The following is a 57,671-nucleotide window of genomic DNA, read 5'->3' on the forward strand; positions in this document are numbered from 1 at the left end:
CGCACCTTGACCCAGTCACGGCGAAGACCGGCCGACAAGCGCCATTGATTCAGTTCGATTTGATCCTGCACATAAACGCCGCTGCGATGCTCCAGCCCGTTTTCGTCCGCCAGCGGCGTCGTGGGCCGGTCGACGGGTTGGTGATAGTCCGGCGCGTCGCGGTCGATCGACGGCGCATCGCCCATGGCATACAGCAGCGATGTATCGATCCAGGCGTAGTCCATCCCGGTGACCAAGGTGTGTTGCAGGTCCCCGGTGGCAAAGCGGCTCACCAGGCGCGTATCGGTGGACAGTGACGACGTGTCCTCGTAAACCCCGATCGCCGAGCGGTTGAGGGTATGTCCATCGCCAGCGTCGCTGGGTTGAAGGTATTGGTTGGTGGTGTCCACCTGACCGTAGCGCAGGTTTTGTTGAACGCTGAAGGTATCGTTGAAAGCGTGTTCAAACTCATAGCCGAGCGTCCACTGCCGTTGCTCGAGCTTGTCGAAGTACTCATCACCCTGCCAGAAGTCGGTGAGGTGTTCGCCTTCCTGATACAGCATCGGCGACGCCCCTGTCTCGCGCTCCTGATACTGGGCCAGCAGCGTCAGGTGGGTGTCGGGGTCGATCTGCCAGCTCAGTGAAGGCGCCAGCAAGCGGGTATCGTTGTTCAACTGTTCGATATAGTTTTCGGCATCGCGGTACACACCCACCGTGCGAAACAACACATCTCCCGCCTCATCCAGACGCCCACCGACGTCGAACTGCGCCTGTTGGTGGTTGTAGTTGCCCGCCTGCACCTGTACTTCGTTTTTCGCCAGCAGACTCGGGCGCTTGCTCACCCGGTTGACCATGCCGCCCGGGCTGACCTGGCCGTACAGCACCGATGCCGGTCCCTTGAGCACCTCAATGCGCTCCAGGTTGTAGGCCTCGGTGGAGTACAACGACAACCATCCACTGCCCGGTTGGCGCAAGCCATCGAGAAAGTCGGCGCCGATGGTGGTCTCGAAACCACGGACACTGATCATGTCGAAACGCGGGTCCAGCCCCGAACTGCCGACCCGCACCCCCGAGCTGTAGGCCACCGCGTCTTCGACCCGGTCGACCTTTCGGTCGGCAATCTGCTCAGCCGTCACCACGCTGACGCTCTGGGCGGTTTCCAGGATTGGCTTATCGGTTTTGCTGGCCGTGCTGGCATTACTGGCGAAATAACCCTCCACCGGCGCAAAAGCACTTTGAACGGCGGACGCATTGATATTGGTGGGCTCAAGTTCATAGCGGGTGCCGGTCTTGCCTGGCAGCACCACGTAGCCGGACGAGGTCTTTTGCGCGACCAGGCCGCTGCCGGCCAGCAGCGTCGCCAGGCCTTGTTCCAGTGAGCCGCCGCCGGTCAGACCTGGACTGCTCAGGCCACGCACCGCTTCCGGGGAGTACGACAAGGTGATGCCGGCGCGCTCAGCGAAGATGCTGAGCGCTTGCTGCAACTGCCCGGCGGGTACACTCGGGGCCACCTGCTCAGCGATTGATGAAGCGGCCAGGACCGGCAGGCTTTGCGTGCCGACGAGCAAGGTCAACGCCAGGCAGACGGCGCCTGGCAAGGTTCGGGTCGGAAACGGCGCGATGGCACGCAGAGACAGTCTGGCAAGGAACATGACGGTATCCATTGAGGAAGTGATCATTCCTAACCGGACGAAGCGCAAAAGTCCGACAAACTATTTACACCAGCGGCCTGATGCGCACCCACCAGCGGGTGCGCTCGACGATCTGTACGGGCAACAAGTGGCTGATGTTGCGCAGCATGAGCGCAGGTTCATCGAGATGGAAAACCCCGGACAGGCGCAGGTCGGCCACCGCGCTGTCGCAGCCCAACCAACCCTGGCGGTAACGTCCGGCCTCGGCCAGAAAATCGACCAGCCGAATGTCGTTGACGATCAGCAGGCCACGGGCCCAGGCGAAAGGATCGAGCGGCCCGCGGCCCAACGCCGTCATCCGCGTCGCGGCAATGGCCATTGCATCACCGGCCCGCAAGTGGCGCTGCCCGAACGGTGTGGAAATCAATACCTCACCGCGCGCGACGTGAATCTCGCTATAGCCGTCTCGCTCCCGCAGCACCGCCCTCGCCTGCCGCCCCTCACACTCAGCAAAACGGCAACGCACACGCCAGTCGGCGCCATCGACCAATACCTCACCCGCACGCAACACCCATTCGTGGCCCTGCACGTCCACGGCACTCCCGGTATTGAGCGTCAGCTCGGCACCCGCGCCCAGGTCGAGCCGGCGACGCTCGCCAGTCGCCGTGGCGAAATCACTTCGCCAGGTGGCTGGCGCCGTCGTGGTCAGCAGCGTCGCACCGCCCGCAGCCAACCCCAGGCCGAGCAACTTCAGGGTGCGACGGCGACTCAGATCGGCCTCGGCCTGGCGCAGCAGAGGAATCGTGCGGGCAGCATCGGGCAACGGGCTGGCCTTGAACAATCCGCCGACCTGTTGCAAACGTTGCCAGGCCAGTTCATGACGGGGGTCATGGCGCCGCCAGTCGTTCAATTGCCTGTGCAGTTCGGCGTTGTTGGCATTGGCGCGCAATCGCATCTGCCATTCGATGGCCGTGCGTATGACGCCCTCCGGCAAGGCCTCGACGGCGCTCACTGTGGTGCCTCGAAGCACGCCTTGTAGCAATGCAACAGCGCGCTCGCTACGTGCCGCTCCACGGTACGGCTGGACACACCAAGCTGCCGGGCCACTTGTTCATGGCTCAGGTCACCGAGCTGATACAGCAAAAAGGCTTCACGCACTGCCGGCTTGAGACCGTCCAGCAACTGCGCAATACGCTCCAGGCATTGCAACGCCTCATGCCGAACCTCAGGGGATGGGTGACTCGCCTCGGGCATCTGCATCAGTGCGTCAAGGTACGCGCGCTCCAGCGCATCGCGCCGCCAGTGGTCGACTACCAGGCCACGGGCGATACGCACCAGCAATGCACGCGGAGCGCGAGCGCTGATCGGCTGGCCACGCACCAACAAACGCAAAAACGTGTCCTGCACCAGATCCGCCGCCTGCTGCGAACACCCCAACGAGCGCCGCAACCAACCCAGCAGCCAACCCCGATGGGTGCCGTACAAGTTATCGAGGGAAACGATCGAATCCGTTTCATGGAGCGACATGGAACGCCTCAGGCAGACAAACACGAAAAACGCCATGATTGAACATGACGGACGCGCGCACCTTAAACGCGAATTGTTCCCATTACAATCTTTTCGAGTGGACCGCTCAATGCTCTCGATCCTTGGTCAGGCAGCTATCCCCCATAGGAAATACCAACTTGAGCCATCCAAAACGCCAACCAATTGGCGCCGATAAAATAGAATCTGAACAAAGCTGAAAAAACGACATTTTTCCGACGATCGGCCCGGGCAAACCATTGCTGGGGATCTGAAAGCAGGCTCATCATCCGTCTGTCATAGCCAGCATTTTCAGGCCTGACGCAGAGGTATTAATCGCATCGCTCTACAGGAGCATTCAGGATGATGACTGTTTATTTTGTGGTTATGGCTATCTGCAGTGGCGTTGAAGGTTGTGTCGAAGAGCGAAAGCCGGGGCCGACTTATGCTTCCAGGGCTGTGTGCGTGGACTCCGCCAGGACGATGGCACCGCGCAAGGGCGTGAAATTCAAATGCCGCAGTGAACGCCTATGGGTGCCGGTCGAGGCGCGGGGCGTAGATCGGAACGAAAGCGTTGTCTCAACCGGCGCGCAAACCCAGCCTTAGCAGCATGAGCGGTGCATACTCAGCCACTCAACACGGCTTTAAGCAGCGGGTCATTCAGGTACGCGACATTCAATCTCGTCCATGGATTTATGCGCGACTGCTCCGGTGAAAAAATGTGGCCGGGCGCAATCATGAATCCCTTCGGCAGAAGTTGTCGGGTCAGCTCCCTGGCGTCGTCAATGTGGGCAAACCTGGCCCATAAATACAGACTTTGCTCCGGACGAAAGAATACCTCGGCGCCTATTTCATCGAGCATCTGCAAACCTGCCGCAGTGGCACTCTTGAGCCGCTCCTGAAGGCGGATTTGATGTCGCAGAAAATGCCCCTCCATCAGGATGACATCAATGGTTCGCTCACACAGCTCCGAGGTGCTGGTGTGCAAGAGCATTTTCAGATCACCCAGTTCATCGATGACGTCCTTGCTCCCCGCGATAAACCCCACCCTCAGCGCCGCAGAAACAGATTTGGAAAAACTGCCCACGTACAGTGAGCGGCTCAACTGATCCAGCGCAGACACCTTGATGGCCGACGCGGGTTTGAAATCTGCCAAAGCGTCGTCGTCCACCAGGATAAAGTTGTGCTCATGGGCTAACTGAACCAGTCGATGAGCCTTGCCGGGGGAAATATCGGAGCCCGTCGGATTGTGCCCAACCGATTGAAGGAAGAACAATTTCGGCTTGTGCAACAGAAGGTGCCGCTCCAGCACTTCCAGGTCCGGCCCGTCCGGCAATCGGGGCACGGATAACATCCGCGCCCCTTGCAGTTGCAGCTTGCCAAACAGCGGGTAATAACCTGGGTCCTCGACAAACACATGGTCTCCCGGGGCAATGAAGCGGCGGATGATCAGGTCCAGTGCGTGATTGGCCCCGTGGGTCGTTACGATTTGCCGAACACTGGCGGTAATCGAGTAGCTCGCCAGTTTTTGCACCAGGTGTTGACGGAGCGCAGCATTGCCCAGCCGGTTGCCGTAGCGAAAAAGCGTCGTGACCCCCATGCGCATGATCTGACGGGTGAACTTGTCCAATCGCAAATCCATCAGCCACTCTACGGGCGGAAAACCTTCCCCAAGCGGCGAGTGCCCCGGCTCACGGACAAATTGCTGGCGCATCAGCCAGATGGTGTCCATCGCCCGGGTAAAGGGCAGTGGTTCTTCCGGTTCGCTGCTGCTCGGGGCGCCTCGTGTCACGAAAAAACCCTGCCCGTGACGCGCCTCGACCAATCCTTGGGAGGCCAGCGACTCATAAGCGTTGATCACCGTATTTTTCGAATGACCAAACAAGCGCATGCACTCGCGCAGGGACGGCAAACGGTCACCCACTCGGTAGGTACCGTTGCCGATCTGCGTCACCAATGAGGCCGTCAGCTCTTGGGCAAGCGTCAGTCGCGCCATTGTACGAAGTCCTGGATGAATTATTCGCAGAGGGTACAGCTTAGGTACTGTCTGTCCAAACTGTACCTATTTTGCCAGGACACATGCGCATAGGGTGGCAGGCAGTCAAAAACAATAACTGCAACTGGATTCCTTCCATGAGTATCGATTCCCGCCTCCCGATGTTCCGCAGCCTGTCGCCCGCCGAACGCCTGAGCCACTTGCAACAGCTGCTTGCGCTTGCAGAAGAGGATGTTGCCCTGCTTCGCGATGCAGGCGCCCTGCCCCTGGAAATAGCCGATGGCATGATCGAGAACGTCATCGGAAAATTTGAGTTGCCTTACGCTGTGGCGAGCAACTTCCAGATCAACGGACGCGACGTGATCGTGCCGTTGGTCGTCGAGGAGCCTTCGGTGGTCGCCGCCGCCTCGTTCATGGCCAAACTGGCGCGCCAGGCCGGTGGTTTTCAGACCTCCAGCTCGCTGCCGCTGATGCGCGCACAAGTGCAGATCGTGGAAATCGACGATCCCTTCAATGCCCGCCTGAGTCTGTTGCGCCGCAAGGACGAAATCATCGAACTGGCCAACCGCAAGGACCAACTGCTGAACCAGTTAGGTGGGGGTTGCCGCGACATCGAAGTGCATACCTTCGCCCAGAGCCCACGCGGCCCCATGCTGGTCGCCCACCTTATCGTCGATGTACGCGACGCGATGGGGGCCAATACCGTGAACACGATGGCGGAAGCGGTGGCCCCGCTGATGGAGCAGATTACCGGCGGCAAGGTACGGTTGCGCATTCTGTCGAACCTCGCCGATCTGCGGCTTGCCCGAGCCCAGATCCGCATTGCTCCAGAACATCTCGCCACCAAGGCCTACAAGGGCGAGGACGTCATTGAAGGCATTCTCGATGCTTACAACTTTGCGGTCGTCGATCCCTATCGTGCAGCCACTCACAACAAGGGCATCATGAACGGCATCGACCCTCTGATCGTCGCCACCGGCAACGACTGGCGCGCGGTGGAAGCCGGGGCACACGCTTATGCCTGTCGCAATGGGCATTACGGTTCACTGACGACCTGGGAAAAAGATGGCAAAGGCCATCTGGTAGGAACATTGGAAATGCCGATGCCCGTCGGTCTGGTCGGCGGAGCGACCAAGACTCACCCGCTGGCTCAACTGTCGTTACGCATCCTGGGCGTGAAGAGCGCTCAGGAACTTGCCGAGATCGCCGTGGCGGTCGGCCTCGCGCAAAACCTGGGCGCGTTGCGCGCGCTGTCGACCGAAGGAATACAACGCGGGCACATGGCTTTGCATGCCCGCAATATTGCGCTTTCGGCGGGGGCCAGAGGCGATGAGGTCAATTGGCTGGTCGCGCAAATGGTCGAAGCCCGGGACGTGCGCTCGGACAAGGCGGCTGAACTGCTTGAGCAAAAACGCGCGCAGGAGTCGGGCTCGTAATAACGAACTCAACCACATCTCTTCACGTTCATAACAATAAAACCCCTCAGGGGCAGTGGGAGAATCCTTATGAAACCCGAATTATTTGAAGTATGGGGCGACACCGTTGACGGTCGTCACCTGATCTACTCCATAGGCATCGGTGCAGCCGTCAGCCTCGGCGCTTTTTTTATCGCCCAGCACCTGTTTGTCGGCTGGGTGGACTCCGCACAGATGGCCCGTGCCTACGCGATGCTGGTAGGCATTGTGGGCTGCCTGGCAGGTGGCACCATCAGTGCGCTGCTTTTCAAACCCAAGCGCAATGTCATAGAGCACCTGGCTGATCCGGCCTGGCGCGCAAAAATCCTGATCGAGTTGCAGAACGAGTACGGCCCACTGGGCAGCCTGGCTGACCTGCCGCCGGCGACAATCGCGGAACTGCGGGAAATGGATCTTTATGATCTGTTCGCCGACTACGAGAAAGGCCTGGTCGCTCCCGCAGAAAGCCCCGCTGCAACACCGTCCGTTGGCGTCGGTGCAGCCAGTGGTGCAGTCGGTGGCCATGGAGGTCAATCATGATGGTTCCACTGATGGATCAGATCCTCATGGCACTGGGCATGGGGATCCTGGGAGCGGTGATTTTTGCCGGGATCGGGCTCATCTCAGGAAGCGATGAAACCACTACCCTCGCCCCCTTGACCTTGCTGGTCGTCTTGTTGGGCGTGCCTGCCCCCGGCGTGCTGACATTCTTTCTGGCCGGCGCCGTAGCCAAACATATGACCCACGCCGTACCAACGGCGCTACTGGGTATTCCTGGCGACACCATGGCGACACCACTGATGCGCGAGGCCAACTTTCTGCGCAATTTGGGCGTGCCCCACATTGCCCTGCGCAAAATGATTTCCGGGGCGGTCATTGCCGCGCTGATCGCGGTGCCAATGGCCGTATTGTTCGCGCTGATGCTCGCGCCGTTCGGTGACATGATCAAGCAGGCTGCGCCTTGGGTGTTCCTGCTCGCGGCGGTGGCGATCGCGTGGTTCTCCAAAGGCCGTCTGGCGGCCGTGCTGACGCTGATCCCGTTCGTCATGATCATTGTTGGCCTGCAAACCATGACCGCGCAGTTCGGCGTCAAGCTCAGTGTCAGTTACTTTCTGGGCATCGCGATTGGCCCGTTGATCGCCGCACTGTTCTCAATGCTCGCGCCCGCTGAACGGGAAACCATGCGTCGCCAGCAAGTACGTACATTCTCCCTCTCGCCCGACGTAAAAAGCTGGGGCGGCTACTTTCCTAATCCGCTCAAGGTACTGGACAGCAAGCAGAGCATGTGGACGGCCATTACCGCCGTGATTTCCAGCGCGACCTTTGTGTTCAGCCCGGTGGCCATGACCGTGATCATGGGCGAGCTCGTCGGTTCGAGGGTCAAGCATGTCTACCATCGCCTGACCACGGTCATCACCGCTCGAAACGGGGTTACGGAGTCAACCTACCTGGCCGAAGCATTGATCCCGCTGATCGCCTTCGGCCTGCCCCTGAGCCCTGTCGCAGCGGGCCCGGCAGCGCCACTGTTCAACGCCCCGCCACGTTTTACCGTCGACGCGGCGACAGGCCAGGTGAATAACCTGCATTCACTGCTCAGCACCTGGGAGTTTTTTGGCTACGGCGTGTTGGCGGTGGTCGTCGCCATCCTGATCGCTTACCCCTTCACCATGAATTACGCCCACAGAGCGGCATCCTACGTGTCGCGCAAGATCAGTCACGAAGCGGTGATTTCAACCTTTGTTGGTCTGATCCTGGTGATCGGCATCTGGGAAGGTGGCCTGCTGGGGTTGCTGGTAATCGTCACCATCGGCCTGCTGGGCGGTTTCCTCTCACGCTTTTTGGGTTTCAACATCGGTGTGCAGTTCATGGGCTATTACACAGCCGTGCTGTCTGTTCCGGCCCTGGTTGCCCTGATGAATGCGTGATGTTTTTAACCTCAACAACAGTGTTCAGATAACGAACAACGGAGATGCGAATGAACCTGAAAATATCGGTACTGACGGCGGGTGCGATCATAGCCTTTTCGGTGTGCACGGCAGCGTTTTCCGCCACGAAAAGCCCACTGGTCGGGACATGGAAAATGATCAGCGCAACCCTTGAACGCCAGGGCACCCAATCGGATGCGTACGGCCCCAATCCACATGGATGGCTGGTGTTCACTGAAGAGTTGACGTTCGTCGAGGTGCTCACCGATCCACGAGTGCCCGCGTTTCGATCCAGCGTTCGGGGCGAAGGAACCGATGAGGAAAACCGGGCAGCGATGGCGGGGAGCATCGGTTTTTTCGGACGATATACCATCGACCAGAACGGCGAGTTCACCGGCAATACCGTCGAAGGATCGACGTTCCCCAATTGGGTAGGCGCGACACGGACTAAAGATGACCTGCAACTGAAAGTCGAGGGCAACCGGATGGTGGAAAACTTCCAGCGTCCCGATGGCACGAAGGTTCATATCATCTTTGAGCGGGTAAAGTAGCGGTACGTCGTGAGCAGCCCTGACCGGGGCGGTCAATTCAAGGTGAGCTGAGCAAAGCTCAGCTCACCCCATGGCTTACCAGATCGGCACCGTGTAGAGCACCAGGAAGCGGGTCTGGTTTTCATCACGAAATGCCGCGCCGGCCGGGAAGTCATTGCGATAGATCGACTTGCGCACCATCAGCCCGACATTCTTCAGCGGACCGCCCTGGATCACATACCCCAGTTCCATCTGGAATTCCCGCTCCTTGCGGTCATCGGCATTGAGCGCCGCCAGCGCGATGTTGTCACCGCGCACGTAACGCAGCCGGCTCTTCAGGCCGGGCACCCCGGCGGCGGCGAAGTCATAGTCGTAGATGGCCTGCCAGGTCCGTTCCTTGGCATTGAGAAAGTCCGAGCTCATGGTCAATTCGCTCATGCCCATCAACTCAGTGCCTGACACATAAGGCGTCGCCGTGTCGCCGCTGGCGTGCATGTAACCCAGGCTCAGGCGATGACCGCCAAAGCGATAGCCGAACAGCGCCGACAGGTTGCGATTGTCCACCTTGCCGGCCTTGGCGCTGCCATCTTCGTCGCTGAAAAAACTGCGCAGATCAGTGGTCAACGTGCCCTCGCCCACTTGCATGTTATGCAGCAAGGCCAGGGTGCTCTGCTGGTACAGGTCGGCCACTTCGGCGTGGTAGGCGCGCAGGCTAAGGTCTTTGTTTACCTGATAATCGCCACCGACATAGGCCATGTGCGATGAGGTGGCCGCACCGTTGAAACGCCCGTTCGGCGAAGCGATGCTCATCGGCTGGTAGTTGGTGGAGTCACGCCTGTTGATGCGATCGATGTAGCCGGTATTGAGCGTCAGCCCGTCGATGTCCTTGGAACTGAGCGTGGTGCCGCGAAAAGTCTGCGGCAGCAACCGCGACGGGCTGGCAAAGGCGAACGGCAGGAAGATCGACACATCGCCGGTCTTCACCGTGGTTTGGGCAAAACGCATCTTGGCAGTCATGGCCAGGCGCGAATATTCATCCGCCGCGCGCTGGTCGCTGCTGGACACCGGCAGCAATTCGGTGCCGCTGCGGTCCGGTGACGAGTCCAGCTTGACCCCAATCAATGCGCGAGCGTCCAGGCCGAAGCCGACAGTGCCCGGCGTAAAACCCGACTCCACATTCATGATCAAACCCTGAGCCCACTCCCGGGCCGCGGTTTTCGCCCCGTCGTCCTTGTAATCCCGATCCAGGTAGAAATTGCGCAAGGTCAACGTGCCGCGGCTATCGTCGATGAAGCCTTCCGACAGCACTGGAGTGGCAATCGCACATAAGCCCAACAGGAGCAAGCCGCGTGCGCAAAAAGGTAAGGTTGAGGTCGTCGCAAGGACGCCCCGGGGTGAATTCGCCATGTCCGATGTCCACTTATTGTTGTTGTTTTTTGAACGTGATCGCCAGGTATAGCGTCGCGATCTCAGGCCAGAGAGTGGGAAAAGCCGGAGGCGCCGTCAATCCATAACGACCGATAATCGAACATTAATATTCGTATCTATTTTCAATTAATCTCAAAAAACACATGACATCACATTGATTTAAATAGCTTTATAGCGATTAATTCAGACATTTTCCGTGAGCGTTCATTTTTTAGTTATATTTGTTAATCTTAATTGTGGCTTGGTATTGCTGGATGCGAGCAAGCCTGCATGCGCCCGTCAGCACACTCACAAAAACAATAAAGAGGTTTGCCATGGACACTCCATCACGTCGCACGACGCTGACCATTGCCCTGTGTTTTATCGTCGCCCTGATTGAAGGCTTTGACCTGCAAGCTGCCGGCACTGCCGCCGCAGGGCTGCGTCAGACCTTCGCCCTGGACCCGAAAATGATGGGTTGGGTGTTCAGTGCCGGCATCATCGGATTGCTGCCGGGCGCCTTCTTCGGCGGCTGGATTGCCGATCGTATCGGTCGCAAGAAAATCCTCATCGCAGCGGTGTTGCTGTTTGGTGTATTTTCGCTCAGCACCGCCTATGTCGGCACTTTTTCCAGTCTGCTGCTGGTGCGCTTCATGACGGGCCTGGGCCTGGGCGCCGCCCTGCCCAACCTGATCGCCCTGTGCGCCGAAGCCGTTGGGGAGCAACGTCGCGGTACGGCCATCAGCATCATGTATGCCGGCGTGCCATTGGGTGGGGCACTGGCAGCGGTGGTCGCCATGCTGTTTCCCGAACATTGGCAGACGACCTTCATCATCGGCGGCCTCGCGCCGTTGCTGGTGGTACCGCTGATGATGGTGCTGCTGCCCGAATCCAACGCCTTTCGCCAACAACAAGACAGCGTCAACCCGACGCGCACTTCAACCGGCCAGGCCTTATTCGGCGAAGGCCGGGCCAGCGTTACCCTGGCGTTATGGCTGAGCTACTTCTTCACCCTGACCGTGATGTACATGTTGCTCAACTGGCTGCCCTCGCTGCTGCTGGAACAGGGTTTCAGCAAACCCCAGGCAGGCCTGGTACAGATGCTCTTCAATATCGGCGGCGCCCTCGGCTCCCTGCTCGGCGGGCTGCTGCTGGATCGCTGCAACGGCATCAAGGTGGTGCTGTTTGTGTATACCGGATTGCTGGCAGCGCTGGGTGGTGTTGGCCTGTCCGTGGGTATCATCCCCATGGCCATTGCCGGTTTTGCAGCGGGGTTGTTTGTGATGGCTGCGCAATTGGTGCTTTATGCCCTGGCCCCTCCTTCCTACCCAACTTCAGTGCGCGCCACCGGCGTCGGCGCAGCGGTAGCGATCGGTCGTTTGGGCTCGGTGGCCGGGCCCTTGGCGGCCGGGCAGATTCTGGCGGCCGGAGCCGGCACCACCGGCGTCCTGCTGGCCACTTCACCCGGTTTGGTGATTGCGGCATTGACGATCATCAGCGTCATTGCCCGCTCGGCTCCGTTGAACGTGTCGATGAACAAGGCCAAGGCCTGAGGCCATCCGAGCGGCGCAGGTAAACAGGTGCTGTTGCGGGGCTCAAGGTGAAGCTGTTTGAAAGGCGTTAATTTCCTGATTTTATCGTCTGCAAAAATCTCGAACTCTACCCATACCCATGCATCCAATGTGTAGATCAACAGAGGTAACGCGATTATGAACAGCGATAACGGGATCGAATCAGAAGCCACCTCGAGCACCCCTCCGGCCGATACGTCAGGCAAACAGGTCGAGAAGAATCTTGAGGACAGCGCTACGCCCTCCCCAACTCAAACCAAGGAGCAGGAGGCAGAGGAAATCAGTCGAAAAATAGCGGAGATAGAGCGCAAGGTGGCTGACGGTCACTAACCGATCACTCCCGCATACACCGACCGGTCGACATTACCACCCGACAGAATCACCCCCACTGTTCCCCCCGCCCGGGCTTCACGCTCCTGAATAAGCGCGGCCAAGGCGGCGGCCCCGGCCCCTTCGGCGAGGTTATGGGTGTCGGTGTAATAGACGCGCATGGCCTCGGCAATTTCCTGCTCGCTGACCGCTACGATCCGCGCGGCCCCGGCTGCGTAGATGGCGAAGGCCGCGGGAATCGGTTTGCGCACGGCCAGGCCATCGGCAAAGGTATTTGCCGAGGCAGTTTCGTGTATTTCGCCCGCCTCAAAAGATAACTTTGCGGCCGCGGCTTCACTGGACACCACGCCCACCACCTGGGTTTTCAGGCCCAGCGCGTCGCGGGCGGCGATCACGCCACAAATGCCCGACCCGCAGCCAATCGGCACATAGACGGTATCGAGTTGCGGCGCGGCCGTGAACAGTTCCAGGGCGTAAGTGGCCACGCCTTTGACCAGTTCCGTGTGAAACGGTGGCACCAGGAACAGGTCATGCACTTGCGCCAAACGGGCGGCCTCCTCACGGGCCTCATCAAAATCTCGTCCACACTCAATGACTTCGCCGCCAAAGCCGCGCATGGCATTGTTCTTTTCCACCGAGTTGCCCTGCGGCACGACAATCAACGCCTTCAAACCCAGCGCGCTCGCCGCCAGCGCCAGGCTCTGGCCATGATTGCCGCGGGTGGCGGTGACGATGCCCTTTGCATTTGGATGTTCACGCTTGAGCCAATGCATGAAGGTGATACCGCCGCGTATCTTGAAAGCGCCGGTGGGGGTGTGGTTCTCGTGCTTGACCCACACCGTGCAACCCAGCCGCTGAGCCAGCAAGGGCCAGGCATACTGAGCGGTGGCAGGCATCACCTGGTAAACATGGCGAGCCGCCTGTTCTATGTCGTCACGAGTCAGTCGGTGCATGAAGTTATCTCCCTGAGTGGTTACCCAGTCTAGACATCGCCGCCGTGGGTCGGCTTTCAAAAAACCGACCTGACTTTTGCGCCGTTTCTTCACTACTATGACGCTCATGAACCATCGAAACCGTCTACAGCCATCGCTCTTGTCTGAACCGGTCCGCCGTGTCGAGACCGGGACCTGGGCGATCGAATTATTACCCAGCGCCGCTTACTCGACCCGCTATGTGGCGACCCAGGCCTCGATCGGTTTTGCCTTCGACAGCCAGCGCGGCGTGCACGCCTTGGGCAGCGACCGGGTGCATCCTTTCGAGGCCATGCCCAACGGCCTGGCATTCGTTCCCGCAGGCTGCGACGTGTTTTCTGAATCCTTGATGGGCGGTGAATACCTATGCATAACCCGTACTGACGGTATCCTCCTGACGGGGGATCGCCCATTCAACAATCGCATTGATCAGCAGGCCATTGACCTCGCGCGGCGAATGCGTGGCGCACTGTTACGTGCCTGCGTGGAAGATGACTGGGAAACCTGGGCCTTGGCGCTGGCGCAACGGGCGACGGGTGACCCGGCGTTGTCGACACCGAGCCAAGGCGCTATCACCCCCCGGCGCATGCGCTTGCTTGATGAGTTTATCGAGGCGAGTCTTGACGAGCCGCTGGGGGTGGCGGCGATGGCTGGCTTGCTTGGACTGTCGGAAGGATATTTCATGCGGGCCTTCAAGCTCGCCACAGGGAAAAGCCCACACAGCTACCTGATCGACCGGCGTTTGGCCAAGGCCCGAGCACTGATGTGTGATTCCACCGCCAGGCTGTCGGAAATCGCCCTCGCCTGCGGGTTCAATTCCCAGGCGCACATGGCAAGCACGTTCAAGCAACGGCTCGGGGTGAGCCCGATGCAGTTGCGCTGAGCTCAACGCAGCTAACAGCGATAATAAGGGCCAACCGAGAGGCACCGGCCACGGGTCGGTGCATCAGCTTCAGAAATTGTCGCCAGTGCTGACAAAGCATGATCGCGGCTAAGCTATCCAAAACGACCGGTGATGTAGTCCTCGGTCTGTTTCCTTTGTGGCGTGGTGAAGATCGCATCGGTGACATCATGCTCAATCAGTTCGCCCATGAACATAAAAGCCGTGTAGTCCGACACGCGTGCCGCTTGCTGCATGTTGTGGGTCACGATGATAACGGTGTAGTGCTCCTTCAGTTCGGTGATCAACTGCTCAATGCGTCCAGTGGAAATCGGATCAAGCGCGGAGGTGGGTTCATCCAGAAGTAATACTTGTGGTCGCAAGGCGATAGTGCGCGCTATGCACAGGCGCTGCTGCTGACCACCCGACAGGCTCTGTGCGCTCTGCTTGAGCTTATCCTTCACCTCGTCCCACAACGCGGCCCCATTCAAGGCTTGTTCCACACGCTCATCCATCTCTCGGCGGGAGAGTTGTTCGTGGTGGCGCACGGCGTAGGCGACGTTGTCGTAAATTGACATCGGAAAAGGCACCGGTTTCTGAAAAACCATTCCGACATGACTGCGTAGGCGATTCATGGAGTAACCGGGAGCCAGAATATTCTCGCCGTTGAGCATCACCTCGCCGCGCGCTTCCTGCTTGGGGTACATGGCGTAAATCCGGTTAAACACCCGTAACAGCGTCGACTTCCCGCAGCCCGAGGGCCCAATGATTGCGGTGATGCGTTTTTCTGGAATATCCATGTCGATGGACTTGAGCGAGCACTGGTTATTGTAGAAAAACTCCAGGTCACGCACGCGAATTTTAGTGTTCTGGTTGGCAACGTCACGGCTATTCATCAGGTCAACCTATTGCGCAAAAGGATCAAACGGGACAGCAGGCTGAGTACCAGCACAAAGAGTGTCAGCACCAATGCTCCGGCCCATGCCAGAGCGTGCCAGTCATCGAACGGGCTCATCGCGTACTGGAAAATCACCACAGGAACGCTGGCAATCGGCTTAAGAACATTGCTGCTCCAGAACTGGTTGCCGAAGGCCGTAAACAGTAGCGGCGCTGTTTCACCGGTAATTCTGGCCAGGGCAAGCAGGATCCCGGTCACCACACCGGCCTTGGCTGATCGCAGCACAATCTGCAGGGTCAACTTCCATTGCGGAACGCCCAGCGCCAGCGCCGCTTCGCGCATCGTTGAGGGTTGCAGTTGAAGCATTTCATCAGTTGTCCGCACGACGACTGGAATCACCAACAGCGCCAATGCCAGAGCACCGGCGATTGCGGAAAAACCGACCTGATGGTTAGTCAGCACGTTTAACGGCAGGACTACGCCGGTGTAAATGAACAGTCCCAGAACAATGGAGGGGGCTGAAAGTAGGATGTCGTTAATGAAACGGACCGTGGTTCCCAGGCGCGAGTGTCGGGCGAATTCCGCGAGCCAGATGCCTGCCATCAACCCAATGGGTGTCCCGATCAAAAGGGCAATCGCGGACATCAGCGCGCTGCCATAGAACGCATTCGCCAGACCGCCTTGCGTACCGGGTGGCGGCGTCATCTGAGTAAACAGATGAAGATTCAGTGCCTCAAATCCGTTGATCACCGTGGTCATCAGGATCCAGATCAGCCAGATGAGACCGAAGGCTGTGGCGCCACAACTGAGCAGCATTGCAAACCGATTCTTGAAGGCGCGCATCCGGTAAAGCCGTTCATTACCCGTCATAGACCCTCCTTGCGTGAAAGCCGCATAAGCAGGAGTCGCGCTAACGCCAATACGATAAAAGTAACGATAAACAACAAGAAACCCAGCGCGATGAGCGCGGAGCGATGCAGGTCGGTATAGGCTTCGCTGAACTCGTTGGCGATGACCGAAGCGATGGAACTGCTGGGCATCAGCAATGAAGCGGAGAACTGTTGAGCGTTGCCCAATACGAACGTTACCGCCATGGTCTCGCCCAATGCGCGCCCGAGCCCCAAAAAAATCCCGCCAACCACCGCAGACCGTGTGTAGGGCAGCACGATGTCCCAGACCACTTCCCACGTGGTACTGCCCAGCGCGTAAGCAGACTCTTTGAGGGTTGTGGGAACGCTACGGAACACCTCGTGCATGACGGAGGTGATGAACGGCATGATCATGATTGCCAGCACGATGCCGGCGGTCAGCATACCGATACCTAATGGAGGGCCCTGAAACAACGAACCGACCAAAGGAAGTTCGCCCAGATAATCATTGATCCAGGGCGATAGATATTCGGCCATGAACGGGCCAAAAATGAACAAGCCCCACATGCCATAGATAATCGATGGGATTCCCGCGAGCAATTCAACTGCCGAAGCGACCGGCATGCGCAGCCAAGGCGGCGCTAACTCGGTAAGGAATATCGCGATGCCAAAGCTGATGGGTACCGCAATCAGCAATGCCAAAAAAGACGTCACGAGTGTGCCGTAAATCGGCACCAAAGCACCAAAGCGGTTATTAACCGCATCCCAATCGGTGCTTGTCAGAAAGTCGAGGCCAAACGTCTTGAGCGCAAGACTGCCGCCCCAAAGTGTCGATGCTGCAATACTCACCAGAAGCACCAACACCAGCATCGCGGCGGCCAGCATCGAACGCTTGAACCAGAGATCATGCCGCTGGTCGAGATGCGCCCGCCTGTCACTCGCAACATCGCTGGTGTGCAGGGTCATGGCCAGTGGTTGGACGGTGTCATTCATCATACGTCTGCTCACAAACAAACCCCTTCGCAGGCAAAAACCTGCCAGACGAAGGGGTGGTTGAGATGGTGCTGAATCAATGGGCGAAATCAGACTTCCAGTAACCTTCAATCCGCTTGACCAAGGAATCAGGTAAGGCGACATAGTCCAGCGCCGAAGCTTGTTGCTGGCCGTTCTCTAGTGACCATTTAAAGAAGTTGAAGGCGGCTTGGCTTTGCTCCGCATTTTTTGGCTGTTTGTACATAATGATCCAGGTCGTCGCCGTGATCGGCCATGCGTTATCGCCAGGTGCATTGGTCATGATCAGGTTGAAGTCCTTGGCGTTAGCCCAGTCCGCCGTGTCGGCTGCCGCTTGGAACGCTTTGGCGTTGGGCTGAATGAATTTCCCGGAAGCGTTTTTCAACTGCGCGTGAGTCATCTTGTTTTGCAGGGCGTAGGCGTACTCAACATAACCGATTGAGTTTTTGATTTGCTTGACGTAAGCGCTGACGCCTTCGTTACCTTTGCCCCCTACCCCGACCGGCCAAGGCACAGTGGTGCCGAAACCGACTTTTGATTTCCAGCCATTACTCACTTTAGCGAGGTAGTTGGTGAAGTTATAGGAGGTGCCAGAGCCGTCGGAGCGGTGAACGACGGTGATTTTACTGCCGGGCAATTTCATGCCGGGGTTCAGGGCTGCGACAGCCGGATCGTTCCAGACGGTGATTTCACCCAGGTAAATCTTCGCCAGGGTTTCACCATCGAGCTTCAGTTGGCCCGGCGAAATACCCTCGATGTTCATCACCGGCACGATCCCGCCAATCACACTTGGAAACTGGCCCAGCCCACTGGCTTTAAGATCCTCAGCAGACAAGGGCGCGTCGGACGCACCAAAATCTACCGTTGCAGCCTTGATCTGAGCGATACCGCCGCCCGAGCCAATAGATTGATAGTTGATTCGGTTTTTGGAGTTTTTGCTGTAGTCCTGTGACCACTTGGACAAGACCGGATATACGAAACTGGAACCTGCACCTGTTACGTCGGTTGCATGGGCAAGACCGCTCATGCACAGAGTAGCGAGCAGGACAGAAAGACTCTTTTTTGTCAGCAACGTCACGAAAGCACCTCAATTGAAGGGGGTGAGTGGAAGTACCCACCTATCTGAGAAGTGACGATTTAATTCTTTAAATATTTCTGTCCCATGACAGTTCTGGCGTTATGGCGGCATTCTGAATTAAGTTAATTTCATGTAAATGTGCTCGCATTGGGGCCGAAAAAGTGCAACGGCAGTTGCGCTACGCGTTGCGCACAAGCAACGCATTCGACTGCCGAAGAACTGGCGCATATCACCCCCGTCAGGCGGGCGACGAACGATCACCAAAGGGCGATATCGTAGGTCAGGTAGAGCCGGTTACTGTCCCGTCCTCTCGAAAATTCAGAGCGGTAGACGTAATTGCGCAGCTTCACGCCCAACCCTTTGAAGGAGCCCTGCTGCACCACATAAGCCAGCTCGGCATCGCGCTCCCATTCTTTGATGGTGGTGTTGGACTCCCCATCGTCGCCGCTAAGGTAACGAGTGGAGAACGTCAGGCCGGGGACACCCAGGGCGGCGAAGTTGTAACCGTAGTTGAGCATCCATGTCTTCTCATCTTCCTCTATGAACTTGCCTATGCCCGCGTTGCTGAAAGAATAAACGGAGGCGCCGCTGATGTAGGGCAGCCCGGCGTCGCCCTTCAGTGTTTGATAGCCGCCGCCTACGGTATGACCTGCGACAGCGTAAGACAGTTGACCGCTGAGCATATGGTTGTCGATTTTACCGCCATAGGCAGAACCGCTATCAACACTGCGGAAGTAACGCAGATCACTGGTCAGCACGCCTGGGCCGAGCGGTAGATCATGCTGGACACCCGCGAAGTTCTGACGATAGAAGTTTTCCAGTTCGCCATAGAAGTAGCTGAGGCGAATCGTCTTGCCCAACTTGTAATCGGCACCGAGGTAACTGAAGTCCCCTGATTTATCGCCACTGTAGCCGTCTGGCACGATGGGCATACTGTCGCTCGAATCTCGCAACTTGAAACGATCAAGATAGCCGCCCGTCAGGCTCAGGTTGTCAATGTCGGTGCTAGTGAACTGGCCGCCCTCGTAGGTCTGAGGCAGCAGTCGGGAATCGTTGTAAATGAGTACCGGCGTTTTAGGGAGCAACGTACCGTATTTGACGGTGGTCTTGGCAAATCGGGCCTTGGCGGTCATCCCGAAGCTCGCAAACTCATCGGCGGCACGGCCGTCATCATGCAACGGCAGCAGGCCGGTGCCGCTACGACCGCGGCCAGAGTCGAGCTTGATCCCCAGCAGGCCCATAGCATCAATACCCAGGCCGAGGCTGCCAGGCGTGAATCCCGACTGATAATCAAGCAAAAAGCCGTGGCCCCATTCGGTTCGCTCGCTCTTGGCGGTATTTGCCGCGCGCGTACTCATGCCATGTTCATCGCGGAAATTTTCATTGATGTAAACATTGCGCAATTGCAGCTTAAGTTTGCTGTCGTCGATAAAACCTTGCGCACTGGCATTGGCCAGCGGCAACAAAGCCAGGAGCGTCAATAAAGCTCCACGGTTATAAACAGAGATCATATCAAACTACTCATTGTTGTTATTTGGAATGCAGCTGGCCGTCCGCCCCACTGGCGTGGGGCGTCAGGCAGTTAAAGAGGCGTAGGTGATCAGGAGAACAGACTTATCGCACCAGTCAGCAATGCCAACGCCGTCACGACCAGGGAGGTAAGCACCGCCCACTTCACGGTGGCTTTCTGGAAGTCGCCCAGATCACGGTCCACCATGCCGACCAGCAGCAGGGTCGAGGCTACCAGCGGACTCATCAGGTGCACCGGTTGGCCGAGAATGGAGGCCCGTGCAATCTCGACCGGATCAATGCCATAGGCCGCGGCAGCGTTGGCCAGGATCGGCACGACACCGAAGTAGTAGGCATCGTTGGACAGTACGAAGGTCAGCGGCATGCTGGTAATCGCAACCACCAGCGGGAACAGATGGCCCCAGGATGGCGGAATCCAGTCGACCAGGGTTTGCGCCAGCGCATCGACCATTTTCGTCCCGGAGAAGATCCCGGCGAAGATACCCGCGGCAAACACCAGCAGAACCACGGTCATGGCGTTGCCCGAATGAGCGAGGATCCGTTCTTTCTGAATATCCAGTTGCGGATAGTTGATCATCAACGCCAGGACAAAACCGATCAGGAACAGGATCGCCGAGTGCATAAGGCCCATCACGAGCGCAACCATCACCACGATCACCAGTAGCAGGTTGACGTAGGCCAGTTTCGGGCGCTTGTGCGGCGTGTCTTCAATAATCGCCTTGATGTAGCAGTTACCCCCACCGCTTTGCAGATGGGTGTTGCCGATGCGCTTGCGTTCGGCACGCCCCAGCAGGAATGCCGTGAATACCACCCACGCCGCACCGCCGATCATGGTCGGCAGCAAAGGTACGAAATACTCACCGGCATCCAGGCCCAGCGCGGCGATCGCACGGGTCGCCGGGCCGCCCCAGGGTGTCATGCCGCTCATGATGCTCAACGAGAGCATGGAAATGGTCGCCAGAATCATCGGGTTCATGCCGATGCGCTTGTACAGCGGCAACATCGCTGCACAGGTGATCATGTACGTGGTCGTGCCGTCACCGTCCAGTGCCACCAACAGCGACAGCAGCGCCGTGCCCACTGCGATCTTCATCGGATCACCGTTGACCCGCTTGAGGATCTTGCGGATCAGCGGGTCGAACAGACCGGCGTCGATCATCAGGCCGAAAAACAGGATCGCGAACAACAGCAGTGCCGCCGACGGCGCGACCATCTTCAGGCCGTCCAGCATCATCTTGCCGGTGGTACCGCCAAAACCGCCGATCACTGCAAAGATTATTGGCACAACCGTCAAAGCGACGATCGGTGACAAACGTTTGGTCATTATCAGGAAGGTGAAGACCACCACCATGGCCAAGCCAAGTAAAGCGAGCATATGTCAGATCTCTTGTTGTTATTGAGTCGCTGATGCAATGACGAGGTCTGCCTGGGCTATCCGGCCAGGCGCTGGGAAACCGTGGCGTAGACGTAACCTGAGAAAAGCCGGCGGGCGGTGCGCACCACCGAGGCACGAATGGTCTCACCCTTTTCGCCGGTATAGGACAGCACGACATCGATACCCCCGCTGGGGTGTTCGATGCGAACCTGCTGCAAACGTGGCTCGCTGACGCCACCGATCAGGTTGGCCGCGACACTGCCGTTGGTCACGCAAGCCGTCGCCAAACCGATGGAACCGGTGATCGCCAAGGCGCGATGACAGCTGTGCGGCATGAAGTAGCGCACCTGAAGGGTCCCGCCGCACTTGGCCGGCGACACCAGCACCGGCTTGGGGATGACCTTGTCACTGACATCACCCAAGCCCATGGCCAGGCCGGCTTTGAGTCGCAGGGACTCCAGGCGTTGCAGGAACGCCTTGTCGGCGTCCAGTTCGGCGGGACTTTCATCGCCGCGCTTGCCCAGCTGGCTGGCCTCGACGATCAGCATCGGCATCGCCATGTCGATACAGGTCACCGGGATGCCATCGATCAGGTCCAGAGATTGCCCCGTCGGGAAGAGCTTGCCGGTCTTGCTGCCAGCCGCATCCAGAAAGGTCAGTTGCACCGGAGCTGCCGTGCCAGGCACACCGTCGATGGCAGTGTCCCCTTCATAGCTGACCTTGCCCCCTGGGGTTTGCACCTCTGAATTTACGAAGGTCCCGGTATTGAGGTTGCGGATACGCACTCGGGTCAGATCACCGGAAGCCTTGACCAGCCCTTGCTCAATGGCAAACGGACCGACGGCGCACAGCATATTGCCGCAGTTGGGTGCGGTATCGACCCGGCGCTGGGAAACCATGACCTGGACGAACAGATAGTCGACATCGGCGTCAAGGTGCAGCGATGGGCTGACGATTGCCACTTTGCTGGTTTGAGGGCTGCCGCCACCGATGCCGTCGATTTCCAGCTCATGGCCGGACCCCATCAGGTTGAGCAGCAGCTCATCACGTTCGGCGATGGCACTGGGCAGATCCCAGGCAAGAAATACGGGCCCTTTGGAAGTACCACCGCGCATCAGCACACAAGGAATTCGCTGCATGAACACTAACTCTTGTTGATCAATCTGGATAATTGATGTTCTGGACACAAGAGTGTCAGGGTTTTAAAAGTGTTTCCAATGCAAATATCAGAGCAATTATTGCGTTTCACGAATGAATTAATTTACGATGATTTCCCGGCGCATTGCTCTTGCCCCAGTGAGAAAGAACATGGAATACGAGCTTCAGGACATACGATCTTTCGTGAAAATCGCTGAATTAGGCAGCTTCCACGAAGCAGCCGATGCACTGCATCTTTCTCAACCGGCCCTGAGCCGGCGCATGAAAAAACTGGAGGAAGGCCTGGGGACGGCCTTGCTCGATCGCACCACCCGAAAGGTCAGCCTGACGAGCGTCGGGCGCGATTTCCTGCCCAAGGCGCGACGCTTGCTGGATGATTTCGACGATTCGATTCTCAACATTCGCGAACTGGCGGAGCGCCAGATCGGCCGGGTGACCTTGGCTTGCATCCCCACCGCAGCCTTCTATTTCCTGCCTTCAGTGATCCGCCTCTATAACGAGCGCTACCCAAAGATCCGCATCCGCCTGCTCGACCTCAGCGCAAACGAAGGGCTCGAGGCGGTACTGCGTGGCGAAGCCGATTTCGGTATCAATATGATGAGTGGCCAGCACCCGGATATAGAGTTCGTGCCGTTGGTCAACGAACCTTTCGTTTTAGCTTGTCGACGCGACCATGAACTGGCCGGACGCAGCTCGGTAAGCTGGTCTGAGCTCAGCGATTACCGACTCATCGGTGTCGGCCGTCTTAGCGGCAACCGAATGCTGCTGGACCATGCTTTATCAGGTTTGAGCTGGCGGCCGCAGTGGTTCTACGAAGTGCAGCACTTGTCTACGTCGTTGGGGTTGGTCGAGGCAGGCCTCGGGGTGTCGGCCATGCCCAGCCTGGCAATGCCGGCCGAGGATCATCCGACATTGGTCAGCGTGCCGTTGATTGAACCGGTGGTAAACCGATCGCTGGGCCTGGTCTATCGAAGGGGCGCATCGCTCTCCCCGGCAGCGGAAAAGTTTGTCTCGATATTGCTTGAACAATGGGAACACTGATTTTTCAGTGTCCATGATCAGGACTGGGGTCGAGCTTTAGGCCCAACCCACCCATGGCAGCAACACCGAGACGCGGAAGCGGTGCGGACTACTTTTGCGCCAGTAACGCTTTGCGTTCGGCCTTTTCGTGTTTCATTGCGGCTATCTCACGCTCGCAGGCTTCGACGTCAAAGGAGTTGTCCCATTTGGCAATCGCGATAGTGCCGATCCCGTTACCAATCAGGTTGGTCACTGCCCGTGCCTCGTTGAGGAATCGGTCGATGCCCAGCAGCAAGACCAGACCTGTCAACGGTATGGAGTGGATGGTGGTGAGCGTTGCAGCAAGCGTCACGAACCCCGCGCCCGCTACGCCAGCCGAGCCCTTGGACGTCAGCAGGAATACACCGAGCAAAATCATCTGGTCCATGAAAGTCAGCGGCGTATTGGTCGCCTGGGCGATGAAGATGGCGGCCATGGTGAGATAGATGCAGGTGCCATCGGCATTGAATGTGTATCCCGTTGGCAACACCATGCCCACGACTGATTTTTTGCAGCCCAGTTTTTCAAGCTTCACCATCATTCGAGGAAGCACGGCTTCGGTCGAGCAGGTGCCAAGCGTGATGAGAATTTCATCTTTGAAGTAGCGCAGAAACTGCATCAACGGCATCCCCGACCATCGGGCAACCGCACCCAGCACGACCACGATGAAAATCAAGGTCGTGATGTAGAGCGCGACCAGCAACTGGCCGAGCGACAGCAAGGTGCCAATCCCGTACTTGCCAATGGTGAACGCCATACCGGCGCCAGCACCAATCGGCGCCAAGCGCATGACCATGGCCACGATCTTGAACAGGCCCTGCAGGAACAGATCAATGGTGTTGATCAGCGGCTTGCTGGTTTCACCCATTTGAACCAGGGCAATCCCCATCAAGACCGAAAGCAGGATGACCTGAAGCATGACGCCATTGGAGAATGCACCCATGAAGGTGTGCGGGATGATGTTGAGAAAGAAATCAACGGTGCCGCCTTGCTGACTGGCTGCGTGGCTGTACTTGCTGATAGCACTTGCATCGAGCGCGCTGGCATTGATGTTCATGCCCACGCCTGGCTTCACGACGTTGACCACAATCAGGCCGACGACCAAGGCGATGGTTGAAAGAATTTCAAAGTAGATCAGCGCTTTTACGCCAATGCGCCCGACCTCTTTGATACTGCCCATCTTGGCGATACCCACGACGACGGTACCGAAAATAATGGGCGCCAACAGCATCTTGATCAGCTTGATGAAGCCATCGGCGAAGGGTTGGAGCTTGGCTCCAATATCAGGCACGAAGTAACCGATCGCAGCACCGATCACGATGCCGAGCAGCACTTGCACATACAGTTGGCTATACCAGCGGGATTTGGAGATTTCCACGAAAGCACCTCATTTTATTGTTGTGATGGGCATGTGGCTTGGCGTCAGTGGATGACGCCTGACACTGCGGCCTCTTCACAGAGACCGCAGATCGAGGGGGAATCAGCCTTCGCCCAACTCACGCATGACTGCGTACAAAGCGGACTTGGCTTCGAAGCCGACACCTGGAATATCCGGCAGACCTACGTAGCCATTTTCCACGCGAATTCCGTCTGCGAAGCCGCCGAAAGGCTGGAACACATCAGGGTACGATTCGTTACCGCCCAGGTGCAGGCCTGCTGCGATGTTCAGGGACATCTGGTGACCACCATGGGGAACTACGCGGCGGGAAGACCAACCCATGTCTTCCATCACCTTCAGGGTGCGCATGTACTCCACGAGCCCGTAGGACAGCGCACAGTCAAACTGCAGGTAGTCGCGATCAGGGCGCATGCCACCGTGGCGCAGCAGGTTACGGGCATCCTGGTGGGAGAACAGGTTTTCACCGGTAGCCATCGGCAGTTCATAGTGATTTGCAAGCTCGGCCTGGAGCGCATAGTCCAGCGGATCGCCAACCTCTTCGTACCAGAACAGGTTGTACTTCTTGATGGCCTCTGCGTAAGCAATGCCGGTCTGCAGATCGAAGCGACCATTGGCATCGACCGCCAGTCGACGACCGTCCCCAACCACTTCAAGTACCGCTTCGATACGACGGATATCTTCGTCCAGGGGCACCGCACCAATCTTCATCTTGACCACGTCGTAGCCACGATCCAGATAGCTCTGCATTTCCGCCTTGAGCTTGGTCTGGTCTTTGCCGGGGTAGTAGTAGCCGCCCGCGGCGTAGACCCAGACTTTGTCATCTGCCACACCGTCACGGTAACGGTCAGCCAGCAGGCGATACAGGGGTTTGCCTTCAATCTTGGCAACGGCATCCCATACGGCCATGTCAATGGTGCCCACTGCGACTGAGCGTTCGCCATGGCCACCTGGCTTTTCGTTGGTCATCAGGGTTTTCCAGATGGCGAACGGATCCAGGTTGTTGTGCTCATGATCGATGAGAGACTCTGGATCTGCTTCGGTGATACGCGCCAGGAAGCGATCACGCATCAGTGCGCCTTGGCCATAGCGACCATTGGAGTTGAAACCGTAGCCGATGACAGGTTTACCATCGCGAATCACATCCGTGACGACAGCGACAACCGAGCAGGTCATCTTCGAAAAATCGATGTAGGCGTTGGCGATTGGGGAGGCAATGGAAACAGTTTTTTCGCGGATGTCTACGATGCGCATGACGGGGTCCTCTTGTTGTTTGTAGCCTCACGTTATGCTTTGCGATGGCACCCGCCCAATGCTATTAATGCCGCGCCCTATGCACAGGAGGCATTGCCCTTGGAACTCGTCTGGCTCGAAGATTTTTCAGCGCTCGCGGAATACGGCAGTTTTGTTCGTGCCGCCGAAGCACGGCACGTTACTCAGCCGGCCTTCAGTCGCAGAGTCCGCTCACTGGAGAACTGGATGGGGGTGGAGTTGTTCGTGCGCACGCCACAGGGAGCGACCCTGACCGAGGCCGGAAGACAGGTCTTGCCAAGCGCTCAGGAGGCGGCCAGACGCTTGTACAGGATGCGCAACGAAGCTCAGGAAGTGGCCGGAATGGCCGCTAAATCGCTGCAGTTCGCTGCAACCCATTCCTTGTCGTTTACCTTTTTTCCAAGGTGGCTTAGAAGCACGGAAAACGGTGCCCCAATCGAGGCGGTGCAATTGCATTCAGATAGCATGGCTGTCTGTGAGCAAATGCTGATCCATGGCCAGGTTCAGTTTCTGCTGTGCCACCGTCATCCCGATGTGCCACCGTTACTCGCCCCTGATCAGTTCATCGGCAAGAAGGTTGGCGAGGATGTACTCATGCCCTTGGCAAGCGCCTCTGCCAATTTCGGCAACTCGCCTGAAACACTGCCCTACCTGGCATACACCCAAGAATCGGGTCTTGGCCGCATCGTCGCTCACCGACTCCATGGCAAGCAGGATTACCTTCACCTCAAACCTCTTTTCAGCAGTCACCTTGCAGCAGTGCTGATGTCCATGGCCCTGGAAAGCAAAGGAGTTGCGTGGCTGCCCAAAAGCCTGACAGAACAGGAGACGGCTGATGGGCGGCTGGTCAGGGCGCTCGACGAAAGCTGGGATATTCCATTGGAGATCCATCTCACACGTCCCACTGCCCCAATCAGCCCCTCTGCCGAGGAGTTCTGGGCCAAGCTGGGCCACTAGCCACCGACCAGCGAAGTTGCCAGTAATGCCTCCAGCCCCATCGGCTTGGCAAAATAATAACCTTGGGCCTGCCCTGCCCCCATCTCTCGCAGCAAGAGCAACGTCGCTTCATCTTCGACCCCTTCGGCCACCACGCTGAGGTCCAGTGATTCGGCCATACGCACGATCGCCCGGACGATCGCGCGACTGCGGGAACTGGTGGTCAGTTCGAAAATGAACGACTTGTCGATTTTCAAACCGCTGAAACGGTATTGATGCACATAGCTCAGGGATGAAAACCCTGCGCCAAAGTCATCGAGCACCACCGACATGCCGTTGTCGGCCAGTTGCTGCATGGTCCGTCGGGCGATGGCGGGCTCCGCCACCAGCGCACCTTCGGTCAACTCCAGGCAGATCCGCGACGGTGCAACGTTGTAGCGGGCCAACAGTGCCAGCACCTCATCGGCAAAATCCGGGCGCGTCATGCTGTAGCTGGAGCAATTGACATGCACCGGTGGCCAATTGGCGTGTGGGGGTTGTGCGAGGATCACCGCGATGCTGGTAAGCATGTACAGGTCCAGTCGACCGATCAGACGCAACCCCTCGACATCGGGCAGAAACTCCCCCGGCGAGATGATCCGGCCGCCCGGTTGATGCCAGCGGACCAGCGCTTCAAGGGCCACCAGCTCGCCGCTTTCGACGCTGACAATAGGTTGGAAATACGGCAGCAGTTCGTCGGTACGCTTGAGCGCATTGCGCAAAGCCCCTTCACGCTCGACCTGGTCCGAAACTTCACGACGCACTTCCTGGTTGAACACCGCGTAACTGTCGCGCCCGGCACTCTTGACGCGGTACATCGCCACATCGGCATCGCGCAGCAAGTCAGCGGGTTCGTAATGGAACTGGCTGTCGGCGCTGACAATGCCGATGCTGCAAGACGAAAAAACTTCGTGGCCATTGATGAAAAACGGCAGGTCGAACACCGCCAGAATCCGCTCGGCGATTTCGATCACCACCTCCAGTGTCGCCTCAGGCGCCAGCACTGAAAACTCATCGCCTCCCAGGCGGGCGAGCATGTCGGTGTCTCGCAGGCAACTGCGCAAGCGGTGGGCGGCTTGCATCAACAGCAGGTCGCCAAAATGGTGGCCGAAGCTGTCGTTGACCCTCTTGAAACGGTCGAGGTCGATGAACATCACCGACAGTTGCCCGCCTTCGTTCTCGAACCGCGACCAGGCCAGATTGAGGCGCTGCTGCAGGTAGGTACGATTCGGCAGCCCGGTGAGCGCATCGTGAGCGTTTTCGTGTTGCAGCTTGGCGTTGGCATGATCCAGTTCACGGGTGCGGTCCTGCACCCTGGCTTCGAGCTTGAGGTTGGCGGCATGGATCGCTTCTGCGGCCGTGCGGCGCGACAATGCCGTATCAATGTGCCGTGACACGAATGTCAGCAGTTCCTGGTCGCGCAGGGTGTAGCGCACCTGGGAGGTATAGCTTTGCACCGCCAGCACACCTCGTACCACATCGCCATCGAACAACGGAATGCCCAGCCAGGAATGGAATCGGACCGACTCGTAGGCCACTTCGAGTTCACCCTGCGCGGACAACCGATCCGCGTCGAAAGGGTCAATCAAGCAAGGACAACGCTGACGGATCACGTACTCGGTCAGGCCCCGGCACCCACGTCGTGCCGCCGGCAGGGTGGTTTTGCGCTCATCGACATAATACGGAAAGGTCACCTCACCGATTGCGTCGTCGAACAGCGCAATGTAGAAGTTCTCCGCGAACAGCAAATCACCGACAATGCCATGCAAGGTTTGGAACAGCTCCGCCATGTCGCCAGGCTGGCTCGACAGTTCTGCAATCTGAAATAGCGCGCTCTGCAGGTGTTCGGCGCGCTCTCGGTCTGCCACTTCCTGTCTCAACGCGTCGTTGACTGCCGACAGCTCCAGCGTGCGACGCATCACCGTCTCTTCCATGCCCTCACGGTGCAGAATCCGGTCCAGCGCCATGGCTACATGCCGGGCCACCACCAGAAACAGCGCGCGGTCTTCGGCGCTGTAGATGCGCGCAACGTCGTAGACCTGCATGGCAAGCATGCCGAACACTTCATCGGCGGCATTTTTCAACGGAGCGCCCATCCAGAACTCGGGACGATCACCCACGCAGTAGAAACGCCCCTCAGACTGAGCGGCGCAAATGCCCGCGGCGTCGATCAGCAACGGCTGACCGGTGGTCAACACTTGGCCGGTCAACGACAGATGTGAAGGGTCAAGGTATTCGTAGTGTTGGGACTCCACGGCATCGACGTCGATGATGTCGACGTAGTACGGGTAGTCGATTTTTCCGCTGTGCGGGTCATACAGCGCAAGATAAAAGTTCTCGGCATCGATCAGGCTGGCGAGCAGCCGGTGGACCCCCACCAGGAACACGGAGCGGTCGCGGGTAGAACTGGCCAGGTAGGTAATTTCATACAGCACACGCTGAGTAATCTGGGCCCGTGCCAGGGTATTGGTCTGTACCTGGATGCCCAGGCATCGGGCAAACTCAGCGAGGGCTGGCTCCTCCGTCTCGGTGGCTGGCGCCAGCAGCCAACCCAGCACACTTTCGCCCCGACCGGTCGGCCAGCGACACAACCGTCTGGTCCGGCAGAAGGTCTCGAACTCTGCGTTCGCAACGCTTGCCGGCCACTGCACCCGTGGGTCGCCCTGCCCCACCAGATGCAGTTGTTCACCGGCGCGATAAACCACCCACTGAGTGGTGTGGGCCCAGTTGCGCGCTGATTCCAGTAATTGTTCGATTGCGTCTTCGTTGCCAACGTATGCCATGCCGGCCGCATCCGGGCTTTCCAGTAGGTGAGTTGCTACACCGTAACTGTTCGATTGCTGCGGGGGATCGCTCAATGGGCGAAAACTCATCAGCGCTCCCTGCGCCACAACGGCGAGATTAAATGACTGATTGCCGGGCAATATGCCAGTGAGCCTTCGGTGTATAGCGTCTAGCGGGTTTTTTCAATCGTTTTATTCACTTGAGTGTTATCACGACGCAATGTGTGTTCGTCGGTCGTTGAGTGTTGCCTGCGGCGGCGCTCGTCATCCCGGTTTCCCAGTCATCTGCCGCCGGGAGTCCCTGCGAGCGCGGCCCGTTCATGAGGTGGTTTCTGTATAGCGCAATCGTGCCTACCACACAGCAATATGGGAGTCCGCCCTGGGCTCGGTGCCGCCACACAGGACACCGCTGACCGGGTCGCGGAGGATGATTTGGCCTCGTCCGTAATCAGTCAGGTCACTGGCGATCTGCACTTCATGACCGCGCCGCGCCAGGGCATTGGCCAAGTCGCCGGAGGCGCCCTGTTCGATGCCAACCTTCATCTCACCAAGCCACTGCCAGCGCGGAGCGTCCAGCGCCGCTTGCGGGTTCAGGCCGAAGTCCACCAGGTTCATCACCATCTGCACATGGCCTTGGGGCTGCATGTAGCCACCCATCACGCCGAAAGGGCCAAGAGCCTGGCCATTCCGGGTGAGGAAACCAGGGATGATGGTGTGAAAAGTCTTCTTGCCCGGGGCCAGGCAATTGGCGTGGCTTGGATCCAGGCTGAATTCCTGTCCGCGATTCTGCAAGGCAATCCCGCTGTCAGGCAGCACCACGCCGGAGCCAAATCCGTGGTAGTTGCTCTGGATGAACGAGACCATGTTGCCTTCCCCGTCAGCGGTCGCCAGGTACACCGTGCCGCTGGCGTGGGGATCGCCGGGTTTGGGCGCCTGGGCCTGTTCGCTGATCTGGGCACGACGGGAGGCGCTGTACTCGTCGCTCAACAGGTCAGCCACTGCCACGCGCATGTGCAGAGGGTCGGTGATGTGGTGCAAACCGTCGCTGTAGGCAAGCTTCATGGCCTCCAGTTGGCGATGCCAGGTCTGCTGGCTGTCGCGGTGATCGAAGCTGAAGCCTTCCAGTATTTTCAGCGCCATCAAGGCCACCAGGCCCTGCCCGCTCGGCGGGATTTCCCAGACATCGACGCCTCGATAGTTGACGTGGATCGGTGCCACCCATTGGGCGCGATAATCCTGCAGGTCCGTGGCACGAAGGTAGCCGCCGCTGGCCCGGGAGTGGGCATCCAGGCGTTCGGCCAAGGCGCCGCGATAGAGGCTTTCGCAACGGGTGGCGGCCAGCTCTTCGAGGGTGCGAGCCTGGGCCGGATTGCGAAAAATTTCCCCGGCCCGTGGAGCACGCCCATCGGTCAGAAAAGTCTCGAACCAGGCATCCAGGACCTGATCACGCTGGGGCGTGAACTCGTTCAGAGCGATCTGCCATTGACGGGCAACCACCGGCGACAGCGCAAAACCGTCCCGCGCCAGGCTGATCGCCGGCTGCAGCAACACGGCAAAAGGCAGCTTGCCAAAACGCTGCGACAACTCGGCCCAGGCCGACGGGCAACCCGGGACGGTTACCGGCGTCCAGCCATAGAGCGGCATCTGTTCATGGCCGGCCGCCTTGACCGCGTCGATACTCAAGGCAGCCGGTGCGTGACCGTTGCCGTTGAGGCCGTGCAATTGGCCTTTGCACCAGACCAAGGCAAAAGCATCGCCGCCGATGCCGCAACCCGTGGGCTCGACCACCGTCAGCGCCGCCGCCGTGGCGATGGCGGCATCAATGGCGTTACCGCCCTTTTGCATGATCTCGATGCCCGCCTGGGCAGCCAGGGGCTGGGAAGCCGCGACCATGCCCCGGCGGGCAAAAACGCTCTGGCGTTGCGATGGATAAGGGTACTCGTGAGCAGAAAATTTCAGCATGGCAAAGGCTCTTCAGCACAAGGATTGATGAGTAGGACTTAGGGCAAACACCGTGGAACGGTCATAACACGCGACTGAGGAAGGCCCGGGTTCGAGGGTGCGTGGGGTGACTGAATATCTGCTCCGGCGGGCCTTGTTCGATGAGCTCACCTTGGTCCAGCACCACCACACGGTCTGCCACCTCGCGGGCAAAGCCCATTTCATGGGTGACCACGACCATGGTCATGCCCTCCTCTGCCAACGCTTTCATCACTTGCAGCACCTCGCCAACGGTTTCCGGGTCGAGGGCGCTGGTGGGTTCGTCGAACAACATGGCCTGGGGTTTCATCGCCAGGGCCCGAGCAATAGCCACCCGTTGCTGTTGCCCGCCGGAAAGCATCGACGGGTAGTGGTTGGCCTTGTCCGCCAGGCCGACCCGCTCCAGCAGGTTGCGGGCCTGTTCCAGCGCTGCGCCGCGCGGTATCCCGAGCACCTGGATCGGCGCCTCGATGATGTTCTCCAGGGCCGTCATGTGGGGGAACAGGTTGAAGCGCTGAAACACCATGCCAATGTCACGGCGCTGGCGGGCGATGTTGCGCTCCGAATCGCGCACCAGGCTGCCGTCAGCCCGTTCGCGATAGCCCATGGCCCGGCCATTGACGCGGATGCGCCCGCCCTGGATGTCCTCCAGCAGATTGATGCAGCGGATAAAGGTGGTCTTGCCCGAGCCGGAGGCACCGATCAGCACCACCACTTCGCCGCGCCGTACTTGCAGGGAAATACCTTTGAGGATCTGCAGGTTGCCAAAGGACTTGTGCACATCCAGTGCCTCGATGATCAGCTCTTCACTTTTGTGCGCCATGGCTAACGTGCCCTCAGCAGGTTCAGGGTGCTGCGTCCGAACATTCGCGTCGACGCCGGCGGTGGTGACGAGGGCCGGTCCGATTGGCCGAAACGGGCCTCCAGCCAGCGCTGGAAAAAGCCCCAGAGCGTGGTCAGCAAGAGGAAATAGATCGCCACCACCAGGTACAACTCGAACACCCGGAACGTCGCCGACGTGACCATTTGGGTACTGAGCAACAGTTCCTGCACGCCGATCACACTGACCAACGTGGTGTTCTTGAGCATCACGTTGAACTCGTTGCCCAGCGGCGGGACGATGACCCGGAACGCCTGGGGCAAGACAATGCGGCGCATCAGTTTGGCGAATGTCATGCCCAGGGAACGCCCGGCTTCGTATTGGCCCTTGTCTACCGCGCCGATGCCGGCCCGGATGATCTCGGCCATATAGGCACCTTCGTTGAGCCCCAGAGCAATGATCGCCGCCTGGATATTGCCGGGAATCACCAGGCCGAACAGATCGATGTCTTCGAAGCGGAAAATCCCGCCTGCCGCCAGTGCTGTATAGAGAAAGACAATCTGCACCAGCAACGGCGTGCCGCGCATCAGCCACACATAAAAACGCACCGGTAAATGCAGCAACGGATTGTTCGACAACCGTAGCAACGCCGCAGCCAGTCCCAGGAAGCAACCCAGCAGCATCGCCAACACACTGATCACGCAGGTCAGCCAGAGCCCGGTGAGGTAAACATCACTGGGCTGCAACAGGTACTGCCAAAACACATCCCAATTGAAGTTCATCAACGCTCACCTCAATCGAGAGTGTCACTGGCGACATGCCATTTGCTCAGTAACTGGCTGTAGCTGCCATCACTGCGCATGTCGCTGATCACCTGCTGCACTGCGGCGGTCAGTTGCGCATCGTCCTTGCGAATACCCAGGCCGGTAAGAATCCGGCTGAAGGCGGGCACCCCTTCCTCGAACAAATCGGGAGCCATGGTGGCGTAATAACCGGCGGTTTCCACCGTGGTGCCGTAAGCATCGACCTGGCTGATGCGCAAGGCCTGGAATGCATCGGTGTCGGTGTTGTAGACCACCAGTTTCATCCCAGGCTTGCCGGCCTTGGCCAGCGCTTCATTCTCGGCGTCGAGCAGGGTCTTGATGGTGGAGCCATTGAGCACCGCAACTTTATGCCCGGACAGGTCCGACAGCGTCTTGAGACCCTTCGGATTGCCCTTGGGCACGACCACTGCCTGGCTGGAGTACATGTAGTTGACGATATCGATCACCTCACGGCGCTCGGGCTTGTCAAACAATTGGTCGACGATCATGTCGCACTGTTTGGCGAGCAAAGCCGGGAGCAGTCCGGAAAAGGGAATCACCCGCCACTCGACTTTCTTGTCGCCCAGGCGCTTGGCGATTTCCAGGCCCAGGTCAACGGTCAAGCCCCTGGGTTTCTGCGCTTCATCGAAGGACACCAGGGGCGGCGAATCCATGCCTGAGCAATAGACGAGTTTTTCGACCTTGAGCAAGCGTTCCGGAACAACGGGCGCGGCAACCGCCCACTGAGTACAGAATCCCAAGGATAGGGCGGCAACCAACAGGCGAGGCTTATGCATGACCAGACACTCCAGTTCAGTTAGTAACGGGCAGTACTCAAAGTCAAAACACCGGCAGGCTCGGGGCCCGCTCTGGTTATTTTTTCGATTGCAGAAATTGGATCAACTCAGGAACGGTGCCTTCTATGTGCGCGCGCACCACTGCCTCGGCCTTATCGGCGTCGCCAGTACGAATCGCCTCGAGGATCACCGCGTGTTCCTGGCGCGCACTCAGGGGCTTTTCCACGTGCTCAAGCCATAGGCGCATGGGCGCTTCGATCAGGGAATAGAGGGCACTGATCTGCTTCAGCAACCGGGGACGACCGCTGAGGCTGCACAGGTATTCATGAAAGGCGCGATGCCGGCTGACCCACTCGGCACTTTCCTCCCGGTAATCGTCCATCTCATCCAGCAGACGCTCCAAGGCTGCCAATTGGCGCTCGCCTATCCTGGCTACCGCGACACGGATCGCCAGCCCTTCGAGGACGCTGCGCATCTCGAAGACTTCGTGCAGCTCATCGATATCCAGACCACTGACAACGGCCCCGCGATTGGGCCGAAGGGTCACCAGGCCCTGGGCGTCCAATCGACGAAACGCCTCGCGCACCGGCATCCGGCTCATACCGATCTCGCTGGCGATGTCTTCGGCGATCAGCCGCTCACCCTTGCGCAATCGTCCGCCGCAAATGGCGTCCAGCAGGAAGTTGTAAGCCTCCTCCTCGGCCGTCATCGGCGGGCGTTCAACGTAACTCGGCGCGAATTGCATGGCAGCAACCTCTGTTTTTTTGTATCCAATTATCCATAAATTCAAAATAGCAGAATGCGTGCCAACTGAATGGATTGATGTGCAAGTGATTGATTTGAAGGAAAGGGTCTTGCTACGGGGCGTGCAGGAGCCCGGCGTTAATTGGGTGGACGTGCTACCAAATGGCTCAAGCGACGTCCATTACTGTGCACTGCGGTAGCCAGGTAACACTCAATCATCCAGCCCTGGGAGTCTCTGAGGGAGACTCACCAAACAGCGCTCGGTAATGAGCCGCGAAGTGGCTCAGATGGAAGAACCCCATGGCTACAGCGATCTCGCCGACATTCAGCGTGGTTGCATGGGTCGTGATCAAGCGCCGCCGCACGGCATTAAGCCTCAAGTTACGCAGGTATTCGACCGGACGCATCCCGGTTACCGCCTGGAAACTGTTTTGCAGGGTCCTGCGGCTCACCCGTAATTGCTCGCACAAATCAAGAATGCTCAGCGGTGTTTCACCGCTGTCTATGACCAGCTCCTGGCAACGTTTGACCAGATAGGCGCTGACCGCGACGTTGCCGCGACGGCCACGAACCTCGTCCGAGGCATGACTGAACAGATCGAGGAATGCGTTAAGCAGCACCTCCTCCAACATTTTTTCTGAGGCTGGAGTGATGGCATCCGCTTGTTCCAGAAGGTGACGGAACAACGGATGGATCCTTTGCTGCACGCTCAGCAATACCGCTTCATCCACGCTGATCTGCGATTCGCTTTTCAAACGCTTGAGCTGTTCGCCCGACAATTCGTAAGCCGCCAGTTTGGCGAAACGAACAGTGTCAACGTTGACCGCAAAGAAGTGCGTACCTTGCGGGGCATGCAAGACAAAGTCCTCCCCATCTCGCAGCAACACCACGCTGTGGGCGCCCACCTGATGGCCTTGGACCACCGGCGCGCTGCCCAGCGACATGGCAATGCACAAGCGCCCTTTTGGTGCGCAACCTCGCTGCACCACACGCTTATCCAGCACCTCCTGGAAAATCTGAAAACGATCGGCGCAAATCTGTCGCAGCTCACTGGAAAGACATCCACGGCCGAGTTGGTCATAGACTTGTTGCCAGCCCAGGATGGAACCGGCGTGTTGCTGGGGATCATTGAAGGTACGGACTTCGGCGAGCATGGTCATCGTTCCTAGGTGGCGCTGTACTTAACCCTTGTGCTGCATAGGAGCTGTGCAGGAGCTGTGTAGGAGCTGTGTAGGAGCTGTCGAGTGCAACGAGGCTGCGATCCTTCCCCAGACACTTGAATCTCAAGCGAAAGATCAAAAGATCAAAAGATCGCAGCCTTCGGCAGCTCCTACGGTGAACAGCGCTTATTGCTGGAAAGCCAAAGCCAGTTCCGTGCCAAGCATGTGCAACCGGTACTCGGCCGCCTGGATAGCCATGGGTGGCAGCAACGCCCCGGAAAGCACGACCTGGCCCGCTTCAACGCATTGGCCGTCGGCCAGCAAGCGCCGGACCAGCCAGCACAGGTTTGTCTGGGGGGTGTCCTCGCGCGCCTGGGCATCGCCTTCGCCGCAAAGCGCCCCGTCGCATTCCAGGCGATAGGTCACTTGGGCCAATTGCTCAGGATGAAACCTGATCCGCGAGCCAAGGCAATAAAGCCCCGCGGCGGCGTTGTCGGCAAGAAATGCCCCGACACCGAAACGCCAGCCCTGCCAGCGACAATCGGCAATTTCGAACGCCGGCGCGACTTGTGACACGGCGGCCAGAATGTCCTCGTCGCTGTAAAAACCGGGCTCCAGGGTACGCCCCAGGACAAATGCCAACTCGATTTCCAGTTTGGGCTGGATCAGCCGTGCAAGCGGCACCGCACTGCCGGGCTCCACCGCCATGGCATCGGTCAGCCCGCCCAATACCGGCTCATCAGTACCGAAGCGGTCCTGGGCGGCGCGGCCAGCGAAGGCCACCTTCCATCCGGTCAACTGTTCACCAGCGACCTGACGTCGGCGCAATGCCTCGCGTTGCAAAGTGTAGCCCACCGGCAGGTCGAAGGCCTGAGGCTCCAACGAAGGCAAGGCGTGTACGGCCTGCGCGGCATCATGAAGCCGGACCAGGAGATCGTCTTCGCGCCTCATGAGAGTTGCTCCGCCAGTTTGCGCAATACGCCTTCGAGCCGCTCGGGGGTCGTGATAGCTGCCACAAAACGGTCTGGTCGCACGACAACAATGCAATCGCGCACCCTGGAAAACCACTCTCCCAGCCGGTTATCCACGTCCTCGACACAAAGGGCGCCGGTGACAGTCAACGGTTGATCGCGTCCTTTGCCGCTGCGCGAGCGGTTGATCTGAATGAAGCGTGTATCCCAGCGTGCCCAATAGGCTGCGGTTCGCTCACTGAGCTGCTCGCTCGGATTGACCCGATAACCCAGCACCGCATAAGAGTGGCCCAACACTTCGTCAAGGCGCCGCCTCTGCCCTTGGGCATCTTCGATGGACGGCTGAATGAACAACTGTCCGACCAGATCATCCTCGTGCAGCTCGGCACGCTCGTGGTAAACCAGGCCCTTGGTGATGGTCGCCTTGGGCTTGAACTTGAACTCAAGCAAGTGCGAGCGAAGGTTGTCGACGCTGTTGACGGCCTGGAACAACCAGTCCCGTACACCTGCCATCAACGGATTGGTCAGCCCCAGTACGGCGCCCATATTGTCGGCCAGGGCAATGAGGTCGGTCGCATGCCCGCGACGCTCCTGATCGTAGCTGGCGAGAATCGATGCCGATGCGCGCCCCTGGATGATCGCGGCGATTTTCCAGGCGACGTTGGCAACATCACGCAGGCCCGAGTTGAGCCCCTGCCCGGCCCAGGGCGGGGAAATATGTGCCGCATCCCCTACTAACGCCACACGCCCCTCGACAAAACGAGCCGCCACCCGGGAGTTATGGGTGTAAGCGCGGATACGGATGATTTCCAGTTGGTCGACCGCGTCCCCGATGTGTCCGCGAATCAGGTTCCGAATAGTGACCTCCTCGCACATCCTGGTCTCGTCTTCTCCCTCCAGGAGCATGAACTCCCAACGACGCTGCTGGTAGGGCAGGTAGATGCAGACGAAGGGGCGCTCAGGGTCGGCATGCAAAGCCGTATAAGGCGCATCCAGCGTGTCGTTGGCGGTATCGACCACCACCCACTTACGCGGATGAGTCAGCCCCAGCAGCTCGATGCCAAGCTTCTTGCGCACACTGGAACGCCCGCCGTCCGCACCGATCACATAGTGCGCCTGTAGCCGATACAGCTCGCCCCCGGCATCGCGCACCTGCAATGTCACGCCCTGCGCATCCTGCTCCAGATCAAGCATTTCATGACCTTGGCGTAATTCGACACTCGCGTGCTTGCCCAGCTGTTCACGCAACGTCGCCTCAAGCAGTTGCTGCATGAAGATGTTGCGCATCGGCCAGCCATAATGGGCGGTGCTCGGCTTGACCTCGGCAAAACATACGCCCCGCGCGTTGTAATAACGCAGCGGGACATCGCAGATCATGTCGCGCGCGACCCGTTCAGCGATGCCGATGCCCTGCAATACCCGCAGCGCCTCATCATCCATGCCCACCGCACGCGGATACGGCAGTATGCCGTCAGCCAGCTCAAGGACGACGCAGTCGATACCGTACAGCCCCATGTAATGGGCGGCCGTGATCCCGTTCGGGCCGCCACCCACGATGACAACCTGGGTTTTCTCCTGCTTCATCGCTATTCACCGCTTTGTTGTTGTGGTTGTAGGCGTTGGTCGTACAAATAGTCCATGACGACAAGGTTGAACATTTCGCTCTGGTCATCATGGACGTAATGACTGGCGTCGGCGATTTCCTCTGCCCGCACCCATGGACTGGCCTGCTTGATCGCCTCAAGAGTCGCCAAGGGCAGGAAATCGGAACGCGCGCCGCGAATGAACAACGTCGGGCAATCCAGTGCCCGTACCGCAGGCCAAAGGTCAGTCGGGGTAATACTCAGGCGCGCCTGGGCAATACCTTGCTGGTCGTGACGCCATTCGATTCCGGCCAGCGTTTCCTTCATGGAGTGCATCAACCTGGAAGCCAGCCCCTCCAGCGACAGGCCAGGTCGGGCCTGGCGCCAGAATTGAGCGGCACTCTCCCAGTCAGGAAACACCAGCGGCGTCTGGCTCATTTCACGCCGAATACGCTCGGCGCCATCACCACTGACCGAAGAGCCAGGACCGATGTCCTCGATCACCATGGCTTGCAGTCGTCCCGGATTGAGCCGCGCATACTCCAGTGCATTGGTACCACCGAGAGAATGACCTACCAGGACGAAACGCTGCAGTTCCAAATGCGCTACCAAATCCTCCAGGTCGTTGACATAGGCCTCGGTCCGGTAACTGGAAGCCTGCGCCCAGTCACTGTAGCCACGACCACGCTGGTCAAGGGCATAGCAGCAGTACCGCTCGCCCAGCGCATTGGCCAGGCCATCCCAGGTCTGGGCATAGGAGCGCAGCCCGTGCAGCAACACCACCGCAATGCCCGACGGGTTGCCCCACGACAAATAATGCAGGCGCATCTGCGAGCGATTGGTAAAAAAATGGCTTTCTGCAGACATTCGTTTGGTCTCCACGATCAACCCACCTCAATGCAGGCCATCAGTGCCCTTGATGTCGGCAGCCTGAAGGCCACCCAGGCGCGCATGCAAACGCCCGCGCGTGGCGAAAGCCCAAATGATGATCAGCTCGTCCGCCGAGGGGCCATCACCAAACGAAAGCGAAATGCTGTCGTAATGCGAGCGGACGTACAGCGCGTCCTTGTGGGCCAGCGGTACATCGATGGTCGCGCCAGGCCCGCCCCGCTTACCCGTGGAGGGGACCCAGGATTTGCCACCGCCCAATGCCACCCGAATCGGATCCGCTGCTGGATTGGTGAGCAGTGCATTGCCATGTTCGTACTCGCCCTGGCTGCCCACCAGACATGCCTTGCCATAACTGACAATCTCACGCTGGCCAGCCAGTGCCTGGATGCGACGACCAAACTCCTGACCCAACAAAGGTGATGGCTCGACCAACTCGGACAGGCTTTCGCTGTAGCGTCCGGCGTAGGGATTGGCGATCACGGCGCCAATGGCGTATTTGAACAACGGTTCACCATCGGCCAACTGACCACTCTCGTTGGCCAGGGTTTCCTCGACGAAGCTATACCATTTTCGGATGTGGTAACTGGCGAAATTTGCGGTTTTCATCAGACAGGTCTCTTTCAAAGTGGGTCGAGATCAAAATTTCGGCTGGGCGCTCCGGCGGCCTTGAAACGGGCCTTGCCTCGCGCGTCGTCATGTTCGGTCTCGAGGAAAAATTCCATGCGATTGCCATCGGGGTCGTTGAAGTACACGCCGTTACCGATTTCGTGATCGGTGATCTTCACCACCTCAATTCCTTTGGCAAGCAACATGCCGTAGAGCTGGCGTAGGGTGGTCATGTCGCCGGCGATTTCCAGCCCGTAGTGCTGCAAGCCCAGGCCACCCTGATGGGCCCCCGGCTCTGCGCGGATCAAAGCGATATCGTGATGCTTGGCACCAAACGCCATCATGACCCAGCTATCACCCCGGGCGCTTTCGTGCATGCCCAGAACATCGGCGTACCAACGTGCCGACGTTTCAGGGTCGCTCACGAACAGCGACAGGTGAGTTCGAACGACCTCGACTTTCATCGCGCGATACCTCAGTTCTTTTTGACGATGGATTGATGCCCGGACTTGATCTGAGCCACGGCGGGCGTCCAGAGCACATCAGCGATTTCACTGAACTCACGCCACTGCTTCTGCCAGCCGTCACCACCGTTCTCGGAGGTGAACAGATGTCCGTACTTGGTCCCGGCAACGATCTGGCGAGGGTCGCCAGGGTTGAAGGCAATTGCCCAGACACACGAGTTGGGTTGTTGTGGCAGCGGCAGCACCTCCCAACTGAGGGCCGCATCCCGAGAGATGAGCACCTTGCTGGTCGTGCCAGGCGTACCGTCGGAAATACTCAGGTAGAGGGTGTTTTCACTGCCCAGCGGTGCGTTCATGGCGCGCACGTAGTACAGGCCGAACGTTTCCCGGGCAATGATGCCAGTCCAGGTTTGCCCTTCATCGAGGCTGCGGTAAACGGCGTTGACGCACACCACCACGATGACCTTCTGGCCATGGTTGGGCAGGACCAGGATGTTGTGGACGTCCGAGTTGAAGTCCCACAGCAGCCGATCATCGACACGGGTCCAGGAATCACCGCCATCACGGCTGTGGAACAACCCGCCCTCTTCCAGGCCGAACCAGAGCTGGTCGCGATCAGTCGGGTCATAAGCGAAAGCCAGCAAGCGCGGCCGGCTGACACCTTCGCAGAACTCCGGAATATCCACCGGCGCGCGCTCCCAGCTCAGGCCGGCGTCGAGGGTGCGCCACAGCACGGCGCGTGAAGGTGCGCCTGTACCCACGAAGATACGCTGCGCATCCTGCGGATCCACGGCCACCTTCCAGACGGTCTGGCCGTTGAATGGAGAATCCACTCGCTGCCAATGGCCGCCGGTGTCATGACTGACGCACAGGCCGACGTCGGTTCCGGCATAGATCACTTCAGGCGCACCGGGATGAACGCTCAAGGATCGAGTGATTGCATCAAACTCCAGATCCTGTCCCAGCCCCAGGCGATGCCAGGTATGACCATCGTCGGCGCTGCGGATCACCGCTTGTCCCACGGTGGCGACCAAAAGGGTTCCGTTACTCATCACAGTTGCTCCTCAAATGAAGATGCCACGGGTCAGACCGCCATCGATGCCAATGGACTCTCCCGTCACGGCGCCCGCCTTGGGCGACGCCAGGAAGCCGATCAGCCAGCCCATCTCGATGGGTGCCAGGGTGCGTCGGATCGGCGTCGCGTCGATGTAGCCCTGCTCCACCTGCTCCGGCGTCTTGCCCTGCTTGATGCCTTCGCGCTCGTACAGCTCCTGAATGTGCGGGGTGTCCACCACACCGGGGTGAATCAGGTTGACGGTGATGCCCGATGGGCCCAGTTGATCGGAGAGCGTTTTGGTCATGTGGGCGATGGCCAGGTTGCGCATGCCCGAGAGGACTTTGCTGCCGCGCCCGGTCAAGCCACCGATGTTGATGATGCGACCGAAGCCGCCGGTCTTCATGTGCGGGGTCACGGCCTTGGCGCAACGGAAATAGCCGATCACCTTGGTGTTCAGGTCCGAGAGCAATTCGTCGTCGCCGGCGTGCTCGATGTCGTTGCGCACCACGCCGGACGGGGCCGCAGCGCCGTTGACCAGGATGTCGATGCGGCCAAAGTGCTTGTGGGCAGCCTCGACCATGTCAGACACCGCCGACATCTGGTTGGTGTCACAGAACAGCGGCAACACTTCGTTGCCGGTCTCTGCCATGATTTCTTCGGCGGCCTGCTGGAGATACTCCATGCGCCGCGCACAGATCACGACCTTGCACCCTTCTTGGGACAGAAAACGCGCGACTTCCTTGCCGATGCCCATGCCACCGCCGGTGACGATCGCCACGCGGCCTTGTAATTCCAGATCCATAGCAGTTCCTCTTGTGATTGTTCGGCTCAGGCGAGATCGACGAAGACACTTTTGGTTTCGGTGTAGGCATCGATCACGTTCTTACCCATTTCCCGGCCCCATCCGGATTGTTTGTAACCACCAAACGGCGAGGCCGGGTCTACGACGTTCCAGCAATTGATCCACACCGACCCGGCCTTCAGTTGTGCCGCCACGCGATGGGCCGAACGCAAGTCGCGGGTCCACAGACCGGCCGCCAGACCGTAGGGCGAGTCGTTGGCGCGCAGCACCAGTTCATCGATTTCGGTCCAGCTCATGACGGTCAGCACAGGGCCGAAGATTTCTTCCCGGGCGATGCAGGCGCGCTCGGCACGATCAAGGAATACGCTGGGCTGGATGAAGTGCCCGCGCTCCAGGTGTGCCGGGCGACCGCCGCCGCAGACCAGCTCGGCGCCCTCCTCCTGGCCGCGTTGCAGGTAGCCGCTGACCGACGCCAATTGACGTGCCGAAACGAGCGGTCCCATGCTGCTGGCCGGATCCAGCCCCGGCCCCAGCACATGGGCGGCGGCGTGGCGTTGGAGCTCTTCAAGTATCTGGTCAAGAACACTGGCGTGCACGTACAGGCGCGATCCGGCGGTGCATACCTGTCCCTGGTTGTAGAAAATGCCATCGGCGGCGCCTTTGGCCGCACGGACGATATCGGCGTCCGGCAAGATGATGTTGGGCGACTTGCCCCCCAGCTCCAGCGATACTTTTTTCATGTTGCCGGTGGCCGCCTGGGCTATCAGCCGCCCCACCTGGGTCGAGCCGGTAAAAGCGATCTTGTCCACGTCCGGGTGCTGGGCCAGCGGTGCGCCGGTATGTACGCCCAGGCCAGTGACCAGGTTGACCACCCCGGCCGGAAAACCGGCGGCCTCGATCAGTTGCACCAGGCGAATCGCAACCAGAGGCGTCTGCTCAGCAGGCTTGAGCACCGCGACACAGCCGGTCGCCAATACCGGGCCGAGCTTCCACACGCACATGGTCAACGGGAAGTTCCACGGCACGATCAACGCGCAGACGCCCACTGGCTCACGCAAGGTGTAGTTGAGCATCGGCGCGCCACTGGAAGGCGATACCGGCAGCGTGCTGCCTTCGATCTTGGTCGGCCAGCCAGCGAAGTAACGCACGATATTGGCCGCGCTTGCCGCTTCACCACGGGCCGCGGCGATCGGCTTGCCGTTCTCCAGAGTGATCAGTTGGGCCAGCTCTTCGCGATGCTGGTCGAGCAGTTCAGCCAGGCGCCACAACAACAGGCCGCGCTGGGCCGGCGACTGCTGCGCCCAAACGCCCGTGAAGGCCGCGCGGGCGGCAGCGACCGCAGCATCTACATCGCGTTCGCCGCCTTCGGCGACTTCAGCGAGAGCGTGTTCAGTGGCCGGGTTTTCCACGGCAAACCGGCGACCGCTGGCAGCGTCCTGCCAAATGCCCCCAATAAACAGACGCCCGGGTTGTGACAGGAATCGTTCGACGGCAGGTAACAATTGGATCTGACTCATAGTTCCTCCTTCACAGCGCCATTTCAATCAGGCACGGACCGCCATCGGCCTTGGCGTTGGCCAGGGCGCGCTGCAATTCAGCATTGGTGTGTACGGTGCTGGCCGGCAGACCGTAGCCTTTGGCCAGGGCTTTCCAATCAATGCGCGGTCGGTCCAGCACTGTCAGGCTCAGGGCCTCAGGGCCCAGCTCGGTCATACCAAAGCGGCGCAACTCGTTCTGCAGGATCGCGTAGCGATGGTTGGCGGCAATCAGGATCACCACCGGCAGTTGCTCCCGGGCGATACTCCACAGAGTCTGGATGGTGTACTGGGCACTGCCGTCCGATTGCAGGCAGAACACCGTGTTGCCGCGCTCCGCCAGGGCGGCGCCAAATCCCACCGGGATGCCCTGGCCGATGGCCCCACCGGTGTTGGTCAACACCCGATGCCGTGCGGCATGGGCCGAAGCGGTGAAGAACGGATAACCGCAAGTCCCACCCTCTACGGAGACAATGCAGTCGTCCGGCAGCGAGGCGGCCAACACCTGCCCGATCGACTGCGGCGTCAGCTCGGCGCTGCCTGGCGGTAGCTCGATAGCCATCGACGTTGGCACATAAGCCGGTGCCTCAAGCGCATCGGCAAGCGCAGTGAGTGCACCCGCAACGTCGTCACCCACTTCTGCCAGGTAAAGCAGGCGATCACGTTCCGCCAGGCGCGAAGGAATGCCTTCATAACCGAAGTAACTGATCGGATCCGGGACTCCGGCGCAAACCACGGCGTCGTATTGGTCAAGGATCTCAATGGCAACCTCGGGGAAATACGGCAAGCGATCCAGGTCAGGCAAACCACCACCGCGATAGCTCAAGCGCGGAAAGGTTTCGGCGAACATCCGCACACTCGGCAGTTGGGCCAAACGCCCCGCCGCTTCGAGGCCGGCGACAGACAACCCCTGATCACCCACGATAAAAACCAGGCGTTGGCCATTGCGCAGTGCCTGGGCCACGGCTTCGATCCGGTCACCGGCAAAACGACGAACCGGGGCCTGCAATGCGGTGAAGGCGCGCTCGCGCTCTACCTCATTGGCTTGCAAGTCCATCGGCAGGATCAGGCTGGAAATCTGGCCCTTGGCTTGCCAGGCCGCACGCACGGCTTCCTGGAAATCCTCCCCTACGCCTGAGGCGGTGCGCGATGTGCGCACCCACCCGGAAACACTCCCGGCCAGCGCCTGGATATCACTGGCCAGCGGCGGATCGTAATTAACGTGCCATGACGCGTGATCGCCGATGACGTTAACGATCGGGGTATTGGCGCGACGGGCGTTGTGCAGGTTGGCAATGCCATTGGCAAAGCCTGGGCCGAGGTGAGTCAGGGTCATCGCTGGCTTGCCGGCAATCCGACCATAACCGTCGGCAGCACCGGTACATACCCCCTCGAATAAGGACAACACCGGCTTGAGGGCAGGCGCGCTGGCCATGGCGGCCACTAAGGGGATTTCGGTCGTTCCGGGATTGGCGAAGCAGTATTCGATACCGCTCGCTACCGCTGCCTTCACTATCAGTTGCGCACCATTCATTTCCAGCCCTCTTCATCGAGCGTTTGCAGTGACTGAGATTTATCACACACAACAACTGACAAAACAAGCTGTTTTGTTACGAAATACTCGTATTTTGAGACGAAATAGATTTTTTAAGACAAAAATGCACACTAAACATGTTTGTATTTCTCAAGTGCTGGGGTACCGTGACAGCGCGTTTATCATCGAGCGAGCAGGCTTTCCATCACCGGCGCGTCTACCTATAGTGCTCATCGAACGGCCACCCGCGCGCCCTCCCCCTTTTAGGAGCCAAATGAGCAGTCTGAGTAAAATGCTGAGTGTCCTGGACCTGTTCGGTCCGCAACGGCTGAAGATCGACCCCGACACCATTGCCGAGCACATGGGCCTGTCACGGGCGACCGTGTACCGTTATGTAAAGGATCTATGCGATGCCGGCCTTCTGGTCCGGGTCGATGCCGGCAGCTACGGCCTGGGGCCCCGTATCATTGAGCTGGACTGGATGATGCGTCAGTACGACCCGATCCTGGTGGCAGGCCGCGAGTTGATGCACGAGCTGTCAGATGCCACCGGCCTGGCGGTGTTCGCCAGCGTTTTCTACGACGGCCGCATCATCAACACCTATATCGCCGAACCCAGTGACACCTATCAGTTTTCATTCGGCCGCGGCCAACCGCTGCCGTTTTTTCGCGGTGCGCAATCCAAAGTGTTGATCGCCTTCCAGAAAGGTCGGCGCCTGCAACGCCTGTACGAAGAACACCTGGCCAACGACCCCGATAGCGGGCATGACTGGACAAGTTTCTCCAAGGCCGCGAAAAAGATCCGCAAAGACGGCTATTGCATGACCCACGACGAACTCAACCTGGGGCTCACCGGTATCGCGGCGCCGATCATCAACCCGGAGCTCGACGAAGTGGTGGGCAGCCTTTCGGCCGTGGGCAGCACCGACAGCTTCAAGCTGCTGCGCCAGGAAACCGTGGTTGAAATGGTGATGGACACCACCCGCCGGATTGCCGAGCGGATGCAACATCCGCCTGCTACCAACTAGAAAGGGATGTTGCGCCATACCGATAACTTAAGAAAAATACTGAACCTGTGGCGAGGGAGCTTGCTCCCGCTGGGGCGCGCAGCGGCCCCTTTTTTAGGCCTGCTGCGCAGTCCAGCGGGAGCAAGCTCCCTCGCCACAGGGTTTATCTAACAGCCTTCACTTCAGAACGGCACGGCCACCGTCACCTGGCTGTACACGTTGGTGCCATTGCCCGCCACTTGATTGCCCCCCGTCGTGGCATCCCGATCCGGCTTGTAGAAGCCTATCAGCGGGGTGACGATCAAGTGCTCATTGACGACCCACTCGGCATAAAAATCCAGTTCACGGGCGTCGAGGTTGAGGGCATTGCTTTTACGCACGGTGCTGTAATCGAAGTACAACGCACCGAGGGTCAGGTTTTCCAACGGCGTGGCTTTCAGTCCGACATGGTGGATACCCGTATTGCTGTTGAAGGGCCCGGCGTAGTTACCCGCGACTTCGCCCTGAAACCAGGTGCCATAGCCAGTACTTTGGCCGGTAAAGAGTGAATCCCACTTCTGCGAATAGCGGGTATAGCGATAGGTCAGCGTCGGCGCCCAGGCAACGCTTGCAAAGGTATATCCGGCCTCGGCGTACCAGGCCTTCTCAGGTCCGGCGTCTTTGTCTTGCCAGGCGTATTCAAATGCCAGGCTGGCATTCTCGATGCCCGCATCACCTTCACCGCGAATGCTGTAGACATCCATACCCTTGCGCTGTTTCTGGAAATCGCTGGCCCAGCGGTCATTCACGTCGACGCCGTGTACCCACGTCAGCCCCAACGTACCGGCCTTGGCGGTGTAATCGAGCGTACCGGCGGCGAGTTCGGTTTCGGCCTGGGCGCGGTTGTCGGATTTGAGCCACGCCACGCTGCCATGCATGCCATCCTGCCCGCCCAGACGCAGTACGGCGGTCTGATCGAACGCGTGCCGAGCCGCCAGGTAATAGGCGCCACCCCGATTCAAGCGGCCATCGGCAGGCCCCTTGCCCAGGTTCGGCCCGTCATCGTTGATCAGGAAACCTCGACCCACCTTGACCACCTGGCGCCCGCCAGAGATATCGACACCATCTTGCCCCAACACCGGGAAAAGATCCGCGGAACGCCAGCCCAGGTAAGCGTCTTCAATCTTCGTCGTGCGCTCGCTTCCAAGCGTGTTCCCGGAAGGGTCACCATCGCCCCAAGTGGCGGAACTGACCAGGCTGAACGCACCATAGACAGTGCCACGGCCGCCCAATGTCTGGTCGCCGCTTAATCCATACTTGATGAAGCCCTCGCGCCAGGTTGAGCCGCCTGGCCTGCCGTCGTAGTTCTTGCGACTATTGAAATGACCGAACACGGCCAACATGTCGGCGTTGAGGTGAGTGTCTTCATCGGCATACAACTCATAGGCCTGGACCTGACTCGCGGCGCCAAGCGCCAACGAACAGGCAAGACCGCTGCCAAGAAATTCCATACGCGATAGGTACCGCATGACTGAGCTCCTTTGTGGTGCGCCTTTGTAGGCTGTTTTTATATTCAGGAGCCGGCACCGCACGCGGCGCCGGCTGGCCGGGCTAACGGCAGCTGGCGAGTGCGCTATCCAATGCACCGACCATCATGGCGGCCTCGTCAGAGGTGAGGGTCAGCGGTGGCGACAGGACGATTTTGTTACCGATCGGACGCATCAATACGCCGGCGCGGCGCGCATGCTCGGCGATGCGCGAAGCCAGGCCGGTAGCAGGGTCCAGCGGCTCGCGCGTGGTCTTGTCCGCCACCAGGTCCACGGCGATCATCAAGCCCTTGCCACGCACTTCGCCCACCACCGCATAACGTTCGGCCAGCGGTTGCAGTTGCTCCAGCAACTGGCCACCGATCTTCGCGGCATTGCCCGGCAGATCCTCGGCTTCGACAATATCCAGCACTGCCAGGGCCGCCGCACAAGCGGTTGGATGACCGCTGTAGGTGTAGCCGTGCATGATCACACTGCTGAAACCCGGGCCATTTTCGATTGCATCGACGATGCGCTGGTTAAAGACAGTGGCGCCCATCGGGATATATCCGGCGGTAATGCCCTTGGCCAGGCACAGCACGTCTGGCGCGACACCCCAGCCACGACTGCCCAACATGCAACCGGTGCGGCCGAAACCCGTCACGACTTCGTCGGCTATCAACAAAATGCCGTGGCGATCGCACACTTCGCGCAACCTCTTCCAGTAATACTTCGGCGGCACGATCACCCCGCCCGCGCCCTGCACCGGCTCGGCGATCAGCGCAGCGATGGTCTGGGCACCCAGCAGTGCGATCTGGTCTTCCAACTGGCGAATGCAGTGCGCGGTCAACTCCTCCGGGTCACGGCAATCCCAGGGATTGCGGTACAGCCAGGGCGTATCAAGCAAATGGCAGCCCGCCAACAGCGGCCCGTGGTTGTAGTGATAGACACCATTGCCGCCCACGGAGGTACCGCCTATGTGCACGCCGTGGTAACCGTTGCGTAACGACAAAAAGCGGGTGCGCCCTGGCTCGCCGCTGGCGATCCAGTACTGACGCGCCATTTTCAATGCGGTTTCCACCGCATCGGAGCCGCCGGAACTGAACAGTACCCGCGCCATGTTCTCCTGGGCGAACATCGACGTCAGTCGCTCCGCCAGGTCGAACACCCGGGGATGAGCGATGCCGTCGAAGGTCTGGTAGTAAGCCAGTTCGTCCATCTGCGCAGCGATGGCCGCCTTCACTGAAGCGCGGTTATGGCCCACGTTCACGTTCCACAAGCCGCCGACACCATCGAGCATGCGATGCCCCTCGATGTCGGTGATGTAATTGCCGTCACCACGGGCGATGACCAACGTCTTGGCACGGTGCGCTGGCGCCGAAGAATTCATCGGGTGCCAGAACTTCTTCTGCGCTGTCTTGTATTTCTCATACATGGTTCAAGTCCTCACTCAGTTTCACGCTTGCGTACATACAGCAGTTGCTGGCCAGTAAATTCCAGCAACCCTTCAAGGCCGAACTCGACACCGAACCCGGACATCTTGCTGCCGCCAAATGGCGTATTCGGCTGTATTTGTGCGTGGCAATTAACCCAGGCCACGCCGCTTTCAAGGCGACTGGCCAATGCCTGTGCCTGCTCGACATCAGGGCCCCAGACCGACCCGCCCAACCCCATGTCGCTGGCATTGGCGCGGCGCAGGACGTCCTCGACATCCTGATAGGCAATCAGGGGCAGCACTGGGCCGAACTGCTCCTCATCAACCAGTCGGTGTCCGTCCGTCACATCGGCGACCAGGGTCGGCGGATAGAAAAAGCCCGGTCGGTCCAGACGCGCCCCACCGCACAAAACACGCGCGCCTTGGGTGCGTGCGTCAGCCACCAGCGCCTCCACCAGCTCCAGTTGCTCAAGGTTCTGCACTGGGCCGAAAGTGACCTCGGGCTCCAGACCGTCGCCGACGGTCTGACGCGCGGCAATGCGCGTCAGGGCCTGGGCAAAGGCTTCGTATTGGGATTGGTGAATGTACAAACGCTTGAGGGCGGCGCAGGTCTGCCCCATGTTCAGGAAGGCCGCTTGAAAAATGTCTTCGACCACTGCCTCGACCGGCGTGTCAGGCAGGACGATGGCGGCATCATTGCCGCCCAGTTCCAGCGTCAAGCGCTTGAGATTGCCCGCGGCGCCGCGCATCACGCTTTGGCCCGTGGCGGTGGAGCCGGTGAAGACAATCTTCTGGATACCGGCGTGCGCGGTGATCGCACTGCCGAAACCTTGCTCACCGGTCACGACATTGATCACGCCCCGTGGAACATGACGCGCGATGATTTCCACCAGACGCAGCGTGCTCAACGGGGTCAGGCTGGACGGCTTGCTGATCACGCAATTGCCGGCACGCAAGGCCGGCATGATGTGCCAGACGGCAATCATGAACGGCCAGTTCCAGGGTGTGATCGACGCGACGACCCCCAGAGGTTTGCGATGCAACTCGATGCGTTGAGTCGGGGTTTCTTCCACCAGCTCCACGGGAATCTGCTGCTCGGCGGCATAGCGCGTCCAGGCCGCCGCGCCCATGACCTCGGAAAGGGCGAGCGCCAATGGCTTGCCCTGCTCCAGGACGACGAGCCGCGCCAATGCTTGTGCTTGCTGCTCGATATCCGCCGCGATGCTCAACAGGCGCTCGCAACGGTCCTCGTGAGTGCTGTGACGCCACTCGCCAAAGGCTGCCTGCGCTGCCGCGACGGCAAGGTCCAGTTGAGCCAGGGAACCGGCGGGGCATTGGGCGAATGCGCTACCGGTCGCAGGGTTGAGCACATCAAAATGGCCGTTTTCACCCCTGACCTGGACCCCATTGATGAGCATGTGATAGTCGTGCATAAGAGCCTCCCTTTCGCGCGCTGACGGGCCGTCCCGAACAACGTGGATCGGTATATTCGTGAGAGTTGAACAGTGCCGCGTGATGCCCTAGAGCTTGTGGCTGCCTAAGGCCATGAACCGCTCGGGTGCGACCTTGCGCAGTCGGGCGGCCAGAAATACGCCGCCGATCAACGCAGCGGGAATGACCGCGCAGAGGGCATACGACAAGAGCTTGCTGGCGCCGGTCAGAACATCGAAATGAATCATTGCAAGCACCAGGACCACCACTAACGCCAGGCAAGAGAAGCCCGGCAAGATCTGGCCACGCAGGACTCCCACCTTCAGTTCCGGGTGCCGCCGAAAGTAGACAAACACCGCAGCCGAGGTCAGTGCCATGAGCAAAATCACGCACAGCGTGGCCAGGTTGGAGAACCAGGCGAACAATTGCAGGATCGGATCGGCATCCAACGCGGCGAAAATCAATACCACCACCGCAGCGATCAGACTTTGCAGCGCCGACCCCATGTGCGGGCTCTGGTGGACGCGGTGGGTAGTCCCCAGCAGGCGAGGCAACAGCCCGTCACGCCCGATGGCAAAGAAGTAACGTGCGGCGGCATTGTGAAACGCCAACAGTCCGGCGTAGATACTGACCATGAACAGCACCCGGATGATCTGCGTCAGGTGCGGGCCGACAAAATGATCGGACATGCCATAAATGAACGTGGTGGGATCTTGCAGGGCTTGCAACGTCGCAACGATCTTGTCTGCCCCCACGCCGACCACCATCGACCAGACCGACAAGGCGTAGAAACCGCCAATCAACAAGACCGAGCTGTAGGTTGCAATCGGAATGGTACGGTGCGGATTCTTGGCTTCCTCACCGTAAATGGTGGTGGCCTCAAAGCCGATAAAGGCGGCGAAACAGAACAGCAAGCCGATTGAAGGCGTCCCGCTGAACACATGGCTACGGTCGAAGGAATCGAGATTGATACCGCTGTCACCACCGGTTTTGAGAATGGCGAAATCCAGCGTCAGGATTGCCAGGTACTCGGCAATGACCACTACCGACAGTACCCGGGCCGACAGGTCGATCTTGCGATAACCCAGAATCGCAATGCTCGCCATCGCCAGCAGCGAATACGTCCACCACGGCAGATCCAGGCTGAAAACACTGGCCATCGTGCCACTGACGACACCACCGAACATGCCGTACAGGCCGACCTGGAGAATGTTGTAGGCAAACATCGCCAGTACCCCCGCCGCACCACCGGCCAGGCCACCCAGGCCACGGGAGGTGAACGCGTAAAAACCGCCTGCGTTGGTCATGTGGCGGGACATGGCGGTGTATCCCACCGAGAACGCCAGCAACACCAGTAGCGCCAGGATCAGCAAGGCCGGTGTGCCGGCGCCATTGCCCAGCATAATGCCAATGGGAAAGCCCCCGGCGATGACACTCAGCGGACTCGCTGCCGAAATCACAAAGAAAATAATGAAGCCAACGCCCAGGGCGCCTCGCTTCAACTCCGTCGAGCTGCTGATCGGGAAAGACACACTCATTTCTCTTGACCTTATTGTATGAGGCAGTCGCTGTAGGATCGGGCCGCGGCCAGCTTCGCCGCTTTCCAGACGCTTATTGTTTTGGTTGCACGCTGGATTCGATGCTAGGCCCTTGCCAAAACCCTTCGCTATCCCAAAACGGCAGCATCCGAAGCCGTGCCCCAAAACAGGTCGGCCCAATGCCGGAACGCTGACCACCTGTGGCGAGGGATTACTCCCGCTGGACCGAGCTGGCGCTGTAGGAGCTGTCGAGCGAAGCGAGGCTGCGATCTTTTCAGCACCATTGAGTCTCAAGCGAAAGATCAAGATCAAAAGATCGCAGCCTCGCTTCGCTCGACAGCTCCTACCGGGCCAGCGAGTAATCTCTGGCCACAGGTTCTGGGTTTTCTTGGCAGAACCGTATTGCCCTATGCAGGAGCACAACGGCTGCCGATTCGGGATAACGGGAAAATGCCACCTGCCGCAAGATAACCTCACCCACCGCTCAGACAGTGCTGGGCCCAAAACAATAAAAGCCCCCACGCGCAGGAAAACTTCAGCATGTTCTTCGCTCGTCTCTCTATCCAATGGCGGATCACGCTCCTGAGTGGACTGTGCCTGCTGGCCGTCGTCGGGGCTTTGACCGGTGCCTCCCTGTACCAGAACCAGCAAGGCGCCACGCTGCTCAAGCAGCAAAGCAGTCAACTGCTCGGGCACTCGGCCCTGAAAGGTTTGCAGGCACAGGGCCTGGCACACGGTCAGCGGGTGGAACGCTTTTTCAGCGAAACAGCGATCTATGGGGAAGGTTTTGCCAAACAGGTCCTGCAACTGCGCGCCCAGGCGTGGAACGGGCGACTGACGCCAGGGCAACTGCGCCGGGACTTGATCGCCGCGACCCGCCAAGCCCTTCAGAACCGCGAAAAAGTCCTCGGTTTCTACGTGGTGCTGCTTCCCGACGCGCTGGTCGGTGAAGATGCCGGTTTCACTGGTCAACGCGATCTGGCCGGCAATGAAAAAGGTCGCTTTGCCCTGTACTGGTCGCAAAGCCAACCCGGCCATTTGGTGCAAGAGGTGCTCAGCGAAGCCCAGATCAGCGCCAACACCGCACCACCGGGCAGCGAGCCGGCCAACGCCTGGTACGTCTGCCCGCAGACACAGGGGCGCACCTGCGTGACGGAGCCCTACGCGATCGAGGTCGAAGGCCAGAAGACGTTGATGAGCAGCATCTCCATACCGTTGCTGGACCAGGGCAACGTCATCGGCGTGGTGGGCATGGACATCAGCCTCGATACCCTCCAGCAACTCGCCGCCAGCCTTGCCAACGACCTGTATCCCGGCCATAGCGAGATCAGCATTCTTTCCCCGTCAGGGCAAGTTGCCGGCCATAGCGGCACGGTTGACGGCACCTCGGTCGACGTTCGGCAAGCCGTGCAAACCGTCCCCGCCAACACCCCCTGGCAATTGCAGATACGCGTGCCTGAAGCGCTCGTGCAAGCGCCAGCCCTGCACATGCAGGCCCAGTTGGACGACAAGCATCGCCAGGCCAACTGGTTCAACCTCAGCCTGGGCTTGCTGGCGGCCGGCCTGGGGCTGTTGCTCATCTGGCTCACCGCTTACGGCGTGACCCGGCCGCTGCTGCGGGTGGCGCACATGCTCGATGCGATTGTCGACGGCGACGGCGATCTCACCCAACGCCTGCCCAACGACCGTCACGATGAATTGGGCCATCTGGCGCGGGGGTTCAATCGTTTTCTCGATAAGTTGCAACCCATCATCCGCGATATCCAGCAAGCCTCCCTGGACACCCGCAACACCGCCGATACGTCGGCGCAGGTGGCCGGGGAAGTCAGCGCGGGGATGCATACGCAGTACCGGGAAGTCGAACTGGCAGCGACCGCCCTGCATGAAATGAGCACCAGCGCCCAGGAAGTGGCCCGTCATTCCCACCAGGCGGCTGATGCCGCCACCGTCGCCGAAAACGCAAGCCGATCGGGGCGCGAATTGTTCGCCAACGCGGTCAACAGCATCGACAGCCTCGACCGACGCCTGGAAACCACCCTCGAACAAGTGCAGGCGCTGGCCGGCAACAGCCAACACATCGGCCAGGTGCTGGATGTGATCTGTGCCATTGCCCAACAGACCAACCTGCTGGCCTTGAATGCCGCCATCGAAGCGGCCAGGGCGGGTGAACAGGGACGCGGCTTCGCCGTGGTGGCCGACGAAGTTCGCCATTTGGCCAGCAACACCCAGAACTCGGTCGAGCAGATACGCACGGTGATCGAAGCGCTACAACAATTGAGCCAGGAGGTCGTGCACAGCACCCAACTGAGCCGAGAACAGGCCAGGGACAGCGTCGCTCAAGTCGAAAAGACCCATGTGGCGCTGCAGCGCATCACCGACGCCGTGGAAGTGATCGAACACATGAACCAGCAGATCGCCAGCGCAGCCCTGGAGCAAAGCGCTGTCGTGGAAGACATCAGCCATCGCGTCAGTGACATTCGCGGGATCAGCGAGACCTTGAGCAGCCGGATGGAGGAAGCCTCGCAGGCCAGCCACTCGTTGCATGCCATGGCCAATCATCAACAGCAACTGGTGGGGCACTTTCGTACTTAGTGGCCTGTGTGGTTACACAATTTCACAGAGCGCCTACAAAGCTTCACCCCTGTCATTGGCCTCGATCCCTACCATGGGCGGCTCAATAGTGGGGAAGCACCATGTCCAAGATTCCTTTCGTCACACTCGGCCTGTTGGTCGGGGCACTGCTGCTCAGTGGCTGTGATAGCGCCTCGCCCCCGCAAGCCTCCGCCCCGCTGCCCAGTGTGCGTGTCGAAACCGTCCAGGCCCGGCCCCTGTCGATCAGCAACGAGCTGAGCGGCCGGATCGTCGCGCCACGGGTCGCCGAAGTCCGCGCGCGGGTGGCCGGCGTAGTCTTGCAGCGGGTGTTTCGTGAAGGCCGCGACGTCAAACAGGGCGAGGTGCTGTTTCGCATCGATCCGGCGCCGTTCAAGGCCGACCTGGACAGTGCCGAGGCGGCATTGCGCAAGGCCGAGGCCAATGCGTTCCAGGCCCGCTTGCAAGCCCAGCGTTACGCCCAGTTGATCGATGACAAGGCGATCAGTGGCCAGGACTACGACAACGCCCGTGCCAGCGTGCGCCAGACGGCCGCTGACGTCGCTGCCAGCAAGGCGGCTGTGGAACGGGCGAAGCTGAACCTTGGGTATGCCACGGTGACTGCGCCGATCTCCGGGCGCATCGGTCGCGCCCTGGTGACGGAAGGCGCCTTGGTCGGGCAGAACGAAAGCACGCCGTTGGCGTTGATCCAGCAACTGGACCCGATCCACGCCGACCTCACGCAATCGACCCGCGAACTCAACGACCTGCGCCGCGCCTTTCGCGCAGGGCTTTTGCAAGCGGTTGGCCAGGGCCAGGCCAAGGCCACCTTGATCCAGGACGACGGCAGCCCTTACCCGCTGCCCGGCAAGTTGCTGTTCACCGACCTCAGCGTCGACCCGAGCACCGGCCAGATCACCCTGCGCAGCGAATTCCCCAACCCCGACCTGGACCTGCTGCCGGGCAGTTTCATCCGCGTGCGCCTGGAACAGGCGGTCAACAACCAAGGCATCACCGTGCCGCAACGGGCGATCCTGCGCGACAGCGCCGGGGTCGCCCAGGTGTTGCTGCTGGACGCCGAGCAGAAAGTCAGCCAGCAACCGGTGCAGCTGGGCGTCGCGCAAAACGATCGCTGGGTCGTCACGCAGGGTTTGAAACCCGGCGACCGCATTGTCATCGAAGGCCTGCAACACGCCCGTCCCGGCGAGCACGTCCAGGTCGACGATTCCCCACTTCCCCTCGCCCAGGTTCGCGGGCCACAGGCAGGACACTAAGCCATGCCGCAATTCTTCATCGACCGCCCGGTGTTCGCCTGGGTCGTCGCCTTGTTCATCCTGTTGGCCGGTATCCTGGCCATCCCACAGTTGCCGGTGGCGCAGTACCCGGTCGTGGCCCCGCCACAAATCGAGATCTACACCGTCTACCCGGGTGCTTCGGCGCAAACCGTGGACGAAAGCGTGGTCAGCCTGATCGAGGAAGAACTCAACGGCGCCGACAACCTGCTGTATTTCGAATCCCAAAGCAGCCTGGGCAGCGCCACCATCACCGCGACCTTCCAACCCGGTACCAACCCGGAACTGGCCCAGGTCGACGTGCAGAACCGCCTCAAGGCGGTGGAGTCGCGCCTGCCGCAAGCGGTCACGCAGCAGGGCTTGCAAGTGGACAAAGTCTCCGCCGGCTTCCTGCTGCTGATCACCCTCACCTCCAGCGACGGCAAGCTCGACGACGTGGCCCTCAGCGATTACCTCGCGCGCAACGTGATGAACGAGATCAAGCGCCTGGACGGTGTCGGCAAGGCCCAGCTGTACGGGGCCGAGCGAGCCATGCGGATCTGGATCGACCCGCAGAAACTCGTCGGCTTCAACCTGACCCCGGCCGACGTCAATGCCGCCATCGTGGCGCAGAACGCCCAGGTGTCAGCGGGCAGCCTGGGGGATTTGCCGAGCCGCAGAACCCAGGAAATCACTGCGACCATCGTCGTCAAAGGCCAGCTCAACACGCCGCAAGAGTTTGCCGACATTGTGCTCAAGGCCAACCCCGACGGCTCGACGGTGCGCATCGCCGACGTGGCACGGGTGGAAATCGGCAGTCAGGAATACCAGTTCTCCACACGCCTGAACGGCAAGCCGTCCACCGCCGTGGCCGTGCAACTGTCGCCGGGCGCCAATGCCTTGAACACCGCGACCCTGGTGCGTAACAAAATGGACGAGCTGTCGCGCTATTTCCCGGCCGGCGTGGAATACAAGATTCCCTACGACACCTCACCGTTCGTCAAAGTCTCGATCACCAAGGTGATCTACACCCTCGGCGAGGCGATGTTGCTGGTGTTCGCGGTGATGTTCCTGTTCCTGCAGAACATCCGCTACACCCTGATCCCGACCCTGGTGGTGCCGGTGGCGCTGATGGGCACCTTCGCGACGATGCTCGCGCTGGGGTTCTCGATCAACGTGCTGACCATGTTCGGCATGGTGCTGGCCATCGGCATCCTGGTGGACGATGCCATCGTCGTGGTGGAAAACGTCGAGCGGATCATGGCCCAGGAAGGCTTGTCGCCCAAGGAGGCCACACGCAAGGCCATGGGGCAGATCACCGGCGCGATCATCGGCATTACCCTGGTGCTGGTGGCGGTGTTCATTCCGATGGCGTTCATGCAGGGCTCGGTGGGGGTGATTTACCAGCAGTTCTCGCTGTCGATGGCGACGTCGATCCTGTTCTCAGCCTTTCTCGCCTTGACCTTGACCCCGGCGCTTTGCGCGACTTTGCTCAAGCCGGTCGCCAAAGGTGATCACCACGCCAAAAGCGGTTTCTTCGGCTGGTT

Annotated in this window: 47 protein-coding genes and 2 pseudogenes (2 of these 49 cut by a window edge); 14 read left to right on the forward strand and 35 right to left on the reverse strand. The window is 59.6% G+C overall.

The annotated features are described in order from the left end of the window. From MA884_RS01490 to MA884_RS01505, 4 genes are all read right to left on the reverse strand, one after another. Positions 1–1,631: the 5' portion of a TonB-dependent siderophore receptor gene (locus MA884_RS01490; protein WP_256228630.1), read on the reverse strand. 751 nt of this gene lie to the left of the window's left edge; 1,631 of the gene's 2,382 nt are visible here — the first part of the coding sequence; it begins with the start codon at positions 1,629–1,631; its stop codon lies beyond the left edge, outside the window. Between the two features lie 64 nt (positions 1,632–1,695). Next, entirely contained in the window at positions 1,696–2,622 is a 927-nt protein-coding gene (locus MA884_RS01495) for a DUF4880 domain-containing protein (protein ID WP_256228631.1), read from the reverse strand. Further along, the gene (locus MA884_RS01500) at positions 2,619–3,137 is read right to left on the reverse strand and encodes a sigma-70 family RNA polymerase sigma factor (protein ID WP_256228632.1); all 519 of its coding nucleotides are present in this window, start codon (positions 3,135–3,137) and stop codon (positions 2,619–2,621) included. Before MA884_RS01500 ends, MA884_RS01495 begins: the two co-directional genes overlap by 4 nt. Before the next feature lie 622 nt (positions 3,138–3,759). After that, positions 3,760–5,130 carry a PLP-dependent aminotransferase family protein gene (locus MA884_RS01505; protein ID WP_256228633.1) on the reverse strand — a complete coding sequence of 457 codons (1,371 nt, stop codon included), beginning with the start codon at positions 5,128–5,130 and terminating at the stop codon, positions 3,760–3,762. 137 nt (positions 5,131–5,267) lie between these two features. Here MA884_RS01505 and MA884_RS01510 point away from each other — a divergent pair, with 137 nt between their 5' ends. From MA884_RS01510 to MA884_RS01525, 4 genes are all read left to right on the forward strand, one after another. Beyond that, positions 5,268–6,566: a hydroxymethylglutaryl-CoA reductase, degradative gene (locus MA884_RS01510; protein ID WP_256228634.1), complete on the forward strand. Its 1,299-nt coding sequence runs from the start codon at positions 5,268–5,270 to the stop codon at positions 6,564–6,566. A 69-nt stretch (positions 6,567–6,635) separates the two neighbouring features. Further along, complete coding sequence (locus MA884_RS01515; RefSeq protein ID WP_256228635.1) at positions 6,636–7,124, forward strand: hypothetical protein; 489 nt, start codon at positions 6,636–6,638, stop codon at positions 7,122–7,124. After that, positions 7,121–8,509, forward strand: a complete 1,389-nt coding sequence (locus MA884_RS01520; RefSeq protein ID WP_256228636.1) for a tripartite tricarboxylate transporter permease — start codon at positions 7,121–7,123, stop codon at positions 8,507–8,509. Before MA884_RS01515 ends, MA884_RS01520 begins: the two co-directional genes overlap by 4 nt. A gap of 50 nt (positions 8,510–8,559) precedes the next feature. Beyond that, positions 8,560–9,060, forward strand: coding sequence for a lipocalin-like domain-containing protein (locus MA884_RS01525; protein ID WP_256228637.1), 501 nt, complete (start codon positions 8,560–8,562; stop codon positions 9,058–9,060). A gap of 75 nt (positions 9,061–9,135) precedes the next feature. Here MA884_RS01525 and MA884_RS01530 read toward each other — a convergent pair whose 3' ends face one another. Continuing rightward, positions 9,136–10,446, reverse strand: coding sequence for an OprD family porin (locus MA884_RS01530; RefSeq protein ID WP_256228638.1), 1,311 nt, complete (start codon positions 10,444–10,446; stop codon positions 9,136–9,138). 275 nt (positions 10,447–10,721) lie between these two features. Here MA884_RS01530 and mhpT point away from each other — a divergent pair, with 275 nt between their 5' ends. Next, the gene (mhpT, locus tag MA884_RS01535; protein WP_256228639.1) at positions 10,722–11,999 is read left to right on the forward strand and encodes a 3-(3-hydroxy-phenyl)propionate transporter MhpT; all 1,278 of its coding nucleotides are present in this window, start codon (positions 10,722–10,724) and stop codon (positions 11,997–11,999) included. Positions 12,000–12,155: 156 nt separating this feature from the next. Further along, positions 12,156–12,347, forward strand: a complete 192-nt coding sequence (locus MA884_RS01540) for a hypothetical protein (RefSeq protein WP_256228640.1) — start codon at positions 12,156–12,158, stop codon at positions 12,345–12,347. Here the strand turns inward: MA884_RS01540 and MA884_RS01545 are convergent. Beyond that, entirely contained in the window at positions 12,344–13,300 is a 957-nt protein-coding gene (locus MA884_RS01545) for a threonine dehydratase (protein WP_256228644.1), read from the reverse strand. The genes MA884_RS01540 and MA884_RS01545 overlap by 4 nt on opposite strands. 97 nt (positions 13,301–13,397) lie before the next feature. Between MA884_RS01545 and MA884_RS01550 the strand changes: the two genes are divergently transcribed. Next, positions 13,398–14,201, forward strand: coding sequence for a helix-turn-helix transcriptional regulator (locus MA884_RS01550; RefSeq protein ID WP_256228645.1), 804 nt, complete (start codon positions 13,398–13,400; stop codon positions 14,199–14,201). Positions 14,202–14,314: 113 nt separating this feature from the next. Here MA884_RS01550 and pstB read toward each other — a convergent pair whose 3' ends face one another. From pstB to MA884_RS01585, 7 genes are all read right to left on the reverse strand, one after another. Beyond that, entirely contained in the window at positions 14,315–15,094 is a 780-nt protein-coding gene (gene pstB / locus MA884_RS01555; RefSeq protein ID WP_256228646.1) for a phosphate ABC transporter ATP-binding protein PstB, read from the reverse strand. Next, positions 15,094–15,966, reverse strand: a complete 873-nt coding sequence (gene pstA, locus MA884_RS01560; protein ID WP_256228647.1) for a phosphate ABC transporter permease PstA — start codon at positions 15,964–15,966, stop codon at positions 15,094–15,096. The genes pstB and pstA overlap by 1 nt, the downstream gene beginning before the upstream one ends. Beyond that, positions 15,963–16,931: a phosphate ABC transporter permease subunit PstC gene (gene pstC / locus MA884_RS01565; RefSeq protein WP_371134716.1), complete on the reverse strand. Its 969-nt coding sequence runs from the start codon at positions 16,929–16,931 to the stop codon at positions 15,963–15,965. The genes pstA and pstC overlap by 4 nt, the downstream gene beginning before the upstream one ends. A gap of 103 nt (positions 16,932–17,034) precedes the next feature. Then, positions 17,035–18,054, reverse strand: a complete 1,020-nt coding sequence (gene pstS / locus MA884_RS01570; RefSeq protein WP_256228649.1) for a phosphate ABC transporter substrate-binding protein PstS — start codon at positions 18,052–18,054, stop codon at positions 17,035–17,037. A gap of 257 nt (positions 18,055–18,311) precedes the next feature. Continuing rightward, positions 18,312–19,565 carry an OprD family porin gene (locus MA884_RS01575; protein WP_256228650.1) on the reverse strand — a complete coding sequence of 418 codons (1,254 nt, stop codon included), beginning with the start codon at positions 19,563–19,565 and terminating at the stop codon, positions 18,312–18,314. 89 nt (positions 19,566–19,654) lie between these two features. Then, positions 19,655–20,959: a CitMHS family transporter gene (locus tag MA884_RS01580; protein ID WP_256228651.1), complete on the reverse strand. Its 1,305-nt coding sequence runs from the start codon at positions 20,957–20,959 to the stop codon at positions 19,655–19,657. 56 nt (positions 20,960–21,015) lie between these two features. Next, positions 21,016–22,098, reverse strand: a complete 1,083-nt coding sequence (locus tag MA884_RS01585) for a 4-oxalomesaconate tautomerase (protein ID WP_256228652.1) — start codon at positions 22,096–22,098, stop codon at positions 21,016–21,018. Positions 22,099–22,267: 169 nt separating this feature from the next. Here MA884_RS01585 and MA884_RS01590 point away from each other — a divergent pair, with 169 nt between their 5' ends. Next, entirely contained in the window at positions 22,268–23,158 is an 891-nt protein-coding gene (locus tag MA884_RS01590) for a LysR family transcriptional regulator (protein WP_256228766.1), read from the forward strand. Positions 23,159–23,246: 88 nt separating this feature from the next. On the opposite strand, the gene dctA is transcribed toward MA884_RS01590, so the two are convergent. Both dctA and MA884_RS01600 read right to left on the reverse strand, forming a co-directional pair. Continuing rightward, positions 23,247–24,554, reverse strand: coding sequence for a C4-dicarboxylate transporter DctA (gene dctA / locus MA884_RS01595; protein WP_256228653.1), 1,308 nt, complete (start codon positions 24,552–24,554; stop codon positions 23,247–23,249). Positions 24,555–24,656: 102 nt separating this feature from the next. Then, the gene (locus MA884_RS01600; protein WP_256228654.1) at positions 24,657–25,826 is read right to left on the reverse strand and encodes a mandelate racemase/muconate lactonizing enzyme family protein; all 1,170 of its coding nucleotides are present in this window, start codon (positions 25,824–25,826) and stop codon (positions 24,657–24,659) included. A gap of 99 nt (positions 25,827–25,925) precedes the next feature. Here MA884_RS01600 and MA884_RS01605 point away from each other — a divergent pair, with 99 nt between their 5' ends. Then, complete coding sequence (locus MA884_RS01605; RefSeq protein ID WP_256228655.1) at positions 25,926–26,801, forward strand: LysR family transcriptional regulator; 876 nt, start codon at positions 25,926–25,928, stop codon at positions 26,799–26,801. Here MA884_RS01605 and MA884_RS01610 read toward each other — a convergent pair. The 16 genes from MA884_RS01610 to MA884_RS01685 all read right to left on the reverse strand — a co-directional run bounded on the left by MA884_RS01610 (position 26,798) and on the right by MA884_RS01685 (position 45,349). Continuing rightward, positions 26,798–29,692 carry an EAL domain-containing protein gene (locus MA884_RS01610; RefSeq protein ID WP_256228656.1) on the reverse strand — a complete coding sequence of 965 codons (2,895 nt, stop codon included), beginning with the start codon at positions 29,690–29,692 and terminating at the stop codon, positions 26,798–26,800. The two genes, MA884_RS01605 and MA884_RS01610, sit on opposite strands and share 4 nt — an antisense overlap. 261 nt (positions 29,693–29,953) lie before the next feature. Beyond that, a complete protein-coding gene (locus MA884_RS01615; protein ID WP_256228657.1) occupies positions 29,954–31,564 on the reverse strand; it encodes a gamma-glutamyltransferase family protein in 1,611 nt (536 codons plus the stop codon). 61 nt (positions 31,565–31,625) lie between these two features. Next, complete coding sequence (locus MA884_RS01620) at positions 31,626–32,405, reverse strand: amino acid ABC transporter ATP-binding protein (RefSeq protein WP_256228659.1); 780 nt, start codon at positions 32,403–32,405, stop codon at positions 31,626–31,628. 2 nt (positions 32,406–32,407) lie between these two features. After that, entirely contained in the window at positions 32,408–33,184 is a 777-nt protein-coding gene (locus MA884_RS01625) for an amino acid ABC transporter permease (RefSeq protein ID WP_256228660.1), read from the reverse strand. Between the two features lie 11 nt (positions 33,185–33,195). Further along, positions 33,196–34,002: an ABC transporter substrate-binding protein gene (locus tag MA884_RS01630; protein WP_256228661.1), complete on the reverse strand. Its 807-nt coding sequence runs from the start codon at positions 34,000–34,002 to the stop codon at positions 33,196–33,198. Positions 34,003–34,078: 76 nt separating this feature from the next. Beyond that, the gene (locus MA884_RS01635) at positions 34,079–34,747 is read right to left on the reverse strand and encodes a GntR family transcriptional regulator (protein WP_256228662.1); all 669 of its coding nucleotides are present in this window, start codon (positions 34,745–34,747) and stop codon (positions 34,079–34,081) included. Between the two features lie 214 nt (positions 34,748–34,961). Then, positions 34,962–35,900 carry a helix-turn-helix domain-containing protein gene (locus MA884_RS01640; protein WP_256228664.1) on the reverse strand — a complete coding sequence of 313 codons (939 nt, stop codon included), beginning with the start codon at positions 35,898–35,900 and terminating at the stop codon, positions 34,962–34,964. A 192-nt stretch (positions 35,901–36,092) separates the two neighbouring features. Then, a complete protein-coding gene (locus MA884_RS01645) occupies positions 36,093–36,857 on the reverse strand; it encodes a 2-keto-4-pentenoate hydratase (protein WP_256228665.1) in 765 nt (254 codons plus the stop codon). After that, a complete protein-coding gene (locus MA884_RS01650) occupies positions 36,854–38,461 on the reverse strand; it encodes a bifunctional 3-(3-hydroxy-phenyl)propionate/3-hydroxycinnamic acid hydroxylase (protein ID WP_256228667.1) in 1,608 nt (535 codons plus the stop codon). Before MA884_RS01650 ends, MA884_RS01645 begins: the two co-directional genes overlap by 4 nt. Positions 38,462–38,463: 2 nt before the next feature. Next, positions 38,464–39,327 carry an alpha/beta fold hydrolase gene (locus MA884_RS01655; RefSeq protein ID WP_256228668.1) on the reverse strand — a complete coding sequence of 288 codons (864 nt, stop codon included), beginning with the start codon at positions 39,325–39,327 and terminating at the stop codon, positions 38,464–38,466. 27 nt (positions 39,328–39,354) lie between these two features. Then, positions 39,355–39,957 (reverse strand): amino acid synthesis family protein, encoded by a 603-nt coding sequence (locus MA884_RS01660; protein ID WP_256228669.1) that lies wholly within the window; start codon positions 39,955–39,957, stop codon positions 39,355–39,357. A 14-nt stretch (positions 39,958–39,971) separates the two neighbouring features. Next, positions 39,972–40,421 carry a VOC family protein gene (locus MA884_RS01665; protein ID WP_256228670.1) on the reverse strand — a complete coding sequence of 150 codons (450 nt, stop codon included), beginning with the start codon at positions 40,419–40,421 and terminating at the stop codon, positions 39,972–39,974. An 11-nt stretch (positions 40,422–40,432) separates the two neighbouring features. After that, positions 40,433–41,473: a YCF48-related protein gene (locus tag MA884_RS01670; RefSeq protein WP_256228671.1), complete on the reverse strand. Its 1,041-nt coding sequence runs from the start codon at positions 41,471–41,473 to the stop codon at positions 40,433–40,435. A gap of 12 nt (positions 41,474–41,485) precedes the next feature. Beyond that, entirely contained in the window at positions 41,486–42,280 is a 795-nt protein-coding gene (locus tag MA884_RS01675; RefSeq protein WP_256228672.1) for an SDR family NAD(P)-dependent oxidoreductase, read from the reverse strand. 26 nt (positions 42,281–42,306) lie between these two features. After that, entirely contained in the window at positions 42,307–43,797 is a 1,491-nt protein-coding gene (locus tag MA884_RS01680) for an aldehyde dehydrogenase family protein (RefSeq protein ID WP_256228673.1), read from the reverse strand. 10 nt (positions 43,798–43,807) lie between these two features. Then, positions 43,808–45,349 (reverse strand): acetolactate synthase large subunit, encoded by a 1,542-nt coding sequence (locus tag MA884_RS01685; RefSeq protein WP_256228674.1) that lies wholly within the window; start codon positions 45,347–45,349, stop codon positions 43,808–43,810. A 274-nt stretch (positions 45,350–45,623) separates the two neighbouring features. On the opposite strand from MA884_RS01685, the gene MA884_RS01690 reads away from it, so the two are divergent. Further along, positions 45,624–46,376, forward strand: coding sequence for an IclR family transcriptional regulator (locus tag MA884_RS01690; RefSeq protein WP_256228675.1), 753 nt, complete (start codon positions 45,624–45,626; stop codon positions 46,374–46,376). Positions 46,377–46,537: 161 nt separating this feature from the next. On the opposite strand, the gene MA884_RS01695 is transcribed toward MA884_RS01690, so the two are convergent. From MA884_RS01695 to MA884_RS01710, 4 genes are all read right to left on the reverse strand, one after another. Next, positions 46,538–47,863, reverse strand: a complete 1,326-nt coding sequence (locus tag MA884_RS01695; RefSeq protein WP_256228676.1) for an alginate export family protein — start codon at positions 47,861–47,863, stop codon at positions 46,538–46,540. Between the two features lie 82 nt (positions 47,864–47,945). Then, entirely contained in the window at positions 47,946–49,295 is a 1,350-nt protein-coding gene (locus tag MA884_RS01700) for an aminotransferase class III-fold pyridoxal phosphate-dependent enzyme (RefSeq protein WP_256228678.1), read from the reverse strand. An 11-nt stretch (positions 49,296–49,306) separates the two neighbouring features. Beyond that, positions 49,307–50,728 (reverse strand): aldehyde dehydrogenase family protein, encoded by a 1,422-nt coding sequence (locus MA884_RS01705; protein WP_256228679.1) that lies wholly within the window; start codon positions 50,726–50,728, stop codon positions 49,307–49,309. Positions 50,729–50,815: 87 nt separating this feature from the next. Next, positions 50,816–52,264 (reverse strand): APC family permease, encoded by a 1,449-nt coding sequence (locus MA884_RS01710; RefSeq protein WP_256228684.1) that lies wholly within the window; start codon positions 52,262–52,264, stop codon positions 50,816–50,818. Between the two features lie 540 nt (positions 52,265–52,804). On the opposite strand from MA884_RS01710, the pseudogene MA884_RS27925 reads away from it, so the two are divergent. From MA884_RS27925 to MA884_RS01725, 4 genes and pseudogenes are all read left to right on the forward strand, one after another. Further along, positions 52,805–53,998, forward strand: a pseudogene (locus tag MA884_RS27925) (HAMP domain-containing protein); the annotation flags it as partial. Positions 53,999–54,259: 261 nt separating this feature from the next. Then, positions 54,260–54,856 (forward strand): annotated as a pseudogene (locus MA884_RS27930) (methyl-accepting chemotaxis protein); the annotation flags it as partial. A 101-nt stretch (positions 54,857–54,957) separates the two neighbouring features. Continuing rightward, on the forward strand, positions 54,958–56,127 hold the full coding sequence (locus MA884_RS01720; RefSeq protein ID WP_256228686.1) for an efflux RND transporter periplasmic adaptor subunit: 1,170 nt from the start codon (positions 54,958–54,960) through the stop codon (positions 56,125–56,127). A 3-nt stretch (positions 56,128–56,130) separates the two neighbouring features. Beyond that, positions 56,131–57,671: the start of an efflux RND transporter permease subunit gene (locus MA884_RS01725; RefSeq protein ID WP_256228687.1), read on the forward strand. Its footprint extends 1,555 nt past the window's final position; 1,541 of the gene's 3,096 nt are visible here — the first part of the coding sequence; the start codon lies at positions 56,131–56,133; the stop codon falls past the right edge of the window.

Source organism: Pseudomonas sp. Q11 (assembly GCF_024494355.1).
GTDB lineage: Bacteria > Pseudomonadota > Gammaproteobacteria > Pseudomonadales > Pseudomonadaceae > Aquipseudomonas > Aquipseudomonas hefeiensis.

Coding starts and splice junctions, on each gene's coding strand:
- MA884_RS01580 (WP_256228651.1), bottom strand. CDS start 20,959: ATGCTCGCTTTACTTGGCTTGGCCATGGTGGTGGTCTTCACCTTCCTG.
- MA884_RS01550 (WP_256228645.1), top strand. CDS start 13,398: ATGACGCTCATGAACCATCGAAACCGTCTACAGCCATCGCTCTTGTCT.
- MA884_RS01575 (WP_256228650.1), bottom strand. CDS start 19,565: ATGATCTCTGTTTATAACCGTGGAGCTTTATTGACGCTCCTGGCTTTG.
- MA884_RS01530 (WP_256228638.1), bottom strand. CDS start 10,446: ATGGCGAATTCACCCCGGGGCGTCCTTGCGACGACCTCAACCTTACCT.
- MA884_RS01620 (WP_256228659.1), bottom strand. CDS start 32,405: ATGGCGCACAAAAGTGAAGAGCTGATCATCGAGGCACTGGATGTGCAC.
- MA884_RS01500 (WP_256228632.1), bottom strand. CDS start 3,137: ATGTCGCTCCATGAAACGGATTCGATCGTTTCCCTCGATAACTTGTAC.
- MA884_RS01720 (WP_256228686.1), top strand. CDS start 54,958: ATGTCCAAGATTCCTTTCGTCACACTCGGCCTGTTGGTCGGGGCACTG.
- MA884_RS01705 (WP_256228679.1), bottom strand. CDS start 50,728: ATGCACGACTATCACATGCTCATCAATGGGGTCCAGGTCAGGGGTGAA.
- MA884_RS01510 (WP_256228634.1), top strand. CDS start 5,268: ATGAGTATCGATTCCCGCCTCCCGATGTTCCGCAGCCTGTCGCCCGCC.
- MA884_RS01585 (WP_256228652.1), bottom strand. CDS start 22,098: ATGCAGCGAATTCCTTGTGTGCTGATGCGCGGTGGTACTTCCAAAGGG.
- MA884_RS01545 (WP_256228644.1), bottom strand. CDS start 13,300: ATGCACCGACTGACTCGTGACGACATAGAACAGGCGGCTCGCCATGTT.
- MA884_RS01520 (WP_256228636.1), top strand. CDS start 7,121: ATGATGGTTCCACTGATGGATCAGATCCTCATGGCACTGGGCATGGGG.
- MA884_RS01610 (WP_256228656.1), bottom strand. CDS start 29,692: ATGAGTTTTCGCCCATTGAGCGATCCCCCGCAGCAATCGAACAGTTAC.
- pstC (WP_371134716.1), bottom strand. CDS start 16,931: ATGACCCTGCACACCAGCGATGTTGCGAGTGACAGGCGGGCGCATCTC.
- MA884_RS01615 (WP_256228657.1), bottom strand. CDS start 31,564: ATGCTGAAATTTTCTGCTCACGAGTACCCTTATCCATCGCAACGCCAG.
- MA884_RS01685 (WP_256228674.1), bottom strand. CDS start 45,349: ATGAATGGTGCGCAACTGATAGTGAAGGCAGCGGTAGCGAGCGGTATC.
- MA884_RS01675 (WP_256228672.1), bottom strand. CDS start 42,280: ATGGATCTGGAATTACAAGGCCGCGTGGCGATCGTCACCGGCGGTGGC.
- MA884_RS01640 (WP_256228664.1), bottom strand. CDS start 35,900: ATGCTCGCCGAAGTCCGTACCTTCAATGATCCCCAGCAACACGCCGGT.
- MA884_RS01635 (WP_256228662.1), bottom strand. CDS start 34,747: ATGCAATTCGCGCCGAGTTACGTTGAACGCCCGCCGATGACGGCCGAG.
- MA884_RS01710 (WP_256228684.1), bottom strand. CDS start 52,264: ATGAGTGTGTCTTTCCCGATCAGCAGCTCGACGGAGTTGAAGCGAGGC.
- MA884_RS01590 (WP_256228766.1), top strand. CDS start 22,268: ATGGAATACGAGCTTCAGGACATACGATCTTTCGTGAAAATCGCTGAA.
- MA884_RS01660 (WP_256228669.1), bottom strand. CDS start 39,957: ATGAAAACCGCAAATTTCGCCAGTTACCACATCCGAAAATGGTATAGC.
- MA884_RS01665 (WP_256228670.1), bottom strand. CDS start 40,421: ATGAAAGTCGAGGTCGTTCGAACTCACCTGTCGCTGTTCGTGAGCGAC.
- mhpT (WP_256228639.1), top strand. CDS start 10,722: ATGCGAGCAAGCCTGCATGCGCCCGTCAGCACACTCACAAAAACAATA.
- MA884_RS01625 (WP_256228660.1), bottom strand. CDS start 33,184: ATGAACTTCAATTGGGATGTGTTTTGGCAGTACCTGTTGCAGCCCAGT.
- MA884_RS01650 (WP_256228667.1), bottom strand. CDS start 38,461: ATGAAGCAGGAGAAAACCCAGGTTGTCATCGTGGGTGGCGGCCCGAAC.
- MA884_RS01630 (WP_256228661.1), bottom strand. CDS start 34,002: ATGCATAAGCCTCGCCTGTTGGTTGCCGCCCTATCCTTGGGATTCTGT.
- MA884_RS01515 (WP_256228635.1), top strand. CDS start 6,636: ATGAAACCCGAATTATTTGAAGTATGGGGCGACACCGTTGACGGTCGT.
- MA884_RS01525 (WP_256228637.1), top strand. CDS start 8,560: ATGAACCTGAAAATATCGGTACTGACGGCGGGTGCGATCATAGCCTTT.
- MA884_RS01655 (WP_256228668.1), bottom strand. CDS start 39,327: ATGTCTGCAGAAAGCCATTTTTTTACCAATCGCTCGCAGATGCGCCTG.
- MA884_RS01700 (WP_256228678.1), bottom strand. CDS start 49,295: ATGTATGAGAAATACAAGACAGCGCAGAAGAAGTTCTGGCACCCGATG.
- MA884_RS01540 (WP_256228640.1), top strand. CDS start 12,156: ATGAACAGCGATAACGGGATCGAATCAGAAGCCACCTCGAGCACCCCT.
- MA884_RS01670 (WP_256228671.1), bottom strand. CDS start 41,473: ATGAGTAACGGAACCCTTTTGGTCGCCACCGTGGGACAAGCGGTGATC.
- MA884_RS01695 (WP_256228676.1), bottom strand. CDS start 47,863: ATGCGGTACCTATCGCGTATGGAATTTCTTGGCAGCGGTCTTGCCTGT.
- pstA (WP_256228647.1), bottom strand. CDS start 15,966: ATGACGGGTAATGAACGGCTTTACCGGATGCGCGCCTTCAAGAATCGG.
- pstB (WP_256228646.1), bottom strand. CDS start 15,094: ATGAATAGCCGTGACGTTGCCAACCAGAACACTAAAATTCGCGTGCGT.
- MA884_RS01690 (WP_256228675.1), top strand. CDS start 45,624: ATGAGCAGTCTGAGTAAAATGCTGAGTGTCCTGGACCTGTTCGGTCCG.
- MA884_RS01505 (WP_256228633.1), bottom strand. CDS start 5,130: ATGGCGCGACTGACGCTTGCCCAAGAGCTGACGGCCTCATTGGTGACG.
- MA884_RS01645 (WP_256228665.1), bottom strand. CDS start 36,857: ATGAGGCGCGAAGACGATCTCCTGGTCCGGCTTCATGATGCCGCGCAG.
- MA884_RS01680 (WP_256228673.1), bottom strand. CDS start 43,797: ATGAGTCAGATCCAATTGTTACCTGCCGTCGAACGATTCCTGTCACAA.
- MA884_RS01600 (WP_256228654.1), bottom strand. CDS start 25,826: ATGCGCATCGTAGACATCCGCGAAAAAACTGTTTCCATTGCCTCCCCA.